The organism is Bifidobacterium gallicum DSM 20093 = LMG 11596 (genome assembly GCF_000741205.1).
GTDB lineage: Bacteria > Actinomycetota > Actinomycetes > Actinomycetales > Bifidobacteriaceae > Bifidobacterium > Bifidobacterium gallicum.
Map to the genome: position 1 here is coordinate 230687 of NZ_JGYW01000002.1, position 57189 is coordinate 287875.

Annotated in this window: 56 protein-coding genes, 2 tRNA genes and 1 pseudogene; 12 read left to right on the forward strand and 47 right to left on the reverse strand. The window is 57.3% G+C overall.

The window, feature by feature from the left end:
* Window positions 1–338 precede the first annotated feature (338 nt).
* The 4 genes from BGLCM_RS08405 to serS form a co-directional block, all read right to left on the reverse strand.
* Entirely contained in the window at window positions 339–503 is a 165-nt protein-coding gene (locus tag BGLCM_RS08405) for a hypothetical protein (RefSeq protein ID WP_006295218.1), read from the reverse strand.
* 290 nt (window positions 504–793) lie between these two features.
* The gene (locus BGLCM_RS01760) at window positions 794–1768 is read right to left on the reverse strand and encodes a hypothetical protein (RefSeq protein ID WP_006295219.1); all 975 of its coding nucleotides are present in this window, start codon (window positions 1766–1768) and stop codon (window positions 794–796) included.
* 794 nt (window positions 1769–2562) lie between these two features.
* Window positions 2563–2650, reverse strand: a tRNA-Ser gene (locus BGLCM_RS01765).
* A 59-nt stretch (window positions 2651–2709) separates the two neighbouring features.
* Window positions 2710–3996 carry a serine--tRNA ligase gene (gene serS, locus BGLCM_RS01770; protein ID WP_044084493.1) on the reverse strand — a complete coding sequence of 429 codons (1287 nt, stop codon included), beginning with the start codon at window positions 3994–3996 and terminating at the stop codon, window positions 2710–2712.
* A gap of 312 nt (window positions 3997–4308) precedes the next feature.
* Between serS and BGLCM_RS01780 the strand changes: the two genes are divergently transcribed.
* The 3 genes from BGLCM_RS01780 (at window position 4309) to BGLCM_RS01795 (ending at window position 8542) form a co-directional block, all read left to right on the forward strand.
* The gene (locus tag BGLCM_RS01780) at window positions 4309–4773 is read left to right on the forward strand and encodes an IS607 family transposase (protein ID WP_006295222.1); all 465 of its coding nucleotides are present in this window, start codon (window positions 4309–4311) and stop codon (window positions 4771–4773) included.
* Between the two features lie 462 nt (window positions 4774–5235).
* Window positions 5236–6570 carry a DUF262 domain-containing protein gene (locus tag BGLCM_RS01790; protein ID WP_006295225.1) on the forward strand — a complete coding sequence of 445 codons (1335 nt, stop codon included), beginning with the start codon at window positions 5236–5238 and terminating at the stop codon, window positions 6568–6570.
* 16 nt (window positions 6571–6586) lie between these two features.
* A complete protein-coding gene (locus BGLCM_RS01795; protein ID WP_006295226.1) occupies window positions 6587–8542 on the forward strand; it encodes a GmrSD restriction endonuclease domain-containing protein in 1956 nt (651 codons plus the stop codon).
* A gap of 97 nt (window positions 8543–8639) precedes the next feature.
* On the opposite strand, the gene BGLCM_RS01800 is transcribed toward BGLCM_RS01795, so the two are convergent.
* Window positions 8640–10055 carry a PD-(D/E)XK nuclease family protein gene (locus BGLCM_RS01800; RefSeq protein WP_044084496.1) on the reverse strand — a complete coding sequence of 472 codons (1416 nt, stop codon included), beginning with the start codon at window positions 10053–10055 and terminating at the stop codon, window positions 8640–8642.
* Window positions 10056–10407: 352 nt separating this feature from the next.
* Between BGLCM_RS01800 and BGLCM_RS08740 the strand changes: the two genes are divergently transcribed.
* The 3 genes from BGLCM_RS08740 (at window position 10408) to BGLCM_RS01805 (ending at window position 12199) form a co-directional block, all read left to right on the forward strand.
* Window positions 10408–10560, forward strand: a complete 153-nt coding sequence (locus BGLCM_RS08740; RefSeq protein WP_006295228.1) for a hypothetical protein — start codon at window positions 10408–10410, stop codon at window positions 10558–10560.
* A 66-nt stretch (window positions 10561–10626) separates the two neighbouring features.
* Window positions 10627–10779: a hypothetical protein gene (locus tag BGLCM_RS08745; protein WP_156097449.1), complete on the forward strand. Its 153-nt coding sequence runs from the start codon at window positions 10627–10629 to the stop codon at window positions 10777–10779.
* Between the two features lie 247 nt (window positions 10780–11026).
* Complete coding sequence (locus BGLCM_RS01805) at window positions 11027–12199, forward strand: diacylglycerol/lipid kinase family protein (RefSeq protein WP_238548609.1); 1173 nt, start codon at window positions 11027–11029, stop codon at window positions 12197–12199.
* Window positions 12200–13048: 849 nt separating this feature from the next.
* Here BGLCM_RS01805 and BGLCM_RS01810 read toward each other — a convergent pair.
* Window positions 13049–15202, reverse strand: coding sequence for a glucose PTS transporter subunit IIA (locus BGLCM_RS01810; protein ID WP_006295231.1), 2154 nt, complete (start codon window positions 15200–15202; stop codon window positions 13049–13051).
* A 733-nt stretch (window positions 15203–15935) separates the two neighbouring features.
* Here BGLCM_RS01810 and pgm point away from each other — a divergent pair.
* The 3 genes from pgm (at window position 15936) to rpiA (ending at window position 19684) form a co-directional block, all read left to right on the forward strand.
* Entirely contained in the window at window positions 15936–17612 is a 1677-nt protein-coding gene (pgm, locus tag BGLCM_RS01815) for a phosphoglucomutase (alpha-D-glucose-1,6-bisphosphate-dependent) (protein ID WP_006295232.1), read from the forward strand.
* Window positions 17613–17740: 128 nt separating this feature from the next.
* Complete coding sequence (locus BGLCM_RS01820; protein WP_044084497.1) at window positions 17741–18877, forward strand: ribonuclease H family protein; 1137 nt, start codon at window positions 17741–17743, stop codon at window positions 18875–18877.
* Between the two features lie 108 nt (window positions 18878–18985).
* On the forward strand, window positions 18986–19684 hold the full coding sequence (rpiA, locus tag BGLCM_RS01825; RefSeq protein WP_006295234.1) for a ribose-5-phosphate isomerase RpiA: 699 nt from the start codon (window positions 18986–18988) through the stop codon (window positions 19682–19684).
* Window positions 19685–19912: 228 nt separating this feature from the next.
* Here the strand turns inward: rpiA and BGLCM_RS08220 are convergent, their stop codons facing one another.
* Together BGLCM_RS08220 and BGLCM_RS01830 are read right to left on the reverse strand one after the other, a co-directional pair.
* Complete coding sequence (locus tag BGLCM_RS08220; RefSeq protein WP_004268639.1) at window positions 19913–20002, reverse strand: 30S ribosomal protein bS22; 90 nt, start codon at window positions 20000–20002, stop codon at window positions 19913–19915.
* A gap of 188 nt (window positions 20003–20190) precedes the next feature.
* Window positions 20191–20838, reverse strand: a complete 648-nt coding sequence (locus BGLCM_RS01830) for a hypothetical protein (protein ID WP_006295236.1) — start codon at window positions 20836–20838, stop codon at window positions 20191–20193.
* A 59-nt stretch (window positions 20839–20897) separates the two neighbouring features.
* Between BGLCM_RS01830 and radA the strand changes: the two genes are divergently transcribed.
* Window positions 20898–22373, forward strand: a complete 1476-nt coding sequence (gene radA / locus BGLCM_RS01835; RefSeq protein ID WP_006295237.1) for a DNA repair protein RadA — start codon at window positions 20898–20900, stop codon at window positions 22371–22373.
* A 122-nt stretch (window positions 22374–22495) separates the two neighbouring features.
* Here the strand turns inward: radA and ribF are convergent, their stop codons facing one another.
* From ribF to nusA, 5 genes are all read right to left on the reverse strand, one after another.
* A complete protein-coding gene (ribF, locus tag BGLCM_RS01840; protein ID WP_006295238.1) occupies window positions 22496–23710 on the reverse strand; it encodes a bifunctional riboflavin kinase/FMN adenylyltransferase in 1215 nt (404 codons plus the stop codon).
* A gap of 43 nt (window positions 23711–23753) precedes the next feature.
* Window positions 23754–24776 (reverse strand): tRNA pseudouridine(55) synthase TruB, encoded by a 1023-nt coding sequence (gene truB / locus BGLCM_RS01845; protein ID WP_006295239.1) that lies wholly within the window; start codon window positions 24774–24776, stop codon window positions 23754–23756.
* A 4-nt stretch (window positions 24777–24780) separates the two neighbouring features.
* Window positions 24781–25440 carry a 30S ribosome-binding factor RbfA gene (rbfA, locus tag BGLCM_RS01850; protein WP_006295240.1) on the reverse strand — a complete coding sequence of 220 codons (660 nt, stop codon included), beginning with the start codon at window positions 25438–25440 and terminating at the stop codon, window positions 24781–24783.
* 182 nt (window positions 25441–25622) lie between these two features.
* Complete coding sequence (gene infB, locus BGLCM_RS01855) at window positions 25623–28640, reverse strand: translation initiation factor IF-2 (RefSeq protein WP_006295241.1); 3018 nt, start codon at window positions 28638–28640, stop codon at window positions 25623–25625.
* Window positions 28641–28916: 276 nt separating this feature from the next.
* Window positions 28917–30062, reverse strand: coding sequence for a transcription termination factor NusA (gene nusA / locus BGLCM_RS01860; RefSeq protein WP_006295242.1), 1146 nt, complete (start codon window positions 30060–30062; stop codon window positions 28917–28919).
* A gap of 143 nt (window positions 30063–30205) precedes the next feature.
* Between nusA and BGLCM_RS01865 the strand changes: the two genes are divergently transcribed.
* Entirely contained in the window at window positions 30206–31132 is a 927-nt protein-coding gene (locus tag BGLCM_RS01865; protein WP_044084498.1) for a hypothetical protein, read from the forward strand.
* 87 nt (window positions 31133–31219) lie between these two features.
* Window positions 31220–31305, forward strand: a tRNA-Ser gene (locus BGLCM_RS01870).
* Window positions 31306–31768: 463 nt separating this feature from the next.
* On the opposite strand, the gene BGLCM_RS01875 is transcribed toward BGLCM_RS01870, so the two are convergent.
* The 34 genes and pseudogenes from BGLCM_RS01875 to adhE all read right to left on the reverse strand — a co-directional run bounded on the left by BGLCM_RS01875 (window position 31769) and on the right by adhE (window position 56673).
* Window positions 31769–32245 carry an S-layer homology domain-containing protein gene (locus BGLCM_RS01875; protein ID WP_006295244.1) on the reverse strand — a complete coding sequence of 159 codons (477 nt, stop codon included), beginning with the start codon at window positions 32243–32245 and terminating at the stop codon, window positions 31769–31771.
* A 410-nt stretch (window positions 32246–32655) separates the two neighbouring features.
* Window positions 32656–33597, reverse strand: a complete 942-nt coding sequence (locus BGLCM_RS01885) for a tRNA pseudouridine synthase A (RefSeq protein ID WP_006295246.1) — start codon at window positions 33595–33597, stop codon at window positions 32656–32658.
* A 136-nt stretch (window positions 33598–33733) separates the two neighbouring features.
* Window positions 33734–34531 carry a transglutaminase family protein gene (locus BGLCM_RS01890; protein WP_006295247.1) on the reverse strand — a complete coding sequence of 266 codons (798 nt, stop codon included), beginning with the start codon at window positions 34529–34531 and terminating at the stop codon, window positions 33734–33736.
* Between the two features lie 152 nt (window positions 34532–34683).
* Window positions 34684–36751 (reverse strand): annotated as a pseudogene (locus tag BGLCM_RS01895) (circularly permuted type 2 ATP-grasp protein); the annotation flags it as partial.
* A 785-nt stretch (window positions 36752–37536) separates the two neighbouring features.
* Window positions 37537–38016: a 50S ribosomal protein L17 gene (gene rplQ, locus BGLCM_RS01900; protein WP_044084500.1), complete on the reverse strand. Its 480-nt coding sequence runs from the start codon at window positions 38014–38016 to the stop codon at window positions 37537–37539.
* 90 nt (window positions 38017–38106) lie between these two features.
* Window positions 38107–39102 (reverse strand): DNA-directed RNA polymerase subunit alpha, encoded by a 996-nt coding sequence (locus tag BGLCM_RS01905; RefSeq protein ID WP_044084502.1) that lies wholly within the window; start codon window positions 39100–39102, stop codon window positions 38107–38109.
* A 105-nt stretch (window positions 39103–39207) separates the two neighbouring features.
* Window positions 39208–39606, reverse strand: coding sequence for a 30S ribosomal protein S11 (rpsK, locus tag BGLCM_RS01910; RefSeq protein WP_006295251.1), 399 nt, complete (start codon window positions 39604–39606; stop codon window positions 39208–39210).
* Between the two features lie 95 nt (window positions 39607–39701).
* Window positions 39702–40079 (reverse strand): 30S ribosomal protein S13, encoded by a 378-nt coding sequence (gene rpsM, locus BGLCM_RS01915; RefSeq protein ID WP_006295252.1) that lies wholly within the window; start codon window positions 40077–40079, stop codon window positions 39702–39704.
* Window positions 40080–40223: 144 nt separating this feature from the next.
* Window positions 40224–40337 carry a 50S ribosomal protein L36 gene (rpmJ, locus tag BGLCM_RS01920; RefSeq protein ID WP_006295253.1) on the reverse strand — a complete coding sequence of 38 codons (114 nt, stop codon included), beginning with the start codon at window positions 40335–40337 and terminating at the stop codon, window positions 40224–40226.
* Between the two features lie 23 nt (window positions 40338–40360).
* On the reverse strand, window positions 40361–40579 hold the full coding sequence (infA, locus tag BGLCM_RS01925; protein WP_006295254.1) for a translation initiation factor IF-1: 219 nt from the start codon (window positions 40577–40579) through the stop codon (window positions 40361–40363).
* 247 nt (window positions 40580–40826) lie between these two features.
* Window positions 40827–41402 (reverse strand): adenylate kinase, encoded by a 576-nt coding sequence (locus BGLCM_RS01930; protein ID WP_044084596.1) that lies wholly within the window; start codon window positions 41400–41402, stop codon window positions 40827–40829.
* A 235-nt stretch (window positions 41403–41637) separates the two neighbouring features.
* Window positions 41638–42984, reverse strand: a complete 1347-nt coding sequence (gene secY, locus BGLCM_RS01935; RefSeq protein ID WP_044084505.1) for a preprotein translocase subunit SecY — start codon at window positions 42982–42984, stop codon at window positions 41638–41640.
* Between the two features lie 577 nt (window positions 42985–43561).
* Entirely contained in the window at window positions 43562–44023 is a 462-nt protein-coding gene (gene rplO, locus BGLCM_RS01940; RefSeq protein WP_006295258.1) for a 50S ribosomal protein L15, read from the reverse strand.
* Window positions 44024–44025: 2 nt separating this feature from the next.
* A complete protein-coding gene (gene rpmD / locus BGLCM_RS01945) occupies window positions 44026–44208 on the reverse strand; it encodes a 50S ribosomal protein L30 (RefSeq protein ID WP_006295259.1) in 183 nt (60 codons plus the stop codon).
* A gap of 3 nt (window positions 44209–44211) precedes the next feature.
* Window positions 44212–44934, reverse strand: coding sequence for a 30S ribosomal protein S5 (gene rpsE, locus BGLCM_RS01950; RefSeq protein ID WP_006295260.1), 723 nt, complete (start codon window positions 44932–44934; stop codon window positions 44212–44214).
* A complete protein-coding gene (rplR, locus tag BGLCM_RS01955) occupies window positions 44931–45302 on the reverse strand; it encodes a 50S ribosomal protein L18 (RefSeq protein ID WP_044084599.1) in 372 nt (123 codons plus the stop codon). The genes rpsE and rplR overlap by 4 nt, the downstream gene beginning before the upstream one ends.
* A 2-nt stretch (window positions 45303–45304) precedes the next feature.
* Window positions 45305–45844, reverse strand: coding sequence for a 50S ribosomal protein L6 (gene rplF, locus BGLCM_RS01960; RefSeq protein ID WP_006295262.1), 540 nt, complete (start codon window positions 45842–45844; stop codon window positions 45305–45307).
* Window positions 45845–45864: 20 nt separating this feature from the next.
* On the reverse strand, window positions 45865–46263 hold the full coding sequence (gene rpsH, locus BGLCM_RS01965) for a 30S ribosomal protein S8 (protein ID WP_006295263.1): 399 nt from the start codon (window positions 46261–46263) through the stop codon (window positions 45865–45867).
* A gap of 107 nt (window positions 46264–46370) precedes the next feature.
* Complete coding sequence (locus BGLCM_RS01970) at window positions 46371–46556, reverse strand: type Z 30S ribosomal protein S14 (protein WP_006295264.1); 186 nt, start codon at window positions 46554–46556, stop codon at window positions 46371–46373.
* Between the two features lie 2 nt (window positions 46557–46558).
* Entirely contained in the window at window positions 46559–47131 is a 573-nt protein-coding gene (gene rplE / locus BGLCM_RS01975) for a 50S ribosomal protein L5 (protein ID WP_006295265.1), read from the reverse strand.
* Complete coding sequence (gene rplX, locus BGLCM_RS01980) at window positions 47128–47463, reverse strand: 50S ribosomal protein L24 (protein ID WP_006295266.1); 336 nt, start codon at window positions 47461–47463, stop codon at window positions 47128–47130. Before rplX ends, rplE begins: the two co-directional genes overlap by 4 nt.
* Window positions 47464–47832, reverse strand: a complete 369-nt coding sequence (rplN, locus tag BGLCM_RS01985; protein ID WP_006295267.1) for a 50S ribosomal protein L14 — start codon at window positions 47830–47832, stop codon at window positions 47464–47466.
* 90 nt (window positions 47833–47922) lie between these two features.
* Complete coding sequence (gene rpsQ / locus BGLCM_RS01990; RefSeq protein ID WP_006295268.1) at window positions 47923–48183, reverse strand: 30S ribosomal protein S17; 261 nt, start codon at window positions 48181–48183, stop codon at window positions 47923–47925.
* Complete coding sequence (gene rpmC, locus BGLCM_RS01995) at window positions 48183–48440, reverse strand: 50S ribosomal protein L29 (RefSeq protein WP_006295269.1); 258 nt, start codon at window positions 48438–48440, stop codon at window positions 48183–48185. Before rpmC ends, rpsQ begins: the two co-directional genes overlap by 1 nt.
* Window positions 48440–48859: a 50S ribosomal protein L16 gene (gene rplP, locus BGLCM_RS02000; RefSeq protein ID WP_006295270.1), complete on the reverse strand. Its 420-nt coding sequence runs from the start codon at window positions 48857–48859 to the stop codon at window positions 48440–48442. The genes rpmC and rplP overlap by 1 nt, the downstream gene beginning before the upstream one ends.
* Before the next feature lie 7 nt (window positions 48860–48866).
* Window positions 48867–49682, reverse strand: a complete 816-nt coding sequence (gene rpsC / locus BGLCM_RS02005; RefSeq protein ID WP_006295271.1) for a 30S ribosomal protein S3 — start codon at window positions 49680–49682, stop codon at window positions 48867–48869.
* A 2-nt stretch (window positions 49683–49684) separates the two neighbouring features.
* Window positions 49685–50044, reverse strand: a complete 360-nt coding sequence (rplV, locus tag BGLCM_RS02010; protein WP_006295272.1) for a 50S ribosomal protein L22 — start codon at window positions 50042–50044, stop codon at window positions 49685–49687.
* Between the two features lie 16 nt (window positions 50045–50060).
* A complete protein-coding gene (gene rpsS, locus BGLCM_RS02015; RefSeq protein WP_006295273.1) occupies window positions 50061–50339 on the reverse strand; it encodes a 30S ribosomal protein S19 in 279 nt (92 codons plus the stop codon).
* 15 nt (window positions 50340–50354) lie between these two features.
* Window positions 50355–51185 carry a 50S ribosomal protein L2 gene (rplB, locus tag BGLCM_RS02020; RefSeq protein WP_006295274.1) on the reverse strand — a complete coding sequence of 277 codons (831 nt, stop codon included), beginning with the start codon at window positions 51183–51185 and terminating at the stop codon, window positions 50355–50357.
* Window positions 51186–51221: 36 nt separating this feature from the next.
* Complete coding sequence (gene rplW / locus BGLCM_RS02025) at window positions 51222–51518, reverse strand: 50S ribosomal protein L23 (RefSeq protein WP_006295275.1); 297 nt, start codon at window positions 51516–51518, stop codon at window positions 51222–51224.
* 5 nt (window positions 51519–51523) lie between these two features.
* A complete protein-coding gene (rplD, locus tag BGLCM_RS02030; protein WP_006295276.1) occupies window positions 51524–52186 on the reverse strand; it encodes a 50S ribosomal protein L4 in 663 nt (220 codons plus the stop codon).
* 5 nt (window positions 52187–52191) lie between these two features.
* Entirely contained in the window at window positions 52192–52842 is a 651-nt protein-coding gene (rplC, locus tag BGLCM_RS02035) for a 50S ribosomal protein L3 (RefSeq protein WP_006295277.1), read from the reverse strand.
* A gap of 17 nt (window positions 52843–52859) precedes the next feature.
* Entirely contained in the window at window positions 52860–53168 is a 309-nt protein-coding gene (gene rpsJ, locus BGLCM_RS02040; RefSeq protein WP_006295278.1) for a 30S ribosomal protein S10, read from the reverse strand.
* Between the two features lie 760 nt (window positions 53169–53928).
* Window positions 53929–56673 (reverse strand): bifunctional acetaldehyde-CoA/alcohol dehydrogenase, encoded by a 2745-nt coding sequence (gene adhE, locus BGLCM_RS02045; protein WP_006295280.1) that lies wholly within the window; start codon window positions 56671–56673, stop codon window positions 53929–53931.
* Window positions 56674–57189: the final 516 nt, after the last annotated feature.

A 57189-nucleotide genomic window follows, 5' to 3' on the forward strand; every position in this document is an offset into this window, starting at 1 on the left:
GCGGCGCGTCGTACTAAGGTTTGCGCTCTGAATGGCGCGGTGGGCAACGACGGGCCGCAAGGACGGATTCGGTGACGGACGGATGGTTATTGAAGGGCGTCTCACCGTGAGTTGCAGGTGTGGACGCCGGGATGCCATCGATTGTGCCGTAACGAAGCGGGGGGCGTGCTGGCGTGAGGTTTCCGAACCGTAAAGAAATCGGGTGCGCAGATTAATGGCCGGTAACCGGATGCTGAAGATTCATTGAGGATGCGACGCGAGAAAGACAGCGCGGGGACTACGTATTGATACAGGCGTCCAAAACGCGAACACCATCAGAGGCCGCCGTGATCCCGCTGTCAGTCGTTGATCAGCTCGGCCAATGACACGGCGTGCACCGTCGCGCACTGGCGTTGGAACTCTTTGCTGAGCAATGCTCCCGGACGGAACTGACGCAACGGAACCACCAGAGCGCACGCATAGCCAGCCCCTTGGAACGTCTCCACAGGAACGGCCACAACCATAACAATCAGCACAGGAAACTGACGGGCGGTTGATACAGCGGACGAGTCGGCGGCACTGGACGGAACGGGTGCAGCGGTTCGGAGCGTTTCTGTAGGGAATGGGCGGGGCATATATGCCACATATATGTTCGACCGCCTCTAGGTATAGTCGATGCGCACAAACGTGACGTAGTGCCATTTGCCATGCGTCATCGCAGCGCAACATTCGTCACAGCGCGCAGGGATACCGCCGCCTGCGAATGGCGAGCGCGGACGCGGACGCGGGACGTAAGTGCCACGCGCAAGTGCCGCTATTTCGTGTCGCCCAGCAACTTTCTCAACGAATCAGCACCCACAATCTTGCATTCACGCTGGAACGCCTTACGCGACGAGGGATCGTCTTTCATCTGGTTCAGCGGAATTACCAGCACGTCAAAGCGCATCGTCTCATCTTGCACATGAATTTTGAGCGGCACACTGTAGAGCGTGAGTTTCTTGGAATCCAGGTAGGGGGACACCCAGTTATAGATGACCTCGAACGCAATGGCGTCAACGGGCATCGTCAAACACACATTGGGCTCGTCTTTGACCGCTGAGGCGTTGGTGCCGAACAGTTTGATATGTTTGAGTGCGCCTTCCTTGAGCTGCATGAACCGATCCAGACAATACCGTTGATACAGATTGCTGATGGCCAACGGAACGGCCACCAACATAATCAGGCAGCCGATGGCCAACACGGTGTTATGCCACATATTCATGCACAGGTAGGAGAGCACAGCGAACAGGATTGCGCTCAGTATTTCAGCAGCCAGAACTGCTGCGCGCACGCCTGGTTTGGGTCGGCTCGACACGATTTGGCGCAGTTGACCGTTGCTACGCGAACCGAGCTGGGGTGAAATCTGGCCGTTACGGCTCATCCATACGCATAGTGGCCCTAAGACCATGGCCATCACGCCAATGATCAGGCAGAATGACAGCACCATCGAATACCACGAGGCATCCGGCGACACCTTGTTGCCCACAATGGACACGCCCAGCCCCACCAACACGATGACGATACCGATGATTTCAATCAGCCAATACGGATGATTGCGTGCGAACCCGGCGTTTTCATCGGCCACATGCTTACTTTTCGGCGGCTTGGGCACGTCCAATGGCACCAACACGGGCTTGCCATTGCGCCCCACTTTGGCTTTGGCAGTATGCACGGTATTGGTATCACTGGTGTCGTTGCCGTTGCGGTGCTGCACATCCGCACGACGATACCCCTTAGCTATATGCACCATTGCACATCCCTTCCGCGAGTGTCTCGTCACAACGGGCAAGACCGACCTTCACTTCTCTACACTGCCTCCTACCGTAATCGCCTCCTCTCGTCCCCGCAATACCTCGCGCGTTCCCATCCCCCTTCGCCCGCTCCATCCTTCCGCCTATTCCATCCCGAACGTAAGCCAGTTACGTTACGTGCGAAGCAAGGACACGACAAAACCCTGTATTTCCAAAGGCTGCCAAGTAACTCGCTTACGTGCGGGACGACAACCAGCTTTCCATCCCGCACGTAAGCCAGTTGCGTTACGTGCGGGAAGAGGGGCGGCCTTCACCCTCCCGCACGTAGCGCAATTGTCTTTCATATGAAAAAAGCAACGCAATCCCCTATATTTTCAAGGCACGCCAGGTAACTCGCTTACGTGCGAAACGACAGTCATCTTTCCCTCCCGCACATAAGCCAGTTACGTTACGTGCGGAAAAAGGAAATGACAAAACCCTGTATTTCCAGGGGTCGTCAAGCAACCCGCTTACGTGCGGGAAGACGACCGGACTTTTCCTCCCGCACGTAACGCAACTCGCTTACGTGCGGGAAGAGGGCAGCAAATCCTTAATTTCCAAGGGATAGGAGATAACTCGCTTACGTGCGGGATACGTGCGGGAAAGGATTGGGAGTGGGGGCGATATGTGGGGTTAGCGGAAATAATGATAATCAGTAACGGCAATCAATAACGATAGTCAATAATGACAATAGAGAAGGCAACAACGTAGGGACAGATAAACAAAACAGGCTCCGGGTTTCCGGAGCCTGTGATGGCGGATGAGGCGAGATTCGAACTCGCGGACGGTTGCCCGTCAACGGTTTTCAAGACCGTCTCCTTCGACCGCTCGGACACTCATCCATGCATCATGCAGCATAGCACGCAACCGTGTACAACACCATGCAGCAGACGCAAGACTATTATGCTTCCCACGTGGTCGGCTCAATGACTTCCTTGCCGCCCATGTAGGGACGCATGGCCGTTGGGATCACGATCGAACCGTCCTTCTGCTGGTGGTTCTCCATGATCGCGACAAGCCAACGCGTGGTGGCCAGCGTGCCGTTGAGCGTGGCGACGGGTTCAGTGCCGCCGTCGGCGATGCGCTCGCGGATGTTGAGACGACGCGCCTGATACTGCGTGCAGTTTGACGTGGACGTCAATTCGCGGTAGCGGCCCTGCGTCGGCACCCAAGCTTCACAGTCGAACTTGCGTGCGGCTGAAGAGCCCAGGTCACCGGCCGCCGTGTCGATCACACGATACGGCACTTCAACCTTGCCCAGCATTTCCTCTTCCATCGCAAGCAAGTGCTTGTGCTCGTCGTACGAGTCCTCAGGCTTGGCGTAAACGAACATCTCAACTTTGTCAAACTGGTGCACACGGATAATGCCCTGCGTGTCCTTGCCTGCCGAGCCAGCCTCACGGCGGTAGCAGGAGCTCCATCCGCAGTAACGCAACGGGCCGTTCGACAAATCAAGGATCTCATCCTCATGCATACCGGCGAGCGCCACTTCCGACGTGCCGACGAGATACTGGTCGTCGGGTTCACGCAAGCGGTAGATTTCATCGGCGTGCGAGTTCAGGAAGCCCGTGCCGCGCATGACTTCAGGACGCACGAGCGTAGGCGTGATGGCCAGCGTGAAACCGTGTTCATCGGCCTGGTCCACGGCCATTGTCAGCATGGCGATCTGCAGGCGTGCGATGGCGCCGCGCAGGAAGTAGAAGCGCGATCCGGCAACCTTCACGCCGCGTTCCATATCAATACCGGCAACGCCGCGACCCAATGTCAAGTGGTCCTTGGGTTCGAAGCCTTCTGCAGCGAAGTCGCGGATCTGGCCGACCTTCTTGACGACAACGTAATCATCCTCGCCGCCCTCGGGAGCTTCGGGCTCCACGATGTTGGACAGCTTCCACATGGCGGTCGTGTACTGTTCCGTGGCGGCGTCCGCATCCGCTTTGAACTGTGAGACACGCTCGGACAGTTCTTTGGTGCGCTTAATCAGTTCGGCTTTTTCATCGGCTGACGCCTTGGCGACCTGCTTGCCGATTTCTTTCTGCTGCGCACGTGCGGCCTCGAATTCTTTGAGTGAAGCACGACGCACTTCGTCTGCATGGAGCACTTCGTCTACGAGTTCCACGGATTCACCGCGCTTGCGCTGCGATTCCTTGACCACATCCGGATGCTCACGAATGAATTGAATATCAAGCATGGGGCTACCCTACCGCGGCAACATGACAGGAACAGGAGGTTGCGAATCCTATGGAACCGTACTGGCAGAACGGTTGAGCGCACCCTGTCTCCCCTTTTTCAGCAGGTCGACGTGAGCGGCGCCACGAGATTCATGACCGCCTTCCTGCAACGGTCATGGGCAACGCGCGCGGAAGTCTTGCAGAAAGCTGACGAAAGATATATGGAAAGCGTTGCCGAAGGCTTACGCAAGCGTTCTCAACTGGGTTGCCGAGAGTAATCGTCAGTTAATGAATATATTGACATTCGCTGTCATTGCATATGTAATGTGATCATGTTGAAGCCGAAGGATGTGGCGACCCGTCTCGGGGTGAGCGTCAAGACGTTGCAGCGTTGGGACAACGCGGGCATTTTCCCCGCTCACCGCAACCCGCAAGGCCGGCGCTACTACACCGAGGAGCAGGTGCTCGCCTATCTGGGAAAAATCCAGAAACCCCAACGTCTGCACGTCGCCTACGCGCGCGTGTCCAGCAGCGGACAGAAGGACGACCGGCAATCACAGGTCACGTTCCTGCGCCAATACGCGAACGCGAAGGGCGTCATCCTTAATGATGTGTTCACCGACATCGGTTCGGGCATGAACTACAAAAGGAAAAACTGGAACCACCTGATTTTCGACCTGATACTGCAAGGGCAGATGGAAACCGTGTACGTGACCTACAAGGATAGGTTTGCCCCGGCGGAATTCGGGCATGCGCATCCGTCCATGATTATGGGTTCACAGGGAATGCGTTCATGAAGCAGCATCCCAACATGCTCATCTTGTTCTATGAGTACTTCGATTCGCCGGAGAAAGTAGAATCGTCACCCCAGACCGCCGATGAGGGACGCCCATATATGGCCTCTCGTGCGCACCCCGGAAATGGGCGTCAGCTGATGGGTGCTGTCGTCACGCTGAATGGAACGAGACAGGCACTCCAACCTGAATCCATTAACAGCTGAGAATCTGCGTCAAAGAGCCTGGGACGAGCACATGGGGATGCAGGCCGTACGTGGTGATGCACAATTCACCGTTCAATCCGTAGGCATCCGAAGTCGACGATGACTCAATCATGCACTTTTTTGCATCTTCCCATTATTAACTATATTGTCACAAAACAAACATAACGCAAATAGAGCAGACACACTGCACAGCCACAATCCCACACCACGTTAATACTGAAAACAGCATCTGATCAATACTATTAAGGAACCACCATTTATGAAGGATACAAACACAACAGATATAACAAAAGTAGAAGAACCAAGCGAACATGCGCAAATCAAAAGTATAGAGGAACTTTTGAAGATGCCCCTGACCATTCCGGACTATCAACGACCCTACAAGTGGACGACTCATAACGTTTCCGATCTTCTGGATGATATTGAAACAGCCATCGAACAAAGCAGGCATTCCCATGGATCTGAAGGCCAAGCTGATTTCAAATATCGGATCGGCACCATCATCCTGCACCGAAACGACCAAAAGTATGAGATTGTAGATGGCCAGCAGAGAACGACTACGCTGCTCTTGCTTCGCCGCTATCTTATGGATGAATCAATAGATGCCCAGTTCATTGACATTGATTTACGCAATTCTGCAACACAAGCGAATCTCGCTGCCAATTATAGCTTTATCAGGGATTGGTTCAGCTCAAAAACCTCAAGCAGGAAGGATTTTCTTAATGCGTTCTCTAATGTGCTCGAGGTTGTGGTCATCACAGTCGAAAAACTCTCTGAAGCCTTCCAGTTATTCGATTCCCAGAATTCCAGAGGCCGCGCAATCGACCCACCAGATCTACTCAAAGCATACCATCTGCGCGAGATGAAAGACGACCTATTCAACATGCAACGCGCAGTCATCAAATGGGAAGCACGAAACCCATCCGAAATCAATACACTATTCCATGACTACCTCTTTCCGATTATCAAATGGTCAGACAAGAACAAGTGGGAACCCTTCACCGCTCAGCAAATCGACATATTCAAAGGAAGCCCAGTGGATTCCCCGTATTCATACGTCGCACGAACAAGAAAAGCCATGCCTTCATTCCAGATCACGGAGTCATTCATCGCCGGTGGAGATTTCTTTTCCATGGTTGATTATTACTTGGATATGCATCGCTATCTTGACAATGCCATTCAGGAAAAATCTGAATTCCGCGAAATCAACAAAATTATGAATAATTCGAAATGGAATGAATCTACTGGCTTCAAATATGCGAAAACCTTGTTTAAATGCGCATTGCTGCGCTATTACGACCGTTTCAGCAATCTTGACAAACACGCTGTGGAAAAACTGTTCCTTTGGGCATTCATGTTAAGAGTGGATATGCAAAACCTATCATTAACCAGCGTGAACCGGTATTCTATTGGCACAGACAGTACACGAGCAACACTCTATACAAACAATCTCCCAATGTTTTCAATCATCGATCACGCGCGAACACATACTGAGATTTCCAATCTGCAGATCACTGTGGAGCCTAAGGAAAATGGTCGCTGGAATAATTTGTACGAAGCATTGAAAAACATGACCAATAACACAATTTCTTGAATACAGGAGAAGAATCATGACGCATGGCAATGAACGGATGATTGACGAGTTGGTTGCGGACTCAATATTCAGCGGCAGCGAAATAACGAAGTACGTGATACCTATTTATCAGCGTGCATATGCATGGGGGGAAACTGAAATCGGACAATTGATCGATGATATCTGGGAGCATGAAGACGATACCTACTACATCGGTTCGCTCATCGTTCACAAGCGTGGCGATGAATATGAGGTGATTGATGGTCAGCAGCGTCTGACGACACTCCTGCTTCTATCTATCGTTCTACGTCAAAAACCAAATCGCAACCTGTCTTTCGACTGCCGCAAAAAGGCCAATAACACCCTGGACAAATATATTGATGGCAGAGAGATTCCCAATGAGGAGCTGGAAAAAGGACTCGCCGAAGGCATTGGAATCATAAAAAATAAGTTCAAAATAAATGAGAAAGGTGTACAAGACAAAAACGCTGAAATCCAAAAGAGTGAGTTTCTCCGTAAACTTAGCACAGTCAAATTGTTCAGAATCCAAGTTCCAGAACAAACCGATCTGAACCGCTATTTTGAGATCATGAATACGCGAGGAGAACAGCTTGAGCAGCACGATATCCTTAAAGCAAGGTTGATGAATGGTATCCACAACGTTTCAAAAAGGGAATGGTTTGCCAAGATTTGGAATGCATGCAGCGACATGACAGGCTATGTTCAAATGCACTTTGGCACAAACGCACGAAATCACATATTCTCTAATGGCTGGGATCAACTCAAGACTGATTATGAGTACGAAAACAACCAAGACCAAGCAGAAGAACCAAAACTTACAATCGGAGATATCCTTTCCCCGGGATTCAAAGCGAAAGTCGCGGATGTTGGAATAGAGACAAGCGGCCGCGTACGTTTTGAAAGCATCATTTCATTCCCATACTTCCTCCTTCATGTGCTTCGTGTCTTCGTCAACACTCATAGAATTACCCTAGGCAGTGGAGAAGAGCTGCCGGACCAGCTAGACGACAAGAAATTGCTCACTGAATTCAAGCATGTAGGTGAGCAAATCACGCAAGAGAGCCAGGTTGACATGGACATGGAAGAATTCGCATCGCAGTTTGCGCAGTGCTTACTCACGTGTCGCTTTCTGTTCGATAAATACATCATCAAACGAGAGTTCGCGAATGAATCCACAGATGGCGAATGGAGTCTCAAGCAACTTGAGGCACACGGCGAGAAAGGCAAGAGATCCGCGTTCTACACAAATACAAAACTTCGAAAAAGCAGGGAGCGAAATACGACTGCAGAATACCGACATAAAGAAAGCATCATGCTGCAATCGTGCCTGCGCGTATCCTACACGTCTGCTAAAACAATGCACTGGATAACGGAACTGCTTGAATGGCTGTATGAGAATATCGATGATCTTGCCGATGGCACGGAAAGCTGGGATCAATACCCTGTACGCATTGAGCAGATCGCCCAGAAAGCAGTAGTGCCTTTTCTGGAGAACAGGAATTTCGAAATGGGGGTGAGCACTCCACACATCGTGTTCAACTACCTTGACTATCTCCTGTGGAAAGAAAATCCTAAAAAATACGATGATTTTGCATTCGAGTTCCGCAACTCGGTAGAACATTGGTACCCGCAACACCCATCTGAAGGCACTTTTGATAGTTGGACAAAGGTAGACTGCTTCGGCAATCTTTGCATTCTCGCACGCAATGCCAATTCCAAATTCTCCAATCTGGCTCCGGATTCCAAGAAAAACACCTATCGTGACATCATCAAAAAGGGAAGCCTCAAACTGCGAATCATGGCAGAGAAGACCATTGACGGGCCAAATTCGAACGCAGATTGGAAAGACCACGCTGAGTCCTATGGCCTCGAAATGATAAAGAAACTCATAGAGGCATGTGGCTTACCCAAGACCGGATTTCCACGAAATTCTCAGTCCGACGCTCCAGTTGAATGTTTCCCGGACGCATAGAGAAAAGTAGCAAGACTCACTCCTGAAGCCTCTTGGGTATCAGGGCATCCATCCCCCGCATTCGCATCATTGCTTGGAGTGGTGTGGAGTCACGCTATTATGAGCGCTTCTCCCGCCTAGCCTTCGCAATAGCCCGCGATTGCTGAATCCACGTATTGATCTGGGCGCGCAACGACTCGTCATCCATGGCCTGCAGGGTCTTGACATCGCTCTTTACAATACGGGGGAGATTCATGCCGCGGGGAACGCTAATAGGATCATTCGGGAAGACGCCTCTGGTATCGCCAGAAAGATAGACGGGATCCTCACCAGTTCCTTCAGCGGGGAAGAAAGTCAATCCCTGCCCTTTTCCTGAAGTCATCTTTATTTCGACGATATTATTACCGGCTTCCGAGTCAGTGGGACTAATACGAGACTCCTTAGGCTCCTTGCCATATGTGGTAGAATCATCTGCCCCCGGCAACTTATTGAGAGCATACAGATTGAAAATACGACGAACAAGCCGTTGCGCACCTACGTTCTTCGTATGAACTTGCTTGCCCGCGCATAGCGCCTCGTAGACCCTTCCCACAAGCATCTTGGCGTCCTGGAATGGCATCCGATCACCTAATGCCAGCTGGAAGGCTTGCCCAGCTTCCTGCACTTCCTGCATAGATGAATCATCGCCACCATCTTCGTCATTATCACCCACGAAGTAGGTGTGCAGCAAGTCAATGTTTTCCTTATACGGCTCAAACGCAGAAAAAGCGTCATCTTCCAAATCCAGCTTGCTCTGTGTATTGATACGGAAATCTTTGACGAGCTTCATCGCATCCAGGTCTGTCAACTTGGGGAGCAAATCATCAAGCATGGAAACAAGATCAGCATATGACATGTCATGCCATTGATACTGCCATTGTGAATACTCCTCCTCATTCTCAGGGAAAGAAGGCGGACGATGTCCATCTATCGTCAGGAAGAGGTAAACGGCATGCGGATATGAACGCTTATCGCCATAAAGTGCATGGCCATCTACAGTCTCATAGTATTTTTCGAGTTGAGAAACCTTCTTCTTGCATTTAACGACTTTCCCCTCAGCATCTTGCTCCTCGACTACAGCCTCCACGATGTCGCTTTCATGCTCGTCCGATCCCATTTTCGCTTCAATCACCACGAGTAATCCAGCGCTGCGATCATGGGCAAAAACGTCAATATGGTTGCCTAAAGCTTCAGTCTCAGCACCATCTTGATCGTCAGGAACATACGTATCCCCGCTCTGGGTCAATTCCACGCCGGCATAATTCGCGATCCAACGCATGGCCGCATCCCCAAGGCCATGGTTTGCGGTAGGATCAAGCAACCAGCGCAACATCTTACAGAAACGTGTTTCGTAGCTCTCACGTCCATATTCGAGAATCGACCAAAAGTTAGGGGTTTTTGCATCCAGCAACAGTGCCTGCGTCTTCGGCTGTTGAGCCAGCTGCTCAAGTTGACTGATCAACCCCTCCATTGCGTTTTTCTCATTATTGCCCATATTGGGCCTCCTTACGCTGCAGTGCATATGACGTACAACTGTTCTCAATCGAAGTTCTCCTTCGATCTGTATCAGTATGAAACGCAATTATCGGCATATGCAGTTTTCTGCATGTGCTAGGAGCCAAAGTCTAGGATGAAAATGTATCAGGGTATTTGTCATGTTGCGGAACAAGTGAGAGCGTAGCTCATATTGGCGATAGCAACCAGGCAGGGGCCCGACAAATGAATCGAACCCGTGGCTGTTTGCAATTCAAAACCTCTTGAAACCAGTTCCCCAGCATTAGCATATGAGCAAGGCGGATTCTAATGGTCGTTGCAACGCTCGGAGGTTTTTCAGGGAGTGTTGAGTGATGGGATACGAGTTCGAGGGCATGGAGTACGCCAGACTGGCGGACATGCGGCCGGTGCGCCGCCAACGCTACGTGGAGTTGCTCGACCGGGGGCTGAACTTCACACAGGCAGCGCATGTCGTGGGTGTCTCCAAGCGCACGGGCAACGCATGACGTAACGGGCGTACCCGTGCCATGGGACGCAACGAGAGGCCGTTGCTACATTGGTATCCTAAGGGCGTGAGAGCCAAGCAGCAGACCACTTCCGGGCGTTACCTGAGCGAGTCCGAACGGCTCTACGTCCAGGTGACGCTCGGCATGATGGACGAGCATGTGCGCATCCGCGAACATGCACGCGCCACTACCCGACCCTCTCAGCGTCTTTCCGACTGAGAAACATTCTCCCGTAGGGGTTGGCAGTGGTTGGCGCTCTCCCGTAACAAGCCCTTCGCATTTGATTATGCAAGGGCTGCCCGTGCCGTTGTGTGAGAGTGTGCGCATTCTGACACGCGAGGGATGGCCTGTACGTGTCATATTGCGAGTGCGCGCAGGGAGTTTTGCACTCGATTGCATCCGGCTGCTGTGACACAATGGGAAGGCACGAGTGTTACGGAAAGTAGGCATACACATGAATGGGTGGATGGTCACGCTGATAGTGATTGGCTGCATTGTTGCCGTTGTGTTGCTGATCGTTGGCATTACCGCCATCATGCGTGCTGTGCAGCGCAAGCGTCACGCTGAACTCGTGGCGGCGCGTGACGATGACCAGGTGCGCTACACGTTTGTCATCAACCCGTCCAAGCCAATGGCTGAACAGCATCGCGAACGTATTCGCGAGTACTGCCAGGAACGTGGCATCACTGACGTTTCGTTCATCGACACCCAGCTTGACAAATCCGGTCGCGTGTGTGCTCTTGAAGCACTTGAGAAAGGCGCCGACGTGGTCATTGCCGTGGGTGGCGACGGCACTGTGCGCACGGTTGCCAGCGCCATGGCCGGTTCAGGCCACGCCATGGGCATCATTCCGATTGGTACCGGCAATTTGTTCGCACGCAACATGGGCATTCCTGTGGACGACATTGACGCGGCCATCGGCATTGCGATTTCGCACGGTTCACGTCGCGTCGATCTTGGACGCCTGTTCTTGCCGGAAGAGGAGCCGCTCAATACACGCGGCCATGCGTTCCTGATTATTGCCGGCATGGGTTTTGACGCGTTGATGATTGACGACGCCGACCCCGAACTCAAGAAGAACATCTCCTGGCTCGCTTATTTCGTGTCTGGCGCCAAACATTTGTTCGCTCCGAAATACCATGCCAGCGTTCGCATCACGCGCGCGGACGGTTCGGCCATCACGAATCCGTCGCTCGCGTTCCGCACGTTCATGGCTGGCAACTGCGGCCAGATTCCAGTGTTTTCACTGATGCCCGACGCCTCGTTCAGTGACGGCCTGCTGGATTTCGAGGTCATTGATACGTCGGGTGGCATATTGGGTTGGGCCAACCTGTTTGGTGACGTGGTCCATCAGACGATTGTCAAACGCGCCGAACAGCATCCACTTTCGCATAATTCCACGATTGACCAGATTCAGGGTGTGGAAGCCGAGCTGCGGCTGGGTAAGAAAGTGCCCGTTCAGGTGGACGGCGATTTGCTACCGGCAGCCGACCACGTGATTTTCCGCGTGGAGAGCGACTCGTTAATTGTGCGCGTACCCGAGCCAATAGTCGGCGAGTCTACCGCTCAATTCCGTCTCGAAGATTTGCAACGCTACAGCGAGCAGCAGGAAAAAGCACGCCGTTCTTCGCGCCATTGATACGCATTGTTTGCGCTCTTGAAACGGTCTCTCAAGACTGCATTACGTCAGGCATATATCTCACGCTGCGCTAACAAGTATATGCACATTCTATAGTTGAGATTATTCTTGTGCCGCCATTCTTTATATCTTTTTTTATTTCCGCCACACCCCCCATGGCGTGCCCAAACTTCGCCACCCACCACCTCACTAACTCTCACCACTACCCCAGCCCGCCAAGCTCAGCCACCCTGACATCACCAGCACCCCAACAGTTGCATTTCCCAATCATTGCATCACTTCCCACTCCGCCCACACACCCCCTTTGCGCCCTCACCCCACTCCCCGCTCACCCACCCCCTTATCCCGCACGTAAGCTAACTACGTTACGTGCGGGATAAGGGGGGATGGGTGGGATGGAGCGGGAAAACGGGAATAAGGGGGGAGGAAGAGGGGAATAAAGAAGGACAGGGAAGAATATAAGGAAAGGCAGGGAAGGATAGAGAAGAATAGGACAGGATAAAGAAGGACAAAGAGGAGTAGAGAAAGAATAAAGAGGAAATTTAGAACAAGAAAGAAAATGGTCAGTATTGAAATGGAATAGATTTTGCCATGAATAATCTGACAGATAGAAGACGCTGAATAGTCAGACAGTTAATAAGCAATGAACAACAGAGTTTCTCAATATAAATTAGTAGACAGATTAATATCAACAAATAGATAGATTGATCTAAACAGGAATGGCATAACAAAAATAAGCGGATTGGACGGTACCGCCAAGAAACGGTACTCAATCGCTTATTGAAGATTGGAACCGGGCTGCAGGAGGCAAGAGAGCTCACCTCGCGCAGCCCAGCAAGCTCGAGCAGATCAGTGCTTGATTGTGATGACCTGCTCGCCGGCAGTGACGTCCTGCTCGGCGATCGGATCCACGGACGCCAGAGCGGCCGTGTTGAGCACGGTCATCAGCGTCGTGGTGCTGTAACCGGCTTCAGCAACAGCGTTGAAATCAACGGTCACGAGCGGATCCTCGCCGACGTTGACACGCTGGCCTTCCTTGACGTGCACGTTGAAGCCCTTGCCTTCCATCTTGACGGTGTCAATGCCCACGTGGACGAGAATCTCCACACCATCATCGGTCTTGACGCCGAACGCGTGGCCGGTTTCCGCAACCGTTTGCAGCACGCCGGCGACCGGAGCGACGACTTCAGCATCGCGCGGCTCAATAGCCACACCAGAACCCAGCGCACCCGAAGCGAACACGGGGTCACCACAGTCCGCAAGCGCAATCACGTGGCCATTCATCGGCGAGTAGACAGCGCTCGTCACCGCGGGGTTCGCACCAGTGACATCCATCACAGGAGCGTCCACAGGCTTGTCTCCGGGCAGCAGGTTGTCGTCTTCGTGAGTCTCGGCGTACTCAACTGCAGCGCGGTTGGCATCGGTTTCATTCGCCTGCTCAGCACGGGCGGCGGCCACACGGGCCAGCACTTCAGCCTTCTGCTCAGGCGTGCGGTAATCGAAGAAGATGATCAGCAGCATCGAAACCACGAACGCCACGGCGATCGAAATCGCATACACCCACATCTGATTGAACACAGGAATCGTCAGCAGTGATGCGAAAGCGAATGCCGACGTCGTCACACCACGCACCACTTCACCAGTGTCAGTCGTCGACGGGAACAGCCAGCCGAGCACAGCGATCGTGACACCACCGGCGGCGCAGCCAATCAGCATGCGACGGTAGATGAGCTTGAAACGCAAGTGGGTGCCGTACAGCGACGGCTCGGAAACGCCACCAAGCAGGCCTGCTGCCAAAGCGCCACCAGCGGTCTGACGCATCTCGGCGTCATGGTCACGCAGCGAAAGCACGAGCACGCCGGCCGTGGCGCCGAAGCAGGCGAAGTTCCACGTGCCCATCGGACCCTGGATGAAGTCGTAGCCGAGCGTCTGAATGTTGGCCAGCATCAACGCGTTGAGCGGCCAGTGCAGACCCAGTGGCACGAGGAACGGGTAAATCATAGGAATCAGGATCGCGAAAATGAACGGAGCGTGCGTGTTGAGCCACGACAAGCCAACGCCCAGGCCGTTGCCAACCCAAATGCCGATCGGGCCGATCAGGAAGGCCGTCAACGCGCCCACAATGATCATCGACAGGAACGGCACGAACACAAGCTGCACCGAATCAGGAATGACACTCTTCAAACCGCGATACACGAGCGCCAGCACGGCAGCCATCAACAGCGGCACAAACACGTTGCCCGAGTAATCATTAAGCTGCATCGGAATGTTGAACACGCGCGTCATACACTGCGTGTTGCCCATGACCTTATGGCAGACCGTATCAGCCCAGTTGGTGCTCAGCAAGCTCATGAACGATGGCGTCATCAACGCGCCCATGATTGCGGCGCCAACCCACGGATCAACCTTGAGCTTCTTCGACGCGTTGTAGGCGATCATGATCGGCAGGAAGTAGAACACGCCCTTGTACAGCGCCTGGATGAACACAGTGGTCGGCGAATCGGTTTCCGACTGGATCCAGCCGCATGCGATACACACGTTCAGGATTGCGATAATCAGCGATGCACCCAGCAACACGCCAAGGATCGGGCGGAACGAGTCGGAAAGGTACTCGAAGAACGAATCGATCCAAGCCGGCTTCTTCGTCTTGGCGCGCGCCTGCGCCTTGACTTCAGCATCGGAGAGGCCTTCGGTATTGCCGAACGTGCCATCGCCAGAATCCGCGCTCTTGGCGGCGGTTGCCGAACCGAGGTCCTGCATCTGGGGCAGCTGCATGATGTCGTTGTAAACGTTGGCCACGCCACCGCCGATGACCACCTGATACCGGTCACCGCTCTGCGGCACAGCGCCCAGCACGCCCTTCATATGTTCCAGAGCGGACTGGTCCACCTTGTTTGCGTCAACAAGTTCAAAACGCAGTCGCGTGGCACAGTGCGTCAGGCTCTTGACGTTGCCTGCACCGCCCACGGCATCAATGATCTGCGCGGCAGTTGATTGCGCCATAGTGATCCTTTCTCATTCTTTCCATCCCGTCCACGCATAGCAGCGCATGTGCCCCCTCGCACGGCAGCGACCCCGCTGCGTCTGACGACGACACTGTGCATCCAAACACGCCCAAAGCCGAACGGACAAGCCCCGGACAAGCCTCGGACAAACACCGGTCAGTCCACGGACAAGCCCCGACCGAGCCAAGGTCGAGCCAAAAACGGTCCAACAGCAAGCCATGAACGCATCATGAACGCATCATGAACCACCACCGACCCGTTTCAGCCACGCCTCGCAGGCCAACAGGCCCTGCCCGCAAGTCAGACTTGGGCGCATGCGAGAGAGCATTACTTCGATCACTCTGACGCAACCTGATGCAGCCTGAGGCAGCCGAGCTAGCCTGAGCCAGCCCGAGCCAACCTGATGGTCAAAGTCCACCCGACGGTCAACATGAGTCAGTCAACCAGCGCAATACCACATCAATGTTCAAAAATGATCAAAGCCCGCTCCTGCAGCTTCGTGAATCATCTCACACACTACATCGAACCACAGTCAGCAAACCTTTTCTGCCGCCATTTTCCGTTAATTCATTTAACTTTCTAACCCCCTTCACAACGACTTTTCCGCATGTTTTCAGAAAACGTTTTACATATTGCGCCTACAGCGTTTCGACACGCCGGGGCTGTCGTGTCCCCCACTCGGCTTGGACAACTCGCCATTAAGAGCAAGGCCTCGTGGCACAATTGGCCGTATGGTAGCAAACAATGCGGGTATGCCCGCCACCCCAGCAGATCTGATTGACGTGGATGAGGTCATCGGCAAGTACTATGACGTCATCCCCAACCCCGACGTTCCGGCCGAGCGCGTGATTTTCGGCACGTCCGGACACCGTGGCTCCTCGCTGAAGAACTCCTTCAACGAAGCGCACATCGTGGCCATCACGCAGGCCATCGCCGAGTACCGCAAGGCCGCCGGCGTCAACGGCCCGCTGTACATCGGCCGCGACACGCACGCGCTGTCCGAGCCGGCTTGGAAGACGGCCATCGAGGTGCTCGTCGCCAACGGTGTTACCGTTCGCATCGACTCGCGTGACGACTTCACGCCTACTCCCGTGGTCTCCCAGGCCATCCTCACGCACAACCGCGCCGCCGACGGCTCCCAGCGTTTCGAAGGCGACGGCCTGGCTGATGGCATCGTTGTCACCCCTTCCCACAACCCGCCCACCGATGGCGGCTTCAAGTACGATCCCGTAACGGGCGGCCCAGCTCCGTCCGAGGTCACGAACGCAATCGCCAACCGCGCCAATGAGCTGCTCGGCAACTACAAGAACATCAAGCGCGTGCCGTTCGAGCAGGCCATCAAGTCCGAGTTCGTGGAGCGCTTCGACTTCCGTGAGCACTATGTTGACGACCTGAAGAACGTCATCGACTTTGACGTGATCCGCTCTTCGGGCGTGCGCCTCGGCATCGACCCGCTCGGCGGCGCTTCGGTCAACTACTGGCCGCTGATCAACGAGAAGTACGGCCTGAACATTGGCATCGTGCGCCCTGAAGTCGATCCGACCTGGCGCTTCATGACGATTGACCACGATGGCAAGATCCGTATGGACCCCTCCTCCACGTACGCCATGAAGGGTCTCGTGGACTCGCTCAACGCGGGCGCTTGGGACAACTACGATCTGGTTGGCGGCACCGATCCCGACGCCGACCGTCACGGCATCGTCTGCCCGAACTGGGGCGTCATGAACCCGAACCACTACTTGGCCGTGTGCGTCGAGTATCTGTTCGGCGGCAACCGTCCCGACTGGCCGGCCGGCGCCGGCGTGGGCAAGACGCTCGTGTCGTCCTCGCTGATCGACCGCGTGGCCGCATCGATCAACGCCCCGGTCGTTGAGGTGCCCGTCGGTTTCAAGTGGTTCGTCGACCCGCTGTTCACTGGCGAAGTGGCATTCGGCGGCGAAGAGAGCTCCGGCATGAGCTTCCTGCGTTTCGACGGTCGCGTGTGGACCACCGACAAGGACGGCCTGATCCCCGACCTGCTGGCTGCCGAAATCACAGGCAAGACCGGAAAGAACCCGGCTCAGCTGCATCAGGAGCAGGTTGAACGTTTCGGCGAAAGCTGGTACAGCCGCATCGACACGCCGACCACGCTCGAGCAGAAGGCCAAGTTCGCCTCGCTGACCGGCGACGATGTGACGGCCACGACGCTGGGCGGCGAGGAGATCATCTCCAAGATCACACGCGCGCCAGGCAACGACGCTCCGATCGGCGGCCTCAAGGTTTCGACCAAGAACAACTGGTTCGCCGCCCGTCCGTCCGGTACCGAGAACATCTACAAGGTCTACGCCGAGTCGTTCGTCTCCCCCGAGACGCTCGACGCCGTGCTCGAAGAGGCCACCCAGGTTGTGGACAAGGCTCTCGGAGAGTGAGACTCGCGTTCATGCAATGACATATTGATTTCTGCATGACGCTTGAGGGGTGCCGCACTGCGGCACCCCTCTTCCATTTCCCCACGATGCTACTTGCCCAAGCCTCCTCATGGGCTAGGGTGGAGACCATGACGATTACGGTTTCCACAGATGGCAGCGCACTGGGCAATCCCAACGGACCCATGGGTTGGGCATGGGCCGACCATACCGACGGTGACGAAGCATCCCACCACCATGGCGGCGATTGCGATGCCGGTGGCGCCACAAACGGTACGAACCAGATTGGCGAACTGTGCGCCGTGTTGCAAGCATTGCGCGCCCATCCGGGCAGTGAGCCGCTGATTATTGAAACTGACTCGCAGTATGCGATCAACTGTTCCACCAAATGGGTGCATGGCTGGAAAAAGAACGGTTGGAAAAACTCGAAAAAAGAACCTGTCAAGAACGCGCCGTTGATCAAGGCCATTGACGCCGAATTGCGCGACCGTGCCGGTTCGGTCACATTCGTGTGGGTCAAAGGCCATGCCGGCAACGAAGGCAACGAAAAAGTCGATCTGCTCGCACGCACCTATGCCGAAGACGCACGTTCCCATGCGCGCGACGGCTATCTGCCACGCGAAGGATGGCAGTCACTGCTCGAATCCCCCTATGCCAAAGGCACCGACGTGCCGATGGACGCGCAAATGCTACTCGACGGCACGATGAGCGAGACCGACTACACGGCCGTATGCAGTATGGGCGGCGCTGCACCAACCGTTGATGACAACGGCGCTGTCGCGGAATCGGACACAAAGCCGACCACAAAGCCAGCCCAGTCAGACGCCACCGCCAAGACTGTGAAACATAGCGTGAAACCTAAGGCTGAATCATCCGGCACAGCAAACAATCCCGAGTCATTCACGCAAGATCCCGCCACCTCATCCGCGGTTGATTCTGCATCACAGTCACCAGCAGCCCCGCTTAAAGTGCCCCAAGCCCAATCCCACCCCCAACCGACAACCGTTGACGTCGCAACCGCCACGCAAGCAGCAGCCCCCGCAGCCCAGCACACTGCAGGCAGCCGCATGCACGTGAACGATTTGCTGCATGCTACGGGCATCGAAGTCAGTGGCACATTGCATATGACGCCACCTCCCGAATCAAGCCCGACATTCGACGGTTCTCCACGCCCCGTGCACGGATGGATCCGCGTGGAAGGCTATGTGCAAGGCGATGGCACGCTGGAACTCAAACCGCAACAATTCCTTATGGAATCACGTCATTAATCAGCGCGGTTACGACCATGACGTCGCGTAGGATGGTCACGAAGCATAAGCACGCCTGTGATGCGCATGTGTGCGCATCACCCGTATTCCTAAACTAAGGAGAGTTGCATGGATAAGGCGCAACAGGATGCATTGAAAAAAGCGGCCGGCATCGAAGCGGCCAAGCTCGTCAAGGACGGCATGATCGTGGGACTCGGCACGGGCTCGACCGTGCGTTTCCTCGTCGATGAGCTCGGCCGCCGTGTGCAGGAGGAAGGCCTGCAGTTCACTGGCGTTACCACCTCGCGCCGCACGCAGGAGCAGGCTGAAGGCTACGGCATCAAGATCGTGAACGTGGACGATGTGGAAGAAATCGACGTGACGATTGATGGCGCCGACGAAGTCGATGACAACTTCAACGGCATCAAGGGCGGTGGCGCAGCGCTGCTGTGGGAAAAGATCGTGGCCATCAACTCGAAGAAGATCGTCTGGATTGTCGATGAATCGAAGGTTGTGGAAACCATCGGCAAGTTCCCGCTGCCTGTGGAAGTGATTCCGTTCGGTCATGGCCATGTGGTCGAAAAGATGGAAAAGAAGGGCTACAAGCCCGTGCTGCGCCTCGACGCTGACGGCAACCCCGTGCTGACCGATGAAAAGAACTATGTGGTCGATTTGCACCTCGAGAAAATCGAAAAGCCGTTCGAGCTGCAGGAAGACTTGATCAACATGGTGGGCGTTGTGGAAACGGGCCTGTTCCTGAACATGGTTGACGAAGTCATCGTTGGCGACCCGGATGGCCCGCGCATCCTGACGAACCCGAACAAGTGAGTCATCACATGGTCAACGAGACGCCGGCTCAACAGCTGCGGCACCGTTGACCACCTGATCACCCATAATCCCATTGGCCATGCCTACCATTCGAGGCATGGCCATTTGTTATATGGCCTATATATCTATGTGGTCCTTACAGCTCACCGGCAATCAACAGCCAGCAACCAGACATTACCCTAGATATGCGTGAAGCCTGCCAAATTGGCAGGCTTCACGCTTCAACGACTACTTGCGCTGGTGGCGGGTCTTACGCAGCAATTTGCGGTGCTTCTTCTTGCTCATCCGCTTGCGACGCTTCTTGATGACAGAACCCATCTGAAGCCTCCATTCCTTAACGTTAAGATTGCAACTCGCCCAATACTACACGGGCAAGAAGACTTTATCGGCGCGTGTTGCCTCCGCCACGCCACCGTCACGCCACCGTCGTGCCACCGTCATGCCACCGTCGTGCCACCGCTCACCGTTGTACCACCTAGCGCTGCAATGACTATGACAAATGCCTATTACAGTGGGAACAGCTCTACCATTGTTTTCACAGCCTTCTGCTGGCCTTGCACCTCAAACACGACGGTATCGTTGCACCACAGGCCTGTGGCTTGTGCTGAAGCATCCTCAGGCTTGCCATCAGTCTTCATAATGTAGGCTCCTGAAGTGCTGCCAGACACTTTGATGTTGCCCGACATGACTTCCGTACCCTGCAAATCGGACTTGAGCTTGGCGAACTGTTGCTGCGCATCCGCAGTTGTCGACCATTGGGCCACGGTCAGCGAGACCGAATTGTCCGGTTTGGCCTCTTCGCTCGTGCCATACGTCACCGCATACGCTTCCAACGGTTTGGCGTCTTTCCACACATCCGTCGTGGCCACATCCAAACGCACATATTCCGCCACATGGTCTGGCAACGCTTTCATCAGTGACGTGGCATCGTCCGGCAACGCTTTGGCTGCGATCGTAGGCTTGGCTGTTGCTGTGGCCGCCGGTGTGGCCACAGGAGCCGGCGCGGGTTTCACCGCCCAACCCGGCCACAGGAACGCGAACACCAACGACAGCACAATAACGAACGCGACAGCCGCAACGGCAATGCGCAACTTGATGATTGAAGAACTCGTCTGCTGGTTTCGGCTTTTCGACGACTGTGGTGAGTGAGGCATAAGCTGATTGTTCCACGTCTACTTGACCTCAATCCCCACTACGGCTACGTTCGGAAACTATGGCGAAATCGAACGTGCAATACGTGTGCTCGGAATGCGGATGGAACGGCGCAAAATGGATGGGACGCTGCCCCAACTGTGGCTCATGGGGCACTGTCGAAGAGTTCCGCGAGGCCAGTGTGGCCGCCTCCAGCGCACACTCGCGCACGGCAGCCCCTGGTCGCACGGCTCGCACCACGGCTTCCACCACAATCACAGCCCAAAGCGCAGCGCTGCCGATTACCGAAATTGACACCGAATCGGTCACGAGACTGCCTTCTGGATTCAGCGAATTCGACCGCGTGCTCGGCGGTGGCGTCGTGCCTGGATCAGTCGTGTTGATCGCGGGCGAACCTGGCATCGGCAAATCCACATTGCTGCTCGAAACGGCCGGCAATATCGCCCGCAGTGTGGATCGCGGCAGCGAGCGCAATGCCGTGCTGTACATTTCCGGTGAGGAATCACAGGCGCAAATCCGTTTGCGCGCGTCTCGCATTGGCGCTGTCGAACCCAATTTGCTGCTGGCTTCCACCACTGATTTGGCTACGGCGTTGGCGCTGATTGAGCAGCATAAGCCTGCGTTGGCCATTGTCGATTCGGCGCAGACGATTGTCTCGCAAGACGTTGATGGCATTTCGGGTGGTTCCACGCAGGTGCGCGAGGTGGCGAGCGCATTGATTGACACGGCCAAACGTATGGATATCCCGGTGTTTCTCGTGGGGCATGTGACGAAGGATGGCCAGATTGCGGGTCCTCGCACGCTTGAGCATCTCGTCGATGTGGTGTGTCAGTTTGAGGGTGAACCGCAGACGGCGTTGCGTTTGCTGCGTGCTGTCAAGAATCGTTTTGGCCCCACGGATGAGGTGGGTTGTTTTGACATGTCTGGCGAGGGCATTGAGGAGGTCACTGATCCGGCTGGCTTGTTCCTCTCGTCACGCGGTTCCAATCTCACCAACGCTACCAATTCCAACGGTTCCGACGACTGCGCCAGTGCTCCCTCGATTGATGGCACGTGCGTCACGTTCACGTTGGATGGTCACCGTTCGCTGCCGGTGGAGATTCAGAGTTTGGTGACGAATTCGGTGCTGCCTACGCCGCGTCGTGCTGTCAATGGTATTGATGCGAACCGGCTTGCCATGCTTGTGGCTGTGCTTTACCGCCATGGTGGCATTGCGTTGTTGAACAATGATTTGTATGTGTCGACGGTGGCCGGTGGCGTGGCGAAAGAACCGGCCTGTGATTTGGCTATTGTCGGTGCGTTGGCGAGCGCTGCGAAGAAGAAACCGATTGCCGCCACGACGTGTGCGATTGGTGAGATTTCGTTGACGGGTCAGGTCCGTCCGATTCCGCGTCTTGAGTATCGCTTGCGTGAGGCTGCGCGGCTTGGGTTCACCACTGCTGTGGTGCCAATGTTGCGCAAGCCCGTGCATATTGAGGGCTTGCGCGTCATTGAAGCCGCGACGGTCAAAGATGCTCTGCAAGCGCTGCTGCATTGACAAGCACTGCTGCGAGTTGACCATCGCTACTGCGTTGACCAAGCACTGCAAGCTCTCAACGCAGCACGCCCTCCACTGTGATACTTACTGATACTTACCATCGCGGCCGCAGCCCCGCCACGCTACTGCTTTTGCTGCGCCTGGCAGATTTCCCACGCCTGCTCGGCGTTGCGTTCGAGCTCGGCTTTCAACGCGTCGGACGATTCGAACTTGATTTGCGGGCGCAGGAATTGCACGAATTCCACGCGCACGCGGTGGCCGTACAGGTCAAGCCAGTCATCGGTGATTGCGTTCGCTTCCAGCACGCGCTCATGCAGTCCCGTGAGCTCGCTGTACGTGGGTTTCGTGCCGATGGAAATATCGGCGGCCCAGCGTCCGTGTTCCTGCTCGCCTTCCATTGTTTCCTGCTCTTGCATCTGGTCTGTTGCGGCGCTCTGATCCGCAGGGCCCAGGTCGACGAGCCATCCGGCATAGACGCCATCGGCTGGCAGATAGCCGTCCACTGGAGCGCCCACATTGGCCGTTGGGAATCCGAGCGTGCGTCCGCGTTCCTCACCATGCACGACGACGCCTTCAACGGCATGTGCGCGTCCGAGCAGCGCGTTTGCGTCCTCAATCACGCCGAGGTTGAGCAAGTATCGAATGTTCGTGGAGCTCAGTTCGCGTACGAGTTTGGCTTGCAGTTTCTTGCTCCACGCACGCATCTGCGCTTTGGTCATCGTCTTGCGCGGGTCGCTCGGCTGCTGGCCTTCCAGCACTTGCGCTTCCAAACCCGTCAGTTTCGGGGGCACACGCGTTTTACCTGGTCCGCGGTCGTCCACCACGTCCAGTTCAAACATGCCTGTGCCGTCAGCGATTGTGCGGATTCGTTCAACGGTGCCTTTGCGTTCGGCTCCCAGAGCCGCGTCCTCGCCGAGTACGAGCGTGCGCATGCCAAGTTTGCCTACAAGGTTGCCCAGGAACGTCAGATAAGACACGCGGGAGAACGCCATCGTATAGTGCACGACAATCGCCACGTCCACGCCGAGCTGTTGCAGCAACTGCAGACGCCGGTCCACGTCGGTCAGCAGGTTCGCGTCACGCAATGTGTCGGGCACGTCGGCTCCGTCGTGTTGCTTGGCGTAGGCGTGCACGAATCCGGGACGCGGGTCGAACATGATGACGACGGAGAACAGGTCCAGCTTGTGCGCGATCTGCACGACGCGCTCGACGACGGCTTGGTGCCCGCGATGCAGTCCGTCAAACACGCCCACTGTCACCACGCTTTTGCGTTCACGGTCCAGCAACGGCCATTCCACCGTGCCGTCGGCTTGTGGGTTGAGTCGGAAAATCTTCATCTGCGTGGGGCTCCTGTGACGTTGTGTGATATTGATTTCTGTTTTATGCGTGGAATACAGTTTGAGGCTTCAATTGTTTGCCCCGTGCTGGCACCACGAGCGCGACGACATCATGGTCAGGCCCAATGGCCACCGATACGGTGTCCGGGCTTGTCATGTCAAGCCATCGACCATAGCGCAAGTCTTGGGCTTGTTCAGCACTGACGTCGATGACTGGCAACGCGCGGCGTGCAGCCTGTTCCATTGGGATCACGAGTTCGGTCAAACGACTCGCATCATGCTCGTCGATCACGGCGCGTGCTCGTTGCATGAGTTCGCCCTCGCGATTCGTAAACTCGCGCCGTTGCACATGCGCATGCACGACGGGTTCGCCGTGACCGACCTGATAGGCGCCTACGGCCAGACGACGCAATGCTGTCAAATGGGCGCCGCAGCCGAACGCGAGTCCCAAATCGCGCGCCAACGCGCGGATATAGGTGCCAGCCGAGCAGGTGACTTCCACTTCCACATCGAGCACGGGCGTGCCATCGGCCGCTATGGTTTCACGCGCGTCGAGCACGTCGAATGCTTCCACTGTGACTTGGCGCGACTCAAGCTTCACGTCTTTGCCGGCGCGCGCCAAATCATAAGCGCGTTGGCCATGCACTTTGATTGCCGAATACGTGTTGGGCACTTGGTCGATTGTGCCAATGAACGATTGGCGAATCGTGTGCTCGACTTGTTCAAGCGTTGGCAGCACGTCGCGTGTCGCCACGCCAGATACAATCTCGCCTTCTGCGTCGTCGGTCATTGTGGCTTGGCCAAAGCGGATTGTTGCACGGTAGGTTTTGACGTGGTCGACAATGATGTTCAGCAGTTTCGTCGCGTCCCCATAGCCGATTACGAGCACGCCTGTGGCCATTGGGTCCAATGTGCCGGCATGGCCGACTTTCTTCGTATGCAACGCTTGGCGCATCATCGCCACCACGTCATGGCTCGTCACGCCTTGTGGCTTGTCGACGACGAACACGCCGGCAGATGGCAACGAGTTGACAGCGGTAGAGGTCATAGGCTTCGGATCAGGCATGGATTCACAGGGCCTCAGGCTCGTCAAGATTGATGTCGTCCGAGTCTTCGAACTCCTCGACTTCCACTACGTCGCCGTCATACTCGTCATATTCGTCGCGGTCGGCGTTGATGTCGGCGCGATCCATGATGTCGGGTTGCGTGCCGTGTTCCATGCGTTCATAGGGTTTGTCACCCGCGGCAATGCCGTCGGACGCTTCCATGGCCTCCACTGCAGGCTCAGGCTCATCCTGTTCCTCACGACGGTACGGATCGGCATCGCCCGCATATTGGGCTGTGCTGCGCATGCGCGCGAGTTCCTCATCACGTTTGCGTGCCAGCATGATGATGTCGTCAATCTCATGCGCTTCACCAGGCACCTTGTCGAAGATGAACTGCAGTTGCGGTGTCAACCGCAATCCGGCTTTGCGGCCCACGAGCGTACGCAAACGGCCTTTGGCCTGGTTCAACGCTTCCTGGGCGCGCTTGCGCGCACCGTCCTCATGGCCGGTCTGGCCGAGTGTGGTCCAATACACTTTGGCCAGTTGCAGGTCGTTCGTGACCTTGACATCGGTAATCGTCACGTTCGCCAAACGCTTGTCGTGCAATGTGGATTCCATGTTCGACGCGATGACACGCTGGATTAGCGCCGCAATCCTGGCGGCGCGAGGGTTCGTTCCTTGCATGATGGTCCTTTACGCTTCGTTCCGGCATTGTTCTGGCAATGGCGGAAATCAATATGAGTATTGACGTTACTGAACACCCACACTAGCGAGACAACCTCCCAGAACTTTGAAAGAACCACGGGAAAACGCGGGCAGCCGCCCACCCGAATGAGGTGAGCGGCTGCCTGAAGCGGATGTCAGCGTTACTTGCGCTCGATCTCGCGCATCTCGAACGTTTCGATGATGTCGCCAATCTCGATGTCGTTGAACGAACCGAGGTTGATACCGGCTTCGTAACCTTCGTGCACGGACTGCACGTCGTCCTTGAAGCGGCGCAGCGAGGAGATCTCGAGGTCGTTGACCGTGGCCACGCCGTTGCGCAAGATGCGGGCCTTCGTGCCGCGCTTGACGTCGCCGTCCTGCACCATAACGCCAGCGATGTTGCCGAACTTCGACGAACGGAAGATCTCGCGGATCTCGGAGTGCGAGGTCGTGACCTCTTCATACTCAGGCTTGAGCATGCCCTTGAGCGAGGCTTCGATGTCTTCGATGGCCTTGTAGATGACCGAGTAGTACTTAATCTCCACACCCTCACGCTCGGCGAGGTCGGCCACCTGACGGTTCGGACGCACGTTGAAGCCGATGATGACGGCCTTGTCGACCGTGGCCAAGTTGACGTCGTTCTGCGTGATTGCGCCAACGCCGCGGTGGATGACCTGGATACCGACTTCGTCGGACACCTCGATCTTCATCAGCGAATCCTCGAGCGCCTCGACCGAACCCGACGAATCGCCCTTGATGACAATGTTGAGCATGTCGATCTCGGACTTCGCGAACTGCTCCTTGAGGCTCTCCAGCGAAACAATCTTGCGACGCTTGGCGAGCTGGGCGGCGCGCTCGGTGGCCTGACGTTTCTCAGCGATCTGGCGGGCCGTACGGTCGTCCTGGGCCACAAGGAACAAGTCGCCTGCGGTCGGCACGCTCGTCAAACCAAGCACCTGGACGGGGGTCGATGGACCTGCGGCGTCCATATGCTGGCCGTTTTCGTCGAGCATCGCGCGCACACGGCCATACGACGTGCCGGCCACAATCGAGTCGCCGATGTGCAGCGTACCCTGCTGCACGAGCACGGTGGCCACAGCGCCGCGACCCTTGTCAAGACGGGCCTCGACGGTAGCGCCGCGGGCGTCCATGTCTGGGTTGGCACGCAAGTCAAGCTCAGCGTCGGCAGTCAACAGCACCGCTTCGAGCAGCTTGTCAACGTTCGTGCCCTGCTTGGCCGAGATGTCGACGAACATGGTGTTGCCGCCGTACTCCTCCGGCACGAGACCGAACTCGGTGAGCTGACCGCGCACCTTGTCGGGGTTCGCGCCGGCCACATCGATCTTGTTGACGGCCACAACGATCGGTACGTTGGCCGACTGGGCATGGTTGATAGCCTCAACCGTCTGCGGCATGACACCGTCATCGGCGGCGACTACGAGGATCGCGACGTCGGTGAGCTCAGCACCACGCGCACGCATGGCCGTGAACGCTTCGTGGCCAGGCGTGTCAAGGAACGTGATCTTGCGCGTCTCGCCGTCCATGTCGATGGAAACCTGGTAGGCGCCGATGCGCTGCGTGATGCCGCCGGCCTCACGTGCGATGACGTTCGACTTGCGGATTGTGTCAAGCAGGCGTGTCTTACCGTGGTCGACGTGACCCATCACGGTGACGACCGGAGGACGCGGCTTCAAGTCTTCGTCTTCCTGCAGCTCTTCGGACTCCAGGTCGATGTCGAACTGCTGCAGCAGCTCCTTGTCTTCTTCCTCAGCCGACACGATCTTGATGTTCCAGCCGATTTCCTCACCAAGAATCTGGAACGTCGACTCGTCGAGCGACTGTGTGGCCGTGGCCATCTCACCCAAGTGGAACAGCACGGTCACGAGAGCGGCCGGATTGACGTTGATCTTCTCAGCCAAATCAGCCAGCGAGGAGCCCTGGCGCAGGCGCACGGTCTGGCCGTTGCCGGTAGGAATGCGCACGCCGCCAATGACTGGTGCTTTCAGCTCTTCATACTCATGACGTTTGGCGAGCCTGTTCTTGCGGGCCTTCGAGGACTTGCCGCCCTGACGGCCGAATGCACCTGCGGCGCCGCCACGGCCGCGACCGCCGCCACGCGACGGACCGTTGCTCGGAGCGCTGTTGTGCTGGAAGTTGTTCTGGCCACCGCCGAAACGCGAGCCGCCGGAACGTGCGCCACCTGCGGAAGCACCGCCGCCCTGACCCGGACGGTTGTGTCCCCACTGCCCTGGCTTCGGAACGCCCGAACCCTGGCCCGGACGGCCCTTGAAGCCGCCACGACCGCCACCGTTTTGACCCGGACGGCCACCACGGCGGTCATTGTTGTTGACTGAAGGACGTGCCATCGGATGAGGACGCGGAATGTCGCCTGGCGTGGGCGTGCGCATGCCCTGCTTGCGGCTGAACGGATTGTTGCCCGGACGTGGCGCATTGCCGCGGCCTTCGCCCTTGGCGCCGTGCGCGCCACCCTGACGCTTGCCGGCATTGGCACCCGGAGTCGGACGCGGGCCCGGCATTGGCGCTGCAGGACGCGGCGCATGCGGACGCGGCGCGGAGCCAGCTGCACCAGCGCCAGCGTTGCCCTGGGCGGAAGCAGCGGAGCTGACTGCACCTGCTGCACCTGCTGCACCAGCCTGGCCGTGATCGTTGTGACCCGCATGGTTGCCATGTGCGCCACCGTTCGACGCATTGCGGCCTGCGGAAGGCTTCGGCGCGTTGGCGCGGCGCGGTCCCGGAGTTGGAGCGGACGGTGTCGCGGGCGCCGGCGTTGAAGCGGCGGACTGGGCGGAAGCGGACTGTGAAGCAACCTGTGCAGCGGCCTCGTCTGCAGCGGCAGCGCCCTGGGCGCTCTTCGGCGTTGGCGCGGCGGCGCTGTGCTGACGCTCGCCCGGCTTTACTGCGGAGTTCGCTGGGCTGGCTGGATTATGCGGCTTCGGAGCGGATGGCTTCTTGGCGGCCGGCTTGGCCTGCGAATCAGAGGAAGCTTGTGCGGAGGCGCCGTCCTGCGGGAATGCGGCCTTCAGGCGACGCACCACAGGGGCCTCCACTGTCGAGGATGCAGACTTGACGAATTCTCCCATATCCTTGAGCTTCTCAAGGACCGTCTTGCTGCTAACGCCAAGTTCCTTGGCGAGTTCATATACGCGTGCTTTCGGCACTCAATTTCTCCTATCTCAAGCCGCGTACATGTTTTCGCGGCTGTTATTTTCTCACGGCGAGCTTGATTCGTCTCATCGTGCAACCATGGTGGGATACCTCATTTCGATTACCGTTTTCGGGGTCAAACACCCGTCACGGATACCGTGTTCAGCATACTCACGGTGCTGGATGAGGCACATGCTGGCGCATCGCCTCATCCAGCGTCAGATTCAGCGGTTCATGCACAGGCCGATATGGCGGCTCGCAAGCCAACTGCCGGCCTGTACGCAATCCGCTTACTCAGCAGATTTCACAGCGGCGTCAGCCACCGCTTCCACGTCGGCAGCGGTCTCGGCCGCAGCCTCAGCTGTCTGAGCTGCAGCTTCAGTACCAGCCGCTGCGGCCGCTTCCTGCGCCTCGCGCTGGGCTGCAAGCGCCGCTTCATGCGCTTCGACTGATTCGATGCCGATCTTCCAGCCCGTCAGCTTGGCGGCCAGACGCGCGTTCTGACCTTCCTTGCCGATGGCCAGCGAAAGTTGGTCATCGTGGATGTAGGCCACGGCCGTGTTGTTCTTGTCACTGATCACGTCCACGCCAGCGGCGTTGGCTGGAGAGAGGGCCGCGCCAATGAACTTGGCCGGATCGTCCGACCAGTCGACGATGTCGATCTTCTCGTTGCCGAGGTTTTCCATCACGGCGCGCACGCGCGAGCCGCCAGGGCCGATCAAGGCTCCCTTGGGGTTCACACCGTCCGTATTGGCGCGTACTGCAATCTTCGTACGTGCGCCAGCTTCACGTGCAATGGCCATGATCGACACGGCCCCCGAGACAAGCTCCGGCACTTCGCGTTCGAACAGTTTGCGCACGAGGTCCGGGTGCGAGCGCGACACGATGATTTCGGGTCCGCGCAAACCACGGTTCACGTTGACGACGTACACGCGGATGCGGTCGCCGTGACGGTAGCGTTCGCCTGGCACCTGTTCACGGCGCGGCAGGATTGCTTCCACATCGCCCACGGCAACGTGCACGTTCGTCGGGTCCTTGACATCCTGCTGGATTACGCCCGTCATGAGCTTGCCCTTTTGCCCCGAGAACGCGCCGAAAATACGGTCGTCTTCCGCGCGGCGGAACAGCTGGGTGATGACTTGGCGTGCCGTCGCTGCGGCAAGACGGCCGAAGTCCTTGGGGGTATCGTCGTATTCTTCGCCAAGTTCAATATGGCCGTGCGGGTCTTCTTCCGTGGGTTCCACGCGGATTTCATCGCGGGCCCAAATGGTGAACGTTCCGGCGCGTTCATCAAGTTCGACGCGCACGTGCTTGGCGGCGTTCGGGGTCTTGAGGTATGCAAGACGCAGCGCTTCCGACAGCGCTTCGTCAACGGTCTCGGTATCGATGCCTTGTTCTTTCGCAAGCTGGTGAATGCCAACGAGATTGAGCTGCATCCCTGCCTCCTGTTGATTCTTCAGTTATGGTTATTCGGTTTTTCATGCCGTGACCGCCTCGCTGTTCGGCTTGACTCCCCGTTCGTTTCCGCCGTTTTTAAGCATGGTGGGCAGGTCACAGACGCGTAATATTGTAATGATTCATGCAGACACGACCATGCCATGTTCAATCCCCACGATTCCACGCGAAACTGTTCGTGGGCGCATTGATGGCCATCGTGTTGACGCTGGCTGGCGGCGCGTGTTCCGTTCCGCGTGTTGCGGGGCAAGCTGAAGCGAACGTGCAACTCAGCGCTTGCGACAAAGCGATGCGTCGTGCCACGCGTCGTACCCAGCTGGCTACTGGTACAGCGTTTGCCACGAGGGATTTGCGGTTCGCGATGGCCGATGCTGCCGAGCATGATTGGGTGGATGTGGCCATACAATGCCCCACGCGGTTTGAACAGGGCACGTTGCGTAGCGCGCAAATGCAGTGGCTGGCGCAACAATTGGCCAAACGCGTGCAACGCAATTACACGGCGTTGATCGTGACCAGACTCGACGGATTGACAGACAACGTGTTGCCCGGAGCCACGTTGGCGCAGTTGGCATTAAGTGAAGACCGCGTCGGATTCGCCACCGAAGTGTTGGCCGGCAGGCGTGCTGTGGCGGCGCGTACGAATGGACTTGACGGCAGCACGGCGTTGGCTGCGTTGAGCGATGATCACAAGCAGGCTTCGAGCGAACTGATGAGCTTGGCAGGCAACACGCAGGATTTGCGACGCAAAGTTTATGCCACGCAAACATTGGTTGACTCCCCCGATACGATGGTTGATCCCGCTACGGGATTGTCGGCGCCAACTGTGGCCGTATTGGAAATGAATTGCGCACGCGAGGAACTGGCCACCGTGCAGCAAGCGTTACCGAATGTGCATATCGATGATGACGCCAAAGCGAACGCCACGTTAGACAACGAATTATGCCAACTGTCGTTGCTGATCGCCACGCATGCTGTGACAGCGTTCCAAATGGGATACCCCTCATTCGACCTGGCATTGTTCAGCGCCACACCACCAGCTGCGCAATCATGAACACTTGATACCGACACGCGACGCGCGGAATTTGACATTGTGGCAATGTGAGACATAATAATCAAGTTGCTGTTTTACAGCACGAATGGATGAGTGTCCGAGCGGTCTAAGGAGCACGCCTCGAAAGCGTGTGAGGGCAACCCCCTCCGCGAGTTCGAATCTCGCCTCATCCGCCCTCCCAGGGTCTGTGTTCACCACAGACCCTGTTTTGTTTTTCCTCCTTGCACGCGATGCAACTTGAGGATTCCAAGAACCACTTTCCTTACTCCTCCACCCCGCACGGCCGCTCTTCCGTCTTTGTCTCCTTTCTCTTCTCATGTCTACTTTTCCTTCTCTCTCCCTCTTCTCTCCTTTCCTCTCGCTCACTTCCCAGCCTCAATTTCGGCTCCCGCACGTAAGCCAATTACCTTACCGGGAGAAGACCCAGCAAAACCCTTATTTTCCAAGACCTGACAGATAACTCGCTTACGTGCGGGAATAAGGGGGGCAAGCTCCAGCCGCACGTAACGCAATTGGCTTACGTGCGGGCAGCAGGGAGACGGAAGGCGGCGGCCACAGGCAACCGGGCAACAGAAAAGGGCGGGTCGTGCGATATTGATTCGCTCGACCCGCCCCTTATGGCCAAAGACCACTATTTCATGAAAGGCGGCCGTCCAGACGGTGCAGGAACGCCGCCATGTCCTGACGGTAGACCGGCACCATGCCACGGAACGTGCCATCCGCGTAACCCGTCGAAATGCCGGCACCCGCCAACCAACCGATCTCCGAGGCATGCGGCGTTTTCGACGTCACATCCTTGAACGACTTCGCGGTCACACCACCGGACTTGCCGGCCTTGTCCGCAAGACGCTTGAGGAACGCCGCCATGTCCTGACGCACCACCGGACTCATCCCGCGGAACGTCGACTTGCCGTCCTTCTCCTTCCAACCCTCGGAAATGCCCGCATGGGCCAACCACAGAATATCCTCCGCATGAGGAGTATCCCTGTCCACATCCTTGAACCGGTTCCAATCCGAAACAGAAGGCTTCCACGACGCGGCATCCGCCACATCGGCCTTCACCGCCAAACGACGCAAGAACGCCGCCATATCCTGACGGTACACGCTCGTCATGCCCTCAAACTGGTAGGAACCGTCCGGCTTCTTATAGCCCTCGGCAATACGGCATGACCAATGCGGTCAGGGTAACAATTATCCCAGCCGCGACTTTCCCCATATGTCATCACTTCGTTTCCATAATTCTTCTCCTTGTTGAGCATGAATTACATATTTGCCCTTCGCATCTTGCAGAACAACTTATTTCGCTTTGCTTACGCCAAAGCACTTGAACCCTTCTCCCGCTTAATCCGTAGCAAATATGCTATTAACATAACACCGAAAATGGTGGCGAAACGAATACACATCGATTATTGCGAATATCTCATATTTGATTTCGCAATATAATATGGCACTTGCATGAATACAACCACTTCAATGGCCATCCATACCTTGGTGTCATGTGGAGAAAACTGGAACAATCTGTGTTACTCAGTAGGGTTGGAATTGGTGGCGGGAGTGGGGAGGGTGCGCTTGGCTCGGATCGAGTTGGCGCGGGCGGCAAGGTTGGCGTCTTCAGGGTAGGCGACGTGTTCGAGGGTTAGGCCTTGGGGGGCGATGGGGCCTGTGGAGCCTTCACGCAGCGGTACTGCCATTTTGTGGGCGAACCAAGCAACGTCGCGTTTGCCAAGGCCCACTTGCACGCAGGCGTTGACGAGCGAGCGCACCATGTTGCGCGCGAACGCATCAGCCACGATTGTGAAGCACAAGAGTCCCGATTCGATAGCTGGTGTGTGGTAGCGCTCCCCCATTGGATTGGCGATCAATGGTCGTGTGGGAATGCGGCTCCAATAGGCTGTTTTGACTTCGCGGATTGTGGTGCCGCCGGGATTGGGCGTGGCGAATGACCCGAAATCGTGCAAGCCCAGCGTCAATGCGGCGGCTTCGTTCATTGCGTCCATGTTGAGCAGATGGTCGGTGTGCCACACATAACTCAATTGGCGTGGATCGTAGTCAGTTGCTGCGTCACTGATGCGATACACGTAGGTGCGTTCCAACGCGGAAAAACGCGCATCAAAACCTTCGGGCGCGAAGGACACGCGATGAATCGCAATATCGTCGGGCATCATGCGTGACAGCCTGGTTTCCAAGGCTTTGACGGGTTCAACACGCATATGGCCCACGCAGGCGTCGAGCATCGGTTCGGTCACGTCGAGATGGCATACCTGATGCGAGGCGTGCACGCCTGCATCGGTGCGGCCTGCGACTGTCAGGCGTGGCACATAATCAGGTTCGTTACCGTCATGCAACAGCCGCGCCAAGGCCTGTTCGATTTCGCCTTGCACAGTACGGATATTGGATTGCGGTTGCACGGCCCAGCCGTTGAATGAAAACCCGTCATATGCCAAATCGATGCGCAGTCGTACCATGAGCGTCCAGTGTAATTGGACTGTCGTACGCCGCCGGTTTCACATTCCATCGGCAACGATGGGCCTGAAACCGGCGATCACATTGGACTGGGGCTGCGCAGTGCTTATTCGTGTAATCATGATTCTTGACTGCTGATCATTGCCATTCATGCACGCTGGCGTTGACCGTTTGCGTTTGGGTCACGTCACCGCCACGGAACAAGCCGATATCGAGCATGCAGTCGCGGTAGTCACGGCCATGGGCAATCGTGATGTAGTTGTCGTCAACCATGCGGTCATGCGTCGGATCCAAACCGATCCAACGGCCGTGGTCATAGACTTCAACCCAGGCGTGGGTTGCGCCTTCGCCACTGAGCAGGCCTGCGATATAGCGTGCGGGAATCTCCAAGGCGCGGCATACCGACAGCATGACATGTGCGTAATCCTGACACACGCCTGCCCGCTGGCGCAACGCTTCCTCAGACGTCGTGCGCACATTCGTGGATCCCGGAGTATACACGAACGCGTCATACACGGCATGCATGATGACTTGTGCCTGCGCGATTGGATCCGAGCCACAATCCGCTTCCTCCAATTTGGTACGCACGAGCGCTACGAGCGCATCGAGGGACGGCCCTAACTGGGTCAGTTCCGATTGGTACAAATACAACGGTTTGAATGGTTCCGGCGCAATATGCGCGTTGTCTACAAACGCAATGCCTTTGACTTCAACAATCGATTCGGTATGCGGCTCAGCCACGAAGCCTGTCATGACGACGGATCCGAATGAGTCCACCGTGCTGTCGAGCGTGGTGTGCGGCTCGGTACGTACGGTCACGTCCACAATCTGTTGACGCGGGCCCGTGCATGGCACGCAGCGCAGCTGGAACCGGTGATCACTGACGGGGGTGCTGAAGTTGAGCGTTGTACGGTAATCGAATATGAGTTTTTTCACGCAGATCTCCTCGACTGGTGGTCTATTGGCGTGCCATACTCACAGTACGCGCGATTGAGGTCGAATTGGGGCGCCAGCCGCATCCATGAGACCATTGATTTGTTCAGCGACAATGTATGGTCCCATCTGGTCATAGACCTGCTGCATTTTTTCAGCGACGTCACCGTATCCGCGACCAGGTAGCTTGTCGATCAACCATGTCACGCCATCACTGAGCTCGCGGGGCACGGGAAGGCCAGCCAGTATTGACGCATACGTGCCGAGCTTGCGCAATGGCGGCAGCAAATCGGCCGTGGACACGCCAAGGCGCGTATAGAGACCCACACGCTCCACATATTTGCCAATGAACACGAACGCCTTGATTGTGGGGTCCACGGCCAAGTTTTCCAAGCCTCCCCAGAATGCCAGCAGATTGTCGGTCACATCGCGATGCGTGTAAATGTCGTCGCGGTTGTCGGGGGAATCAGCCGACTTCATGACACGATTCATGGCCAATTCCACAAACTGCAACAGGTGCGAGGTCAGTTCGGGACGAAGGATCACTGCGTTGTTAAACGCTGCTACGACCGCGGAGAGCACCGAGTTGGGATTTACCTTGTCGTACAGGAACGAATCGATAAATACATCAAAATCCTGGAAATCTACGGGCAGATCGAGTGCTTGGGCGAACGGACGGAACGCTTCGACGTCCGTGTCCATGACGCGGTCGTAGAACGGCAGGAACTGTGTAATCGTAGTGTAGGCGCGCTCGGTGTAGCGGCCCAACCAATACAGATTGTCGGCCTTTGAAGACGTGACGAGTGCTTCGGAACGCGCGTGGATCGGAGCCGAGCGGTCGTCGAGAATCGAGAACGGACGCACCGCCTTGTCGGACTGCTCATCAGCCAATACCCACGTGTCTTTGAAACCGCCGCCCTGAGACGAGTTGACGATCATCTCGCCGGGCTTCGACGAGTAGCGAGTCAACCCGGAATACCACACGTGCGTGTTCTTGCCGGTCAGCACAAACGCACGCAAATCGCACTTGCGTGACGAATGCTGGCCCGTAACGGGATCGACAACGTCAATATCTTTGAAATCAATGACTTCCTGCGCAATAAACCGGCGCGGCTCGGCCACAATGCGTTCAGCGAGTTCCTTGCGCTGCTCCTCGTCCAACGCGCTGCCGAACACGACGCCGTAACCGCCGGCTTCCGCGACGTCCTTGATGACAAGCTCATCCAAACGGTCGAGAATAACCTGACGGTCCTCATCATAAATCGGCAGATAAGTCGGGGCATTATGCAAAATCGGCTCTTCACCCAAGTAATACTCAATCATCTTGGGCACGAAATAGTAGATCGCCTTGTCATCAGCCACACCGTTGCCCGGCGCATTGACAATGGCCACATTGCCGGCGCGATATGCGTTGAGCAAGCCCGGCACGCCAATGACCGAATCGGGGTTGAACACGAACGGATCGAGATACTCGTCAGACAGGCGGCGGTAGACCACACCTACACGATGGCGGTTACCTGCATAATCACGCAGATACAGCTTGTTCTCGACGACTTCGAGATCTTCAGGAAACGCAAGCACAGCACCCGTCTTCTCTGCCAAATAAGCGTGCTCAAAGAACGCGGAATTGTAGCGGCCCGGAGTCAGGATCACGCTCAGCCCTTCAGCCGACACGAAGTCCATCGACTTGCGCAGCAGACGCGGGTAATCACGGTTGTCGCGCAAATGCAAGTCGCGGAACAGATGCGGCGTCAACCGGCGTTCAATGTCGCGCGCGAACAACGGGTAACTGGCGCCCGACGGCACACGCAGATTGTCTTCGAGCACCCACCAGTGGCCATCCTGGTCTTGCACGAGATCCTCGCCGGCGATGTGCGCATACACGCCACCAGGGGGCGTAACGCCGTTGACTTGCGGCAGATAGCCTTCTGACGTGTAAATGTATTCGGCCGGAATCACACCATCGGCCACAATGCGCTTCTCACCATAAACATCGCGCAAAAAAGCATTGAGCGCGTTGACGCGCTGCTTGAGTCCGCGTTCGAGCTCATCGAACTCGTTCGAGGGGATGATGCGTGGGATCGGATCGAACGGGAACAGGCGATCCTCATACGTGCCATCTTTGTAGATGCCAAACCGCACGCCGTTGCGGCTCAACTCGCGGTTGATTGCTTCGCGTCGTTCAATGAGTTCCGTTGCCAGGGTCGCCGATGTGTCTGTCATTGCACTGCCTCTCCTTGGTGCTGTTGCCTGCATACCCACAGTGTTGCGTCCCACCTAAGCCGCGTCATGTTACGAAAGAGCAACAAAGACATTACCGATAACGGGGGGTACGACGAGGGGCAAGACGGGGGCATCGCCATATCACCCACAAATCTTCACACCGTCGTGCCAGACGGCCGCACCCCTATGCGTGCAGCCGCTTCAAGTTGGCGCAATCAGCTAAGGCAACGATCCAACGCGATACATCCAACTCAACGATTCAATTCAACAGGCCAATGTGCTCGCAGGCCCCGTGCCATACGACACATCACACCAAGCCATACGCCAATGCACGCGCACATACGCCGTCCAATCCGTACCGCGAACGTACCACCGTGGTACAAAAACGATACAGATTCATCCCATTTGTATCGCAAACGTACCACCGTGGTACAGAAACGATACGGATTTTCGCCCATTTGTACTGCGAACGTACCCGCGTGGTACAAACACGCGCATTTTTAGTCCGAATCTGTATCGCGAATGTACCACCGTGGTACAGAAATGGTACGGATCCGACCCATATGTATCGCGAATGTACCACCGTGGTACAGAAACGACACACTTCCACCCTCAACACATACGCACTCATGCACTCACTCACACACGCATACGCACATACGCACATACGCACATATACGAAAAGCGGGCCGAACCGTTTAGGGTTCGACCCGCTTGCTGATGCCAATGGTTGAGCAAGAGCATACATCAGACGCTCATGCTCAAGGCCTCAAGGCCTCAACGTCTCACTCGGCGTCCTTGGTCTCCTCGACCTCGGCGGCTTCAGCTTCCTTGGCAGGAGCTTCGTCCTTGGCGGCAACCTTGGTTGCGGCTTCGGCTTCCTTGACCACAGCCTTCTTCGGGCTGACCGGCTCGGTCACGAGCGCGATGACGGCGGCAGGAGCGGAATCACCGGTGCGAGGGGCGATCTTCACGATACGCGTGTAGCCGCCTTCGCGCTGCTGCATCTGCTCAGCGATCTCGGTGAACAGCTTGTGCACGACGGACTTGTCGCGGATGACGCGCATCACGCGACGACGGGAGTGCAAATCACCGCGCTTGGCGAACGTGATCAGACGCTCGGCCAGCGGACGCAGGCGCTTGGCCTTCGGCAGCGTGGTCGAGATTTGGCCGTGCTTGAAGAGGCTGGTCGCCATGTTGGCGAGCATCAGACGCTCATGTGCCGGGCTGGAAGCCAGACGTGGGCCTTTCTTCGGTGTAGGCATGGGTTTCTCCTTGATTGTCGGTCAAGGATCCGGGTGGGCATTTGCCCGAACATCCGAATCCTTACCGGCTACTTCACATTAGGATGGCGATCACTCGTCTTCAGGCGAGAAGAACGTGCCACCCTCAAGGTTGGTGGTATCGAAGCCCAGCGGCGAAGCCTTCAACGAGAGGCCCAAAGACTGGAGCTTCTCCTTGACTTCGTCAATCGACTTCATACCGAAATTACGGATGTCGAGCAGATCCTGCTCGTTGTGCGCGACCAGCTCACCGACCGTGTGGATGCCTTCACGCTTAAGGCAGTTGTAGCTGCGCTGCGTGAGGTTCAGGTCCTCGATCGGAACGGCCAGTTCGGGGTTGGTTTCCTCCACAACGGGAGCCGGGCCGACCTCGACGCCTTCAGCCTGCATGTTGAGCTCACGGCACAGGCCGAAGAGCTCCACAAGCGTCGAACCTGCGGATGCCACAGCATCACGCGGGGAAATGGCTGGCTTGGTCTCTACATCCAGGATGAGCTTGTCGAAGTCCGTGCGCTGTTCCACACGCGTGGCCTCAACCTTGTAGCTCACCTTGAGCACTGGGGAGTAGATGGAATCAACCGGAATGCGGCCGATTTCATCGCTGTCCTGCTTATTCATCTGCGCGGGCACGTAACCGCGGCCGCGTTCGACGGTGAACTCGATTTCCAGTTCGCCATCTTCGGCGAGCGACGCGATGTGCATCTCCGGGTTGGCGATGGTGATGCCGGCCGGCGGGGTGATATCCCCGGCGGTGGCTTCGCCCTTGCCGCTCTTACGCAGATACATGACCACGGGCTCGTCGTATTCGCTGGTGAGCACGATGCCCTTGATGTTCAGCAGAATCTCAGTGACGTCCTCTTCGACCCCGGGCAGAGCGGTGAACTCATGCAGGGCGCCGGAGATACGCACCGAAGTCACTGCGGCACCCGGAATCGAGCTGAGCAGAGTACGGCGAAGCGAGTTGCCAAGCGTGTAGCCGAAACCCGGCTCGAGCGGCTCGATGACGAAACGGGAGCGCTGTGGGGTGATGGATTCCTCGGTAAGTGTCGGACGCTGTGCGATAAGCACTGTGGTTATCCTTTCAGCTTCGGACCCTCGGTGCACTGCAATGAAAACATATGCGTGCACCCATCGGTCTCAAGCGGCTTTGACGGATGAATAATGTTGTAGTGCTCAGACGCGGCGACGCTTTGGAGGACGAACGCCGTTGAATGCGACTGGTGTCACGTCGGTGATGGAACCGACTTCGAGACCGGCGGACTGCAGGGAACGGATAGCGGTTTCACGACCGGAACCCGGGCCCTTCACAAACACATCGACCTTCTTGACGCCGTGTTCCATGGCCTTGCGGGCCGCGGACTCGGCTGCCATGCCGGCAGCGTACGGCGTGGACTTACGCGAGCCCTTGAAGCCGACATCGCCACCGGACGCCCAGGACACAACTGCGCCGGACGGATCAGTGATCGAGATGATGGTGTTGTTGAACGTAGACTTGATGTGCGCCTGCCCAACCGGGACCGACTTGCGGTCGCGGCGACGCGGCTTGCGCGCAGCTTGCTTTTGAGCTGCCATGAACCCTCGTTTCCTAAATAACGAATCAGTTGGTTATTTGAAATGTCGCGGCGATGCGGACTGTCATAATCCGCGTGGCCGTGACGCGTCACCAATTACTTGGTGGCCTTCTTCTTTCCGGCGACCGTGCGCTTCGGGCCCTTGCGGGTACGAGCGTTGGTCTTGGTGCGCTGGCCGCGCACAGGAAGGCCCCTACGATGACGCAGGCCCTGGTAGCAATTGATCTGAATCTTGCGACGAATGTCCGCATCGATTTCACGACGCAGATCGCCCTCGATCTTGTAGTTCGACTCGAGGTAATCACGCAGCGTGATCAGCTGCTCGTCGGTCAGATCCTTGACGCGCGTATCGGGATTGATACCAGTAGCGGCAAGGGTTTCCTTTGCACGAGTGCGGCCCACACCGAAGATGTAGGTGAGCGCGATCTCGATGCGCTTGTCATTGGGGATGTCGACTCCGGCAAGACGTGCCATTGCGAATTCCTTCTGCTTCTCGCAGGTTTCGCACCGAGCCCTCCGGTTGTACCGGCCCGGGCCTGCGGTCCCGGGGTTCAGACCTCACCGCAATCGGCTTGGTCTGTGGCTTAGTGCCTTATCTATTCTCCGCTGGAGGTCTGCTCAGCCCTGACGCTGCTTGTGGCGAGGGTTGGTGCAGATCACCATGACGCGGCCGTGACGACGGATCACGCGACAATTTTCGCAGATCTTCTTCACGCTTGGGCTGACCTTCATGGTTTTCCTTTGCTGTTGTACCTTTACTTGTAACGGTACGTAATACGACCACGGTTCAGGTCGTATGGGCTCATTTCGAGCACCACGCGATCCTGCGGCAGAATGCGGATGTAATTCTTCCTCATCTTGCCGGAGATGGTGGCAAGCACGATGTGCTTATTCTCAAGCTGTACGCGGAACATTGCGTTCGGCAACGCTTCCACTACCTGTCCTTCGACTTCAATCACACCGTCTTTTGCCATGAGTCTCGATTCCGTTCATAGGTCGATTACCGCATGTATCCGAAGACACACCAACTTGCAAGAATACACAACCGTATCGATGGATGGCTCTTCGGCGTGTCGCATTAGTTGATTCACTATACTCATTGGGCTTCGCACGCCGCCCCACTCCCCCCAGATTCAACGGTGTCTCCCCGTTTTGCCCATATAACAAGCCGGTCCCTGCCATGCTTGGCAGGGACCGGCTTGTATCCGCGGTATGCGTCGCTCAGTCAGCGCGCTTTTCGTTGAGCTTCTCGATGATCGTCTTCGAGATCTCGTCAATGTCGCCCACGCCATCGAACGCCAGCAGCAGGCCGCGCTCACGGTAGATGTTCAGCAGCGGAGCCGTTTCCTTCTCGTAGGTCTCCAGACGCTTGGCGATGACTTCAGGCGTGTCGTCCGAACGTCCCTGCTCGGCTGCGCGCTTCTGCATGCGCTCCATCAGCACGTCACGGTCGGCTTCGAGCGCCACGACGGCGTCGAGTTCGACGCCGAGCTCTTCGAGCATCACGTCGAGCGCGGCCACCTGGGAAGCGTTGCGCGGGTATCCGTCGAGAATCCAGCCGTTCTTCGCGTCGTCCATGGCCAGACGGTCCTTGACAATCTTGTTCGTCAGTTCATCGGGAACCAGCTCGCCCTTGTCGGTGTATGCCAGCGCTTCCTTGCCCAGCTCGGTCTGGTTCTTGATGTTGTAACGGAAAATGTCGCCCGTGGAGATGGCCGGGATTTCGTAGTGCTCGCTCAGCAGAGCCGCTTGCGTTCCCTTACCCACGCCCTGGGGTCCCATGATCAGCAGACGCATGGTGTGTCCTTTCTTGATGATGTTGATTTCTGTACGTCGCAACATCGCTCAATCTACGCCAACCTCTGCCCACCATACTGTCAATGCGGCACCGTTGTTCGCGATGCGAAGCACGCATATGCCTATGCGGCGTATCGGGTTATAGAGACGCGGTGCATGGGGGTATGAAAAGAGCCAGCAGGTTGGCGGAAATAATCCGTCAAACCTGCTGGCTGAAGTTGCAGCTCAGGCGAGGTCAGGCGATGGCCTTGCCTTCCTTATGCTCCATGTTGTCGAACAGGAAGCCGGCGTACTGATACTGCTCGGTCTGAGCCTTGGCCTGACGCAGCGTATCGAGGCCGACGCCTGCGATGATCAGGATCGTGGTGCCGCCGAACGGCAGTGCCGTGTTGAGCTTGAGCGCCATGATCAGCACAGTCGGGATCAACGCGACGAACAGCAAGTAAACGGCGCCAACCGTGTTCAGACGGTTGATCACGTACTTGAGATAGCGGGCCGTGGCGTTGCCGGCGCGGATGCCGGGGATGAAGCCGCCGTACTGCTTCATGTTGTCAGCGGTCTCGTCGGGGTTGAACGTGATCTCCGTGTAGAAGAAGCAGAAGAACACGATCATCAGCGCGTAGAGCACGATGTACCACACGCTCGTGGTGTTGGCGAGATTGCTGTTGATCCACTTGACCCAGGACTGCTCGGCATTGCCGAACTGAGCGATAAGCGTCGGGATCGCGAGGATCGACGAAGCGAAGATCGGCGGGATAACGCCAGACATGTTGACCTTGAGCGGCAGGTAGGTGGATGAACCGCCATACATCTTGCGGCCGATCATGCGGCGCGTGTACTGCACGGGGATGCGACGCTGCGAAAGCTCAACGTAGACGACGAAGATCATGATGACGAGCAGCACGCCGGTGACCACACCGAACTTGAACCAGTCGCCGTTGGTGCCGTTCGTGCCCCAACCGATCTGCCACAGCTGCGGAAGGAATCCCGAGCAGATGGACAGGAAGATCAAGATCGACATGCCCTGGCCGATGCCCTTGTCGGTGATCAACTCGGCCATCCACATGATCAGGCCCGTGCCACCAGTCATGATCAGAATCATGACGATCAGGTTCCAAACGGAGCCGTCCGGGATCACCTGCGAGCACTGGTAGTTGAACAGCGCGCCTGAGCGGGCCGTGACGATGATTGTTGTGGACTGCAGCACAGCCAGACCGATTGTCAAGTAACGCGTGTACTGCGTGAGCTTGGCCTCGCCTGACTGGCCTTCCTTGTGCAGCGCTTCGAAACGCGGGATGACCACGCGCAGCAGCTGCACGACGATGGATGCCGTGATATAGGGCATCACACCGAGCGCGAAGATCGAAAGCTGCAGCATGGCGCCTCCCGAGAACAGGTTGACGAGTCCGATGAAGTTCTCGGCATTGTTCGTGGTGTTGGCCACGCAATCATGCACAACTTTCTCGTCGACACCTGGCGTCGGGATGAATGAGCCGATGCGGTAAATAATGATGATGCCAAGCACGAAGAGGATCTTGTTCCTCAACTCCTTGGTCCGAAAGGCCTGGATTAACGTCCTCACCTTGAGTTCCCTCCAATTAGCATGTGTGTACTCGCACACGTGAAATCACACTCTAGCGCTTGAGTTTATCCCACAGCCCATACGTTGGCTAGCGTTGTGGAGCCAATCCCCCCCATATATGAACAAAATGCACATAATTCGCCCCATCGATGATGCTGATTGCATGGTATTCGGGGGCGTAAAGCGGTATTGGGAGCGGCTGCTGCGCGATAGCAAGCGCGATAAAGCGCGATAGCAACGATGGAAAGCAGTGTGAAGCGGGAGTGAAAGCGGTCCGCAACGATACAGCGAGATCTTAGAGCGGTCAGAGCGGTCGCGGTCAGAGCGGTCAGAGCAGTCTAGAACGATATTGCAAGCGGGCCGCAGTGGGATAGAAGCCGGGTTATGCCGGGATATGGAGCCGGGATATGCCGGGATTTGAAGCTGAAATATAGGGATGTAGGCACATAGCAACGATCCCGCCCGGATGAACATCCGAACGGGATCGTGCATGCATGCTCGTCTTACAGCGTTGCTGATGCCGACTCACCACAGTGATGCCGGATCAGCGATCAGGCTGGAAGACGGGCGGGAGCCTTCAGTCCTCAGAGACGGAGCCGCCAGCGGCTTCGATCTTGGCCTTGGCGGAAGCGGAAGCCTTCACACCCTTGATGGTGAAAGCAACCGTCGTCTCGCCGTCACCCAGCACCTTGACGGGCTGGTTGGCACGCACAGCGCCCTTGGCCACGAGGTCGGCAACGGTGATCTCGCCACCCTGCGGGAACAGTTCCGCGAGAGTTGCGATGTTGACCACCTGATACACCTTCTTGAACGGGCTCTTGAAGCCACGCAGCTTCGGCAGGCGCATGTACAGCGGCAGCTGGCCACCTTCGAAGCCAGGACGAACCTGGTAACGCTTCTTGGTGCCCTTGTCGCCACGGCCCGAGGTCTTACCCTTGGAGCCTTCACCACGGCCGACGCGGATGCGGTCCTTGTTCGCACCCGGAGCCGGACGGAGGTCATGCATCTGCAGGATTGTGGTCTCTTCTTCAGTAGCCATAATCAGTCTGCCTCCTCAACGGTGACCAGGTGACGCACGACCTGAATCAGGCCGCGGGTCTGCGAATTGTCTTCACGGATCGTGCTCTGGCCGATCTTACGAAGGGCGAGAGTCTGCACCGTCGCACGCTGCTTGGGGTTGGCACCGCAAACACCGTGGACGAGCGTGATCTTGAGCTTTGCCATTTATCACTCACCATCCTTAGCGGCAGCCTTGGCGGCGGCCTCTTCACGGGCCTTGGCAGCCTCGGCGATGCCCTTGGCGCGAGCACGCAGCAGAGCGTCCGGAGTGACTTCCTGGACGGTCATGCCACGACGGGCAGCGATCTCTTCAGGAGCTTCGAGCTGCTTCAAGGCGTCGACGGTAGCACGCACCACGTTGACAGCCGTGGCGGAGCCCATGGACTTCGTCAGGACGTCGGTGATGCCGGCGCATTCCATGACGGCGCGCACTGCGCCGCCGGCGATAACGCCCGTACCGGGAGCGGCCGGACGCAGCAGGACGGTACCTGCGTGGTCATGGCCGGTGACCGGGTGGGTCACGGTGCCACGGATGCGCGGCACGGTGAACATGTGCTTCTTGGCGTCGAGCTGGCCCTTGGCGATAGCTGCAGGGACCTCACGGGACTTGCCGTAGCCAACACCAACGGTGCCATTGCCGTCACCAACAACGACGAGAGCTGCGAAGCTGAACGTACGACCACCCTTGTGCGTCTTGGACACACGGTTGATGGTCACCACGCGGTCGAGCATCTCGTCGCGGTTTTCTTCGCGACGATCGCGGTTGCGGCCACGACGGCCTTCGCCACGCTGACCACGACGGCTCTTGCGGTCGTCGTTGCCGGCCTGCGCGGTTGCCTGAGTGTTCTCAGTTTCTTCAGCCACTTGGGTTTCCTTTTCGTTGTCGCTCACAGTGCCAGACCTCCCTCGCGGGCGCCTTCAGCGACAGCTGCGACGCGACCATGGTACATGTTGCCGCCACGATCAAACACGACCGTGGTGATGCCGGCTTCGAGCGCCTTCTTGGCGATCATTTCGCCGACCTTGTGGGCAGCCTCAGTCTTGGTGCCCTTGAAGTCACCAAAGTCGTTCATCAGCGTGGACTCGGAGACGAGCGTGATGCCCTTCGTGTCGTCGACAATCTGGGCAACCATGTGACGGTTGGAACGGGTGACCACCAGACGCGGCATCTCAGGGGTGCCGTTGATGTGCTTGCGGATACGGGCGTGACGGCGCTTGAGAGCGACCTTCTTGCCCTTGCCGAAAATCTTAACGCTCATGATCACTTACCAGCCTTTCCAGCCTTGCGGAGGATGCGCTCATCAGAGTACTTGATGCCCTTGCCCTTGTAGGGTTCCGGAGCACGAAGCTTGCGGATGTTTGCAGCAGCCTGGCCGACGGCCTGCTTGTCGGTGCCCTTGACGATCACGGTGTTCGGGTTCGGGACCTCGAACGTGATGCCCTCCGGGGGCTCAACCGTGATGGTGTGCGAGTAACCGAGCGAGAACTCGATGCCCTTGCCCTTCATCTGGGCACGGTAACCGGTGCCGACAATCTCGAGCTGCTTCGAGTAACCCTCGTGCACACCCTTGATCATCGAAGCCACGATGGCGCGAGCCAGACCGTGCTTTGCACGCGTCGGACGCTCATCGTTTTCAGGAACGAGCACAACTTCGTTGTTCTCGACCTGGGCCGTGATGCCCTGAGGAATCACATAGGAGTCAGAGCCCTTGGGGCCCTTCACCGAGAAATCCTGACCGTTGATAGTGACTTCCACGCCTGCCGGAATGGCGACAGGGAGCTTACCGATATGCGATGCCATAGTTCTTCAGCTCTCCTTTCTCACCACACGAAGGCGACGATTTCGCCACCAATGCCTCGGTCGAGGCATTCCTTCTGAGTCAACAATCCCGAGCTCGTCGAGATGATAGCGATACCGAGACCACCGAGCGGCATCGGCAGAGCATCGGACTTTGCGTAGCGACGCAGGCCCGGCTTCGAGATGCGCTTGATGCCCTGGATTGCACGCTCACCATGGTTGCCATACTTGAGCGTGATCTCAAGAGTCTGGCCGACGCGGGCTTCCTTGGCGGTGAAGTCTTCGATGTAGCCTTCACGCTTGAGGATCTCAGCGATGTTCTTCTTGAACTTCGAGTACGGCATGTCCACGGTTTCGTGCTTTGCCGCGCTCGCGTTACGCAGACGCGTAAGCATATCTGCGATTGGATCTGTCATAGTCATTTTGGGCTAACGCCCTTTCTCGCCGTGGTTTCCGCCGCCCATTGGTGCGAGATTCCCGAAATGTCGGGTCTCTCGCACCTTAAGCCGCGGACCTTCAGCGGTTCAATTTACCAACTGGACTTAGTGACGCCGGGCAGTTCGCCTGCATGAGCCTTGTTGCGCAGGCAGATGCGGCACAGGCCGAACTTGCGATAGACGGAGTGGGGACGGCCGCAAACCTGGCAACGCGTGTAGGCGCGCACCTTGAACTTTGGCTTGCGGGCAGCCTTCACCTTAAGACAAGTTTTTGCCATTTTCAGTTCTCCTTGAACGGGAAGCCAAGGGCCTTGAGCAGCGCGTAAGCTTCCTCATCATTCTTGGTGCTGGTCACCACGCTGATGTCCATACCACGCTGGTGGTCGATGGAATCCGGATCGATCTCGTGGAACATGGACTGCTCAGTCAGACCGAAGTTGTAGTTGCCCTGACCGTCGAACTGGTGGCCGTTGATACCGCGGAAATCGCGGATACGCGGCAGAGCCAGCGTCAGCAGACGATCGAGGAATTCCCACATGCGGTCACCGCGAAGCGTGACGAAGCAACCGATGGCCTGGCCTTCGCGCAGATGGAACTGAGCGACGGACTTCTTGGCCTTCGTGATCTTCGGCTTCTGGCCGGTGATGGCGGTCAGGTCGCGCACAGCGCCTTCAATGAGCTTGGAGTCGCGGGCAGCGGCGCCAACGCCCATGGAGACAACGACCTTCTCCACACGGGGGATCATCATCGGGTTGTCGTGATGGAACTTCTTCTCGAGCTCCGGGACGATGACCTCGTTGTACTGGGTCTTCAGGCGAGGAGTCTGAGGTGCTTCGACTGTGGTGTCGCTCATGCCAGCTCCTTTCCGGACTTCTTGGCCACGCGCACGCGCACGGTCTTGACCTTGCCGTCACGAGCCTCTTGCTTAACGATGACGCCAACACGCGTTGGTTCGTTGGTCTCAGGGTCGAGAAGCATCACGTTGGAACGATGGATCGGAGCCTCAGTGGCCACGATGCCGGACTGCTGACCCTGCTGGGTGGCGCGCACGTGCTTCTTGACGATCTGCACGCCCTCAACGATCAGACGATCATTCTTGAGCACGCGAAGCACCTTGCCATCCTTGCCACGGTCCTTGCCGCGGATGACGCGGACCATATCTCCGCTCTTGATCTTTGCTACCACTCAGATCACCTCCGGAGCGAGGGACACGATGCGCATGAAGCGCTTGTCGCGCAATTCACGGCCGACGGGTCCGAAAATACGAGTGCCCTTGGGTTCACGGCCGGAGCCGAGAATCACAGCGGCGTTCTCGTCGAACTTGATGTAGGAACCATCAGTGCGACGGTGCTCCTTGACAGTACGGACGACGACAGCCTTGACGACGTCGCCCTTCTTGACCGACCCGCCAGGGATTGCATCCTTGACGGAGGCGACAATCACGTCGCCGATGCCGGCATAGCGTCGCTTCGATCCGCCGAGCACGCGGATGGCGAGGAGTTCCTTCGCACCCGTGTTGTCGGCGACATGAAGCCGCGTTTCCTGCTGAATCATTGATTCTCCTTAGCCGAGCTGGTTCTCCCCACACACCCGGCCCAGCCAAAATGACCGGGTCGGTGTGTGGGAAGCCTTGCCGAACTGTTATTACTTAGCGCGCTCGATAATCGTATCGAGACGCCAACGCTTGGTCTTGCTCAGTGGACGAGTCTCCATGATACTCACGAGGTCGCCAACGTGGGCATCATTGTGTTCGTCATGAACCTTGACCGTGCGAGTGGAACGAACGACCTTGCCATACAGCGGGTGGGTCGAACGCTGCTCGAGCTCAACCGAGATCGTCTTGTCCATCTTGTCGGACACGACATAACCGCGGCGAACCTTGCGGAAATTACGCTCTTCAGCCATTACTTCTCCTCAGCCTTCGATTCGGTCGCCTCCGGAGCCTGGCTGATGCCAAGCTCGCGCTCGCGCAGAACAGTGTACATCCTGGCGATGTCACGCTTGACCGCCTTGATGCGTGCGGTGTTCTCGAGCTGACCGGTCGCGTGCTGGAAGCGCAGGTTGAACAGCTCTTCCTTCGACTTCTTGAGGAAGTCCTCGATTTCCGCGTTGGTCTTCTCGTTCAGATTCTTGATGGAATACTCTGCAGTTCCGACTGACATCAGATGTCACCGCCTTCACGAGCAATAACACGGCACTTCATCGGGAGCTTGTCGATTGCGCGGCGCAGAGCCTCGCGAGCGACTTCCTCAGAAACGCCACCGATTTCGAACATCACACGACCGGGGTGGATATTGGCAATCCAGAACTCCGGTGCGCCCTTACCGGAACCCATTCGGGCGCCGAGCGGGTGCTTGGTCAGCGGGCGGTCAGGGAAGATCGTGATCCACACACGACCACCACGCTTGATGTAACGCGTCATGGCGATACGAGCAGCCTCGATCTGCCGGTTGGTCACATAAGCAGGTGCCAGGGCCTGGATACCGAAATCGCCGAAAGCGATCTGGTTGCCACCCTTGGACATGCCGTGGCGGTCCGGACGGTGCTGCTTACGATATTTGGTCCTCTTTGGGATAAGCATCTTGGGCTCACTCCTTCGTTTCCGTTGCGGCAGGCGCGGCGGCGGCCTCGGCTGCTGGAGCCTCGGTTGCTGCGTTGTTCTGCTGACGCTGAGCACCACGGTTGCCACCACGACGCTGGCGGCGGTCACCGCGACGGCCCTGGCGGTTGTTGTTCTGCTGGGCCTGCTGCTCTTCGAACTCACGTTCCGTCATGTCGCCCTTGTAGATCCACACCTTGACGCCAATGCGGCCGTAGGTGGTCTTGGCCTCGAAGAAGCCATAATCAATCAGAGCGCGCAGGGTCTGCAGCGGGACGCGACCCTCACGATAGAACTCGGAACGGCTCATTTCGGCGCCACCAAGGCGGCCGGAGAGCTTGATACGGATACCCTTGGCACCGGCGCGCATGGCATCCTGCTGAGCCTTACGCATGGCGCGACGGAACGTCACGCGGTTCGTAAGCTGCTCGGCGATGCCCTGAGCGACGAGCTGGGCGTCGAGTGCAGGGTTCTTCACCTCATAGATGTTGAGCTGAACCTGCTTGCCCGTGAGCTTCTCGAGCTTGGCGCGAACGCGCTCGGCCTCGGCGCCGCGGCGACCGATGACGATGCCCGGACGAGCCGTGTGGATGTCCACGCGGACGCGATCGCGGGTGCGTTCGATGATGATGCGGGACACGCCCGCACGCTCGAGATCCTTGCTCATGGCCTTGCGGATCTTGTCGTCCTCAAGCACGAAGTCGCGGTAACGCTCACCCGGCTTGTTGGAGTCGGAGAACCACTTGGAACGATGGTCCTCAGTGATGCCCAGGCGATAGCCGAAGGGATTAATCTTCTGACCCATCTTTAGCGGTCTCCTTCCTTATTCGCGACGACGACCGTGATGTGCGCCGTACGCTTGTTGATGCGTCCAGCGCGGCCCTGTGCACGAGCGCGGAAACGCTTGAGCGTTACGCCTTCGTCCACATAGGTCTCCTTGATGACCAGGTCGTTCTCGCGGAACGCCTCGCCGGCCTTGTCGGCCTTGAAGCGTGCGTTGGCGATTGCGCTCTGCAGGACCTTGAGCACGGGCTCAGAGGCGGCCTGAGGTGCGAACTTGAGAATGGTGATGGCTTCGGTCGCCTTCTTGCCTCGGATGAGGTTGACCATGCGGCGAGCCTTGCGCGGCGTCACGCGGACGTGACGAGCGATTGCCTTTGCTTCCATGTGTCTTTACTCTCCTTTAGCGGCGCGACTTCTTGTCGTCCTTCACGTGACCCTTGAAGGTCTTCGTGGGGGCGAACTCACCAAGCTTGTGGCCAACCATGGCCTCGGTGACGAACACCGGGACATGCTTGCGGCCATCGTGGACGGCGAAGGTATGTCCGATGAAATCAGGGGTGATCATCGAACGACGCGACCACGTCTTGATGACGTTGTGCGTGCCCTTCTCATTTTGCTCGTCGACTTTCTTCTGCAGGTGGGCGTCGACGAAGGGGCCCTTCTTGATGCTACGAGTCATCTGACCGACACTCCCTTACTTGCGGTTCTTGCCATTAGGACGACGACGAACAATCATCTTGTTCGAAGCCTTCTTCGGACGACGAGTACGAACCTCGCCCTTGCCCCACGGGCTGACCGGCGGCTTGCCACCGCGGGTACGACCGCCATGCGGGTGATCGACAGGGTTCATGGACTCACCACGGGTGATCGGGCGCTTGCCCATCCAACGTGCACGACCGGCCTTGCCGAGCATGATGTTGGCGTGATCGGAGTTGCCGACCTCACCAACGGTGGCGCGGCAGCGAGCGTCCACGTTGCGGATTTCGCCGGACGGCATACGCAGCTGGGCGTACATGCCATCCTTGGCGACGAGCTGCACGGCGGCACCGGCGGAACGCGCGATCTTGGCGCCACCCAGGGGGCGCAGCTCGATGGCGTGCACGATGGTACCGGTCGGGATGTTGCGCAGCGGCAGGTTGTTGCCGGGCTTGATGTCGGCGTTCGGACCCGTTTCGATGGTGTCGCCCTGCTTCACGCCCTCCGGGGCGATGATGTAGCGCTTCTCACCATCTGCGTAGTGCAGGAGGGCGATGCGAGCGGAGCGGTTCGGATCGTACTCGATCTGAGCCACGGTTGCGGGCACGCCATCCTTGTCCCAACGACGGAAATCGATGAGACGGTACTGACGCTTGTGACCGCCGCCACGATGGCGGGAGGTCATGCGGCCATAGCTGTTGCGGCCGCCAGTTTTGCTGAGCTTGCGTACCAGCGACTTCTCAGGCGTGGAACGGGTCAGCTCGGAGAAGTCCGAGACAGACGCGTTACGGCGGCCTGCAGTCGTCGGCTTATAAACGCGGATAGCCATAATCTAGTTCTTCCTTTAACTTTTCTCGGCTAACCTTCAGTTACCGAAGATGTCGATCGACTGACCCTCTGCCACAGTCACGATTGCGCGCTTCTCATTGTTGCGCTGGCCGTAACCGTTGCGGGTGCGCTGGCGCTTGCCCTTGCGGTTGAGGGTGTTGACGTTCGTCACCTTGACCTTGAAGATCTCCTCAATTGCCTGCTTGATCTGCACCTTGTTGGCATCGGGGGCCACCACGAACGTGTACTGGCCACGATCGGAGAGTGCATAGCTCTTCTCAGAGACGACAGGCTTGAGAATGATGTCGTATGCGGGCTTGTGAATTGCGACCATGGAAATCAGGCCTCCTTAACTGCCGGCTCGACCTTGGCCTCAAGGAAAGCTTCGTAACCTTCCTTGGAGAAGACCACGTACTGAGCGGTGACCACGTCGTACGTGTTGAGCTGATCAGCGAAAATCGGGTGCACAGTCGGGATGTTGCGAACGGACAGCCATTCGTTGATATTGTCGCGAGAGAGCACCACGGTGGTGAACTTGTTTTCGGTGATCGGGTTCAGAGCGGCCAGGGCCTTCTTCGTGGACGGCTCGGTGATACCGAAGTCGACCACTGCCACACGACCGTTGTTGGCGCGATCAGACAGGACGTAGCGCAGAGCTGCGGCCTTCATCTTCTTGGGCGTGCGCTGGCTGTAGTCACGCGGCTGCGGTCCGAAGACCGTGCCACCGTGGTACCACTGAGGAGCGCGGATCGAGCCCTGACGAGCACGGCCGGTGCCCTTCTGCTTCCAAGGCTTGCGGCCACCGCCGGAAACCATGCCACGGGTCTTGGTGGCGTGGGTGCCCTGGCGACGGGCGGCGAGCTGGGCGTTGACGACCTGGTGGATCAGCGGCACGTGGGCATGAACTTCTTCAGCAGTGAAGCCGAAGACCTCAGCCGGAGCCTCGATCGTGCCAGTGGCGTTGCCCTGGTTATCAGTGACGTTCAGAGTTACGTTTGCCATCTAAATCAGGCTCCCTTCACTGCCGAACGGACGAGGACGATGCCACCCTTAGGACCAGGAATGGCGCCCTTGACGGCGATGATGCCGTTTTCGACATCCGACGACATGATGGTCAGGTTCAGCACGGTGTTGGTGTCGTGACCCATGCGGCCAGCCATACGCTTGCCCTTGAGGATGCGGCTCGGCGTGGCGCATGCGCCAACAGAACCTGGACGACGTTCGTTCTTGTGCGAACCGTGCGTACGACGATAGGACTTGAAGCCCCAACGCTTGATGGTGCCGGCGAAGCCCTTGCCCTTGGTGGTGCCGGTCACGTCGACCTGCACGCCTTCAGGGAAGAGTTCAGCGGTCAGTTCCTGACCCGGCTCGAACTCTGCGACGTTCTCGGTGCGCACCTCGGCGAGGTGACGACGCGGAGTCACGCCAGCCTTGGCGAAGTGACCAGCCATCGGCTTGGTGATCTTCGTCGGATCGGCCTGGCCGTAGCCAAGCTGGACGGCGTTGTAGCCGTCGGTCTCCTCGGTCTTGACAGCCGTCACGACGTTGGTGGAGACATCAATCAGGGTCACAGGAATGAAGAAACCGTTCTCATCCCAGACCTGCGACATGCCGAGCTTCTTGCCCAACAGCGCGGTGCGATTTGCTTTCTGCTGCATTGCGGTTCCCTCCTCCCTCAGAGCTTGATCTCGATGTTGACATCTGCGGGCAGATCAATATGCATCAGGGAGTCCACGGCCTTCGGGGTCGGGTCCACAATGTCGATGAGGCGCTTATGAGTGCGCATCTCGAAATGCTCGCGAGAATCCTTGTACTTGTGAGGAGAACGGATGACAACATACACGTTCTTCTCCGTCGGGAGCGGAACCGGGCCAACCACAGTTGCGCCCGCGTTCGTCACCGTTTCGACGATCTTCTTCGCCGATTGGTCGATGACCTCATGGTCATAGGACTTAAGCCTGATGCGGATTTTCTGTCCCGCCATTGCCTTCCGCCCTTTCTAGCGATTTCTATTTACTGTTTACCAACCTGCTTCAAGGGCACCGGCGGCCAACCGCGTCAGGGCATAAACCACCCGCGGTTTCCACATCAGTGCGCACCCATGCAAAGACCCGCGTGCTGCGGGTCCAATCATGTTGCGCTCGCTTTTTCAATTCCAATTTGCGAGCCTCAAATCAGGCAACTGTCTTATTCAACCATTTGGGGTGGTCATACGTAATCCGGGCGTGTCGCGCTCCAACAGCTTGCCCGTAATGGCCACAGACTCCAAAAGGAAAGCCGGCTACTTGCGTAGCCGGCCAGGAATGGATGGACTCACGACAGGTAAGGCAACAAGCCCTTGGAGGATGCGTGTTCCATCCGCCGGCATCAGACGGTGAGGCATCCGATGCCGTAGCCGGCAGCAACCTTCACAGGTCCGCACATCCGGCACAGTTGGAAAATCAGTTGAAACTCAACATTTCAACCGTTATCCAATCTAGCGCATGTCATTGCATATGCCTAGGCGTATGCACGAAATCTCCATATAACGTCCTGAACGTGTGCTGCACGCGATTGAAGACGGCAGAGACTGGCTGCGCAATAGGTTTTCACGACAACAAGAATGCACCTCATTGCTTCGCACATACACAAAAAGGGGTCCGGCTGCTTGAAGCAGCCGGGCCCCTAGGAAGCGCACTGGTCAACAGTGATTCAACAGTAGTTTGAACAGTGCGCATGAGGCGGTTGCACGCCAGCGCACATCATCAGATGCGCTGCGAAGCCTCCTCGGTGGCGGCCAGGCCTTCGCGTTCCACGCGCAGCTTGTGACCTTCCTCCTGGGAGACGCCGTAGTAAGCGGCAATCGCGATGTCCTTCATATCCTCGATTTGCGGGATGCGAGGATTGGCCGGTGCGCACTGGTCTTCGTAGGCGCGCATGCCGATCTGGTCGAGCACGCTCCAGAAGTAGTCCTCGTCCACGCCGCATTCCTGGAACGACTTGTTCATGCCAAGCTTGTTGTCGCGGTAGTCCTCAACGGCCTTGGCCAGGTTCTCGGTCGTCTCCTCAGGCGTCTTGCCCTGCTTGACGCCAAGCACCTTGGCGAGGTTCGCGTAACGCTCGGAAGCGATGTACTTGCTGTACTTCGGCCACGAGGTCGGCTCCATCGGCACCTGGCCGTTGTAGCGGATCACGTACGGCAGCAGGATCGAGTTCGTGCGGCCGTGGGCCACGTGGCACAGTGCGCCAATCGTGTGCGCCATCGCGTGGCACATGCCGAGGAACGAGGAACCGAAGGCCATGCCGGCCATCGTTGCCGCGTTGTGCATGTGCTCCTGCGCCGTCTTCTTGGCTTCACCGGGCTCGCTGTTGACCGATTCGGCCAGGTTGTTCCAGATCAGCTCGGCGCCATGCAACGCCATGGCATCCGTGAAGTCGTTCGCATACACCGACACATAGGCTTCGAACGTGTGCGTCAGCGCATCGAAACCGGCATCCGACGCCAGGCGGCGCGGCTGCGTGCGAGCCAGCACAGGATCGACGATCGCAACTGACGGCGTCAATGCGTAATCGGTGATCGGGTACTTGTAGCCCGTCTTGTGGTCGGTGATGACGGCGAACGGCGTGACTTCGGAACCCGTACCCGACGAGGTCGGGATGCACACGAGCTTGGCCTTCTCGCCCAGCGGCGGGATCTTGAATGCGCGCTTGCGGATGTCGAAGAACTTCTCACGCACATCGGCGAACGAGATTTCCGGGTGCTCGTAGAGCAGCCACATGATCTTGGCCGCATCCATCGGCGAGCCACCACCCACAGCGATGATCGTGTCGGGCTGGAACTCTTCACGCATCATCGCGGCGCCGCGTTCCACGGTCTCCACGCTCGGCTCGGGCTCAACGTAATCGACAATACGGAACGTGACACGGTTCGAACGGGCACGCAGCTGGTCGATGACCTTGTCGACCACGCCAAGCTGTTCCATGACCTTGTCGCACACGATCACAGCGCGCTCAATGCCATACATGTCGCGCAGGTACTTGATGGCGTTGGGCTCGAAATAGGTCTTCGACGGGATCTTGAACCACTGCATGTTGTTGTTCCTCCGGGCGATGCGCTTGATGTTGAGCAGGTTCACAGCCTGAACGTTGCCGGACACGGAGTTGCCGCCGTACGAGCCGCAGCCCAGCGTCAGCGAGGGGGCGATGGCATTGTAGATATCACCAATGCCGCCCAGCGAGCTCGGGGAGTTCCAAATGATACGGCACGCGTGCATGCGCAGGCCGTATTCACGCACGAGGTCCTCGTTGTTCGTGTGAATCGCGGCCGTGTGGCCAGCGCCATGCTTGAGCATTTCCTCGCACATCTCGAAGCCCTGCTCCTGGTCGTTGAACTTGAGCACAGCCTGCACCGGGGCGAGCTTCTCCATCGTCAACGGTTCCATTTCGCCGACTTCAGCGCACTCGGCGGCCAGAATTGTGGCGTCCTCAGGAATCTCGAAGCCAGCGGCCTTGGCGATGTATTGCGGGGACTTGCCCGGCACCACCGAGTTGAGCTTCGGCGTGCCACCCGAGTAGGCCGTGCAGCCGAACATGTACTGCTCGAGCAGCGCCTTCTCTTCCTTGTTCACGAAGTAAGCCTTGCGGCGCTTGAGTTCCTTGACGAGCGGCTCGTAAATATCCTTGTGGGCGATGATGGCCTGCTCAGTGGCGCAGATCATGCCGTAATCGAAGTGCTTCGACAGAATCAAGTCGTTGGCGGCACGCTGGATGTCCACATCCTTGTCGATGTAGGCCGGAGCGTTGCCTGCGCCCACGCCGAGGGCCGGCTTGCCCGAGGAGTATGCGGCCTTAACCATGCCCGGGCCACCCGTGGCCAGGATCGTGGCGATGCCATCATGCTCCATCAAAGCGCCCGTGGCCTCAATCGACGGATGCTCGATCCACTGGATACAGTTCTCAGGAGCGCCGGCTTCAATAGCGGCGTCGCGCACGATGCGTGCGGCCTCGGCCGAGCACTTCTGGGCGAACGGGTGGAAGCCGAAGATGATTGGGCAGCGCGTCTTCAACGCGAGCAGCGACTTGAAGATGGCCGTCGAAGTCGGGTTCGTCACCGGCGTCACGCCCGCGACAACGCCGACAGGTTCAGCGATTTCGTCAATGCCGAGCACGTCGTCTTCGCGGATGATGCCGACGGTCTTCTGACCGGCCATGTAGTTCGTCACATGTTCGCAGGCGAAGATGTTCTTCGTGGCCTTGTCTTCCACGAGACCACGGCCCGTTTCGTCAACAGCCATCTTGGCGAGCACGAGATGCTTGTTCAGCGCGGCAACCGAAGCCTTGGCCACGATGTTGTCGACCATTTCCTGGTCAAGCTTTTCAAATTCCTTAAGCGCCGCAAGGCCCTTGGTCACGAGTGCGTCGACTTCAGCCTGGGCTGCGGCGACCTTGTCTTCTTTGGTTGGCGCCGGTGCCATCGGTGCGACTTTCTCGTCCTTGTTTGCCTCTGCCATTCAATCCTCCTCGATGAAACGGGGTGCTGCTGAATTTTGTATGCCGTCTTGGCCGACGGCTGATGCACATCGCAATGTGACCTGATTCACTAATGTACCCATTCGGATCACAGAAAACCAGAGCATGCCAACTTATGGCCTATCGTTCACTATTGAGCGGTTTTTGTTCTACTCTTATCGTTTATTGATGGAATTCTCGATCAAATATGCGATTTTCCGGTGCGATGTGCGGTTTTGTACCATCACGTACAACACTTTCGCACGCTAGATATTCCAACTTTCATAAAGTCACTTGAGAAAAGCGGTCAAACATCGACTACTTTTGCAAAGTGAGTTGTGAAAAGCTATGCTGCAACCACAGAAATAGAAAATCATTGCCCGCAACTCAGCAGTACAGTTCCGAACAATACCGTTCCGAGCAGTACCGCTCCCGACCCGCACCAACAGTCCCGGCCACACCGCGCGCGCACTCCAGTGACGTAACGCCCGCGCGGCCCGCAATCCGCAGCCCGCATC

What these genes read in the sequence shown, in the direction of transcription:
- BGLCM_RS08405 (WP_006295218.1), bottom strand. Translation starts at nt 503, where the DNA reads ATGGTTGTGGCCGTTCCTGTGGAGACGTTCCAAGGGGCTGGCTATGCG.
- BGLCM_RS01760 (WP_006295219.1), bottom strand. Translation starts at nt 1,768, where the DNA reads ATGGTGCATATAGCTAAGGGGTATCGTCGTGCGGATGTGCAGCACCGC.
- serS (WP_044084493.1), bottom strand. Translation starts at nt 3,996, where the DNA reads ATGCTTGATATTCAATTCATTCGTGAGCATCCGGATGTGGTCAAGGAA.
- BGLCM_RS01780 (WP_006295222.1), top strand. Translation starts at nt 4,309, where the DNA reads ATGTTGAAGCCGAAGGATGTGGCGACCCGTCTCGGGGTGAGCGTCAAG.
- BGLCM_RS01790 (WP_006295225.1), top strand. Translation starts at nt 5,236, where the DNA reads ATGAAGGATACAAACACAACAGATATAACAAAAGTAGAAGAACCAAGC.
- BGLCM_RS01795 (WP_006295226.1), top strand. Translation starts at nt 6,587, where the DNA reads ATGACGCATGGCAATGAACGGATGATTGACGAGTTGGTTGCGGACTCA.
- BGLCM_RS01800 (WP_044084496.1), bottom strand. Translation starts at nt 10,055, where the DNA reads ATGGGCAATAATGAGAAAAACGCAATGGAGGGGTTGATCAGTCAACTT.
- BGLCM_RS08740 (WP_006295228.1), top strand. Translation starts at nt 10,408, where the DNA reads ATGGGATACGAGTTCGAGGGCATGGAGTACGCCAGACTGGCGGACATG.
- BGLCM_RS01805 (WP_238548609.1), top strand. Translation starts at nt 11,027, where the DNA reads ATGGTCACGCTGATAGTGATTGGCTGCATTGTTGCCGTTGTGTTGCTG.
- BGLCM_RS01810 (WP_006295231.1), bottom strand. Translation starts at nt 15,202, where the DNA reads ATGGCGCAATCAACTGCCGCGCAGATCATTGATGCCGTGGGCGGTGCA.
- pgm (WP_006295232.1), top strand. Translation starts at nt 15,936, where the DNA reads ATGGTAGCAAACAATGCGGGTATGCCCGCCACCCCAGCAGATCTGATT.
- BGLCM_RS01820 (WP_044084497.1), top strand. Translation starts at nt 17,741, where the DNA reads ATGACGATTACGGTTTCCACAGATGGCAGCGCACTGGGCAATCCCAAC.
- rpiA (WP_006295234.1), top strand. Translation starts at nt 18,986, where the DNA reads ATGGATAAGGCGCAACAGGATGCATTGAAAAAAGCGGCCGGCATCGAA.
- BGLCM_RS08220 (WP_004268639.1), bottom strand. Translation starts at nt 20,002, where the DNA reads ATGGGTTCTGTCATCAAGAAGCGTCGCAAGCGGATGAGCAAGAAGAAG.
- BGLCM_RS01830 (WP_006295236.1), bottom strand. Translation starts at nt 20,838, where the DNA reads ATGCCTCACTCACCACAGTCGTCGAAAAGCCGAAACCAGCAGACGAGT.
- radA (WP_006295237.1), top strand. Translation starts at nt 20,898, where the DNA reads ATGGCGAAATCGAACGTGCAATACGTGTGCTCGGAATGCGGATGGAAC.
- ribF (WP_006295238.1), bottom strand. Translation starts at nt 23,710, where the DNA reads ATGAAGATTTTCCGACTCAACCCACAAGCCGACGGCACGGTGGAATGG.
- truB (WP_006295239.1), bottom strand. Translation starts at nt 24,776, where the DNA reads ATGCCTGATCCGAAGCCTATGACCTCTACCGCTGTCAACTCGTTGCCA.
- rbfA (WP_006295240.1), bottom strand. Translation starts at nt 25,440, where the DNA reads ATGCAAGGAACGAACCCTCGCGCCGCCAGGATTGCGGCGCTAATCCAG.
- nusA (WP_006295242.1), bottom strand. Translation starts at nt 30,062, where the DNA reads ATGCAGCTCAATCTCGTTGGCATTCACCAGCTTGCGAAAGAACAAGGC.
- BGLCM_RS01865 (WP_044084498.1), top strand. Translation starts at nt 30,206, where the DNA reads ATGCAGACACGACCATGCCATGTTCAATCCCCACGATTCCACGCGAAA.
- BGLCM_RS01875 (WP_006295244.1), bottom strand. Translation starts at nt 32,245, where the DNA reads ATGACGAGCGTGTACCGTCAGGATATGGCGGCGTTCTTGCGTCGTTTG.
- BGLCM_RS01885 (WP_006295246.1), bottom strand. Translation starts at nt 33,597, where the DNA reads ATGGTACGACTGCGCATCGATTTGGCATATGACGGGTTTTCATTCAAC.
- rplQ (WP_044084500.1), bottom strand. Translation starts at nt 38,016, where the DNA reads ATGCCTACACCGAAGAAAGGCCCACGTCTGGCTTCCAGCCCGGCACAT.
- rpsK (WP_006295251.1), bottom strand. Translation starts at nt 39,606, where the DNA reads ATGGCAGCTCAAAAGCAAGCTGCGCGCAAGCCGCGTCGCCGCGACCGC.
- rpsM (WP_006295252.1), bottom strand. Translation starts at nt 40,079, where the DNA reads ATGGCACGTCTTGCCGGAGTCGACATCCCCAATGACAAGCGCATCGAG.
- rpmJ (WP_006295253.1), bottom strand. Translation starts at nt 40,337, where the DNA reads ATGAAGGTCAGCCCAAGCGTGAAGAAGATCTGCGAAAATTGTCGCGTG.
- infA (WP_006295254.1), bottom strand. Translation starts at nt 40,579, where the DNA reads ATGGCAAAAGACGGTGTGATTGAAGTCGAAGGACAGGTAGTGGAAGCG.
- BGLCM_RS01930 (WP_044084596.1), bottom strand. Translation starts at nt 41,402, where the DNA reads ATGCGTCTGCTGATCATGGGACCCCAGGGCGTGGGTAAGGGAACGCAA.
- rplO (WP_006295258.1), bottom strand. Translation starts at nt 44,023, where the DNA reads ATGGCTACTGAAGAAGAGACCACAATCCTGCAGATGCATGACCTCCGT.
- rpmD (WP_006295259.1), bottom strand. Translation starts at nt 44,208, where the DNA reads ATGGCAAAGCTCAAGATCACGCTCGTCCACGGTGTTTGCGGTGCCAAC.
- rplR (WP_044084599.1), bottom strand. Translation starts at nt 45,302, where the DNA reads ATGAGCGTTAAGATTTTCGGCAAGGGCAAGAAGGTCGCTCTCAAGCGC.
- rplF (WP_006295262.1), bottom strand. Translation starts at nt 45,844, where the DNA reads ATGGCATCGCATATCGGTAAGCTCCCTGTCGCCATTCCGGCAGGCGTG.
- rpsH (WP_006295263.1), bottom strand. Translation starts at nt 46,263, where the DNA reads ATGACTATGACAGATCCAATCGCAGATATGCTTACGCGTCTGCGTAAC.
- BGLCM_RS01970 (WP_006295264.1), bottom strand. Translation starts at nt 46,556, where the DNA reads ATGGCAAAAACTTGTCTTAAGGTGAAGGCTGCCCGCAAGCCAAAGTTC.
- rplE (WP_006295265.1), bottom strand. Translation starts at nt 47,131, where the DNA reads ATGAGCGACACCACAGTCGAAGCACCTCAGACTCCTCGCCTGAAGACC.
- rplN (WP_006295267.1), bottom strand. Translation starts at nt 47,832, where the DNA reads ATGATTCAGCAGGAAACGCGGCTTCATGTCGCCGACAACACGGGTGCG.
- rpsQ (WP_006295268.1), bottom strand. Translation starts at nt 48,183, where the DNA reads ATGGCTGAAGAGCGTAATTTCCGCAAGGTTCGCCGCGGTTATGTCGTG.
- rpmC (WP_006295269.1), bottom strand. Translation starts at nt 48,440, where the DNA reads ATGTCAGTCGGAACTGCAGAGTATTCCATCAAGAATCTGAACGAGAAG.
- rplP (WP_006295270.1), bottom strand. Translation starts at nt 48,859, where the DNA reads ATGCTTATCCCAAAGAGGACCAAATATCGTAAGCAGCACCGTCCGGAC.
- rpsC (WP_006295271.1), bottom strand. Translation starts at nt 49,682, where the DNA reads ATGGGTCAGAAGATTAATCCCTTCGGCTATCGCCTGGGCATCACTGAG.
- rplV (WP_006295272.1), bottom strand. Translation starts at nt 50,044, where the DNA reads ATGGAAGCAAAGGCAATCGCTCGTCACGTCCGCGTGACGCCGCGCAAG.
- rpsS (WP_006295273.1), bottom strand. Translation starts at nt 50,339, where the DNA reads ATGACTCGTAGCATCAAGAAGGGCCCCTTCGTCGACGCCCACCTGCAG.
- rplB (WP_006295274.1), bottom strand. Translation starts at nt 51,185, where the DNA reads ATGGCTATCCGCGTTTATAAGCCGACGACTGCAGGCCGCCGTAACGCG.
- rplW (WP_006295275.1), bottom strand. Translation starts at nt 51,518, where the DNA reads ATGGTCGCAATTCACAAGCCCGCATACGACATCATTCTCAAGCCTGTC.
- rplD (WP_006295276.1), bottom strand. Translation starts at nt 52,186, where the DNA reads ATGGCAAACGTAACTCTGAACGTCACTGATAACCAGGGCAACGCCACT.
- rplC (WP_006295277.1), bottom strand. Translation starts at nt 52,842, where the DNA reads ATGCAGCAGAAAGCAAATCGCACCGCGCTGTTGGGCAAGAAGCTCGGC.
- rpsJ (WP_006295278.1), bottom strand. Translation starts at nt 53,168, where the DNA reads ATGGCGGGACAGAAAATCCGCATCAGGCTTAAGTCCTATGACCATGAG.
- adhE (WP_006295280.1), bottom strand. Translation starts at nt 56,673, where the DNA reads ATGGCAGAGGCAAACAAGGACGAGAAAGTCGCACCGATGGCACCGGCG.